Raw genomic sequence first — 54,699 nt, 5'->3', positions numbered from 1 at the left:
GTGACGCCGACGACGATCCCTGCCTTGCCGTCGGGCGAGGCGCTGGCGAAGGCGACAACGCCCGATCCGATGGATTTCTTGGCGTCGTCGACGAGGGATTTCAGGTCCTTGGCGTCGATCCCCTCGACGGCGCGGGTCAGCAGTTTGATCCCGCCGACGTCGCGGGCCTCCGGGGCCGCGGCCGGTCCGCCGCCGCCCAGGGCGAGCTTGCGCTTGGCGTCGGCAAGCTCGCGTTCGAGGCGCTTGCGGTCTTCCAGGAGCTGGGAGAGGCGGTTCGGCGTTTCGTCGATGGGCGCGCGAATCAAAGACGCGATATCGTGAAGCGCACGCGCCTGGGCGACGAGATGGGTCCGCGCGCCCTCGGCCGTGCGCGCCTCGATGCGCCGCACGCCGGAGGCGACGGCGCTCTCGGCGATGATCGAAACCAGACCGATGTCGCCGGTGCGCGAGACATGCGTGCCGCCGCAAAGCTCCACCGAGAAAGCGTGAGGCGCGCTGGGGTCGGGCCGACCCATGCTGACAACGCGCACTTCATCGCCATATTTCTCGCCGAACAGCGCCCGGGCGCCAGATTCAATGGCCTCGTCCTGCGCCATGACGCGGGTGTCGACGGGGGCGTTGTCCCGGACGATTTCATTGGCGAGGACTTCGACCCGGGAAAGCTCTTCCTCCGTGAGGGGCTTTGGATGGGTGAAATCGAAACGCAGACGTTCGGGCGCGACCAGCGATCCCTTCTGGGCGACGTGATCGCCGAGAACCTGGCGAAGCGCCTCATGAAGAATATGGGTCGCGGAATGATTGGCGCGCGTTGCTTTGCGGCGTTCGTGATCGACGTCGAGCTCCAGCGCGAGCCCGGGGACGATTTCGCCCTCTTCGACGACGCCATCATGGATAATGAGGTCGCCGAGCTTTTTCGCGGTGTTCTCGACGCGAAAGCGCAGGCCCTTGCCGCGAATGACGCCAATGTCGCCGACTTGGCCGCCCGATTCGCCGTAGAAGGGCGTTTGGTTGAGGATCACCGATCCGCGCTGGCCCTTTTGGAGAACGAAGGCTTCCGCTCCGTCATGGACGAGCGCTGTAACGACGCCTTCGCTCTTTTCCGCGTCATAGCCGAGGAATTCCGTGGCTCCGACGCGCTCCTTCAGGGCGAACCAAAGGGTTTCGGTCGCGGTTTCGCCGGAGCCGGCCCAGGCCTTGCGGGCTTCCGCGCGCTGGCGCTCCATGGCGGCGTCGAAGCTTTCCTTGTCCACGGCGATGCCGCGCGGCCGCAGGGCGTCCTCGGTGAGGTCGAGCGGGAAGCCATAGGTATCGTAGAGCTTGAAGGCGGTTTCACCCGAGAATTTCGCGCCCTGGGTCAGACCGGCCGTTTCCTCGTCGAGAATGGCGAGGCCGCGCGCGAGCGTGGCGCGGAAGCGCGTTTCCTCGGTTTTGAGCGTATCGACGATGAGCGCCTGGGCGCGCAGGAGCTCGGGATAGGCCTGGCCCATTTCCGCGACGAGCGCCGGCACAAGGCGCCACATCAGCGGCTCCTGCGCTCCGAGGAGCTGGGCGTGGCGCATCGCGCGGCGCATGATTCGCCGCAGCACATAGCCGCGCCCTTCATTCGAAGGCGTCACGCCATCGGCGACAAGGAAGGAGGCGGCGCGCAGATGATCCGCGATAACGCGGTGGCTCGCCGCCTGTGGGCCATTTACAGGCACGTTGGTGAAATCCGCGACGGCGCCCGTGAGCGTGCGGAAAAGATCGGTCTCATAGTTGGAAGTGACGCCCTGGAGCAGGGCGGCGATGCGCTCGAGCCCCATGCCGGTGTCGATCGACGGACGGGGAAGCGGCGCGCGTTGGCCCGGCGCAACCTGGTCATATTGCATGAAGACCAGATTCCAGAATTCCAGAAAGCGGTCGCCGTCTTCATCTAGGCTGCCGGGGGGGCCGCCGGCCAAGGCTTCGCCCTGATCGTAGAAGATTTCCGAGCAGGGCCCGCAGGGGCCAGTGTCTCCCATGCTCCAGAAATTGTCGGAGCTGGCGATGCGGATGATGCGGCTGTCGTGGAAGCCGGCGATCTTCTTCCAGAGGTCATAGGCCTCGTCGTCGTCGTGGTAGACGGTGACGAGGAGGCGGTCGATGGGAAGCTGGAACTCGCGGCTGATCAGCCCCCAGGCGAGTTCGATCGCGCCTTCCTTGAAATAATCGCCGAAGGAGAAATTCCCAAGCATCTCGAAGAAGGTGTGATGCCGGGCAGTATAGCCGACATTGTCGAGGTCATTGTGCTTGCCGCCGGCACGCACGCATTTCTGCGCGGATGTCGCGCGCGCCTGATGGCGTTTCTCGACGCCAGTGAAGACGTTTTTGAACTGCACCATCCCCGCATTGGTGAACATCAACGTGGGGTCATTGTGCGGAACGAGCGGAGAGGACGCGACCTTCTCATGGCCATTGCGGACGAAGTAATCGAGGAAGGTGGAGCGTATCTGGTTGACGCTGCTCATTATGCGTCTCTCTCGGGCGCGACCGGGAAGCCTCCCGATCATATGGTGATTGGTAAGCCGGACGAAAGCGCGTCCGGCGGGTCGTGCCGCCTCGGCTTTACGAGGCGCGTGTCTGTCGCCGGGCGATATGCCAGTCCGCAAGCTTTTCGGCAATGAAAAAGGCCCGCAGGGCGGGCCTTTGAAAACCGGGAGATATGAGCGGGGAGGGTCAGTCCGACTATTCCTTGTCGTCGCCGTCGCCGGCATCGAGAATTTTCTCGGCAATAAGGCCCGAGTTTTCGCGGATCGCTTGCTCGATGCGCTGTGCGGCTTCCGGGTTCTGGCGCAAAAAGCTTTTGGCGTTTTCGCGGCCCTGGCCGAGGCGTTGGCTGTCGTAGGAGAACCAGGCGCCCGATTTGTCGACAACGCCGGCCTTCACGCCAAGATCGATGAGCTCGCCGAGCTTCGAGACGCCTTCGCCATACATGATGTCGAATTCCACCTGTTTGAAAGGCGGGGCGACCTTGTTCTTGACCACCTTGACGCGCGTCTGATTGCCGATGGTCTCGTCGCGCTCCTTGATGGCGCCGATGCGGCGGATGTCGAGACGGACCGAGGCGTAGAATTTCAGCGCATTGCCGCCCGTCGTCGTTTCCGGCGAACCATACATCACGCCGATCTTCATGCGAATCTGGTTGATGAAGATGACGAGCGTGTTGGAGCGGGAGATGGAGCCGGTCAGCTTGCGCAGCGCCTGGCTCATCAGGCGGGCCTGCAGGCCGGGTTGCACCTCGCCCATTTCGCCTTCGATCTCGGCGCGCGGCGTCAAAGCCGCGACCGAATCGACAACGAGCACGTCGACCGCGCCGGAGCGCACCAGCGTGTCGGTGATCTCCAGCGCCTGCTCGCCGGTGTCGGGCTGAGAAATCAGCAGCTCGTCCAGATTGACGCCGAGCTTGCGGGCGTAGACCGGATCGAGCGCATGTTCGGCGTCGACGAAAGCGCAGACGCCGCCGAGCTTCTGCGCCTCGGCGATGACATGCAGGGTCAGCGTGGTCTTGCCCGAGGATTCCGGACCGTAAATCTCGACGACGCGACCGCGCGGCAGGCCGCCGACGCCAAGCGCGATGTCGAGGCCCAGCGAGCCGGTGGAAATGGTCTCGATCTCGACGGCTTTCTGATTTTTGCCGAGCCGCATGATCGAGCCCTTGCCGAAGGCGCGTTCGATCTGCGACAGGGCGGCGTCCAACGCCTTGGTCTTGTCCACGGACGATCCTTCCACGAGGCGGAGATTAGCTTGGCTCACGGCTGAAATCCCTTCTGGCATGATTTCAATGGCGGGGGCAACAACAACTCTGGCGCAATTGTGCATGATTTGTTCTCGAAGCCAAGTTCATTTTTTGTTCGCGTGAATATAAAAGCCGAGAAGGTGACTGCTACCGTAACCATGGGAGCCTCGCCGCCATCGGGCGCAGGTCGCGATATTGACGCGGGCCTTGCCGCTTCCCATCTGCGGGGCATGCGCCCTCGCATCCCCGCCGTCATGCCCTCCGTTGTCGTTCGCTCGGCGCTTCTGGTTTTGGCCCTTGCACCCTTTGCCGCGCGCGCCGACGACGCTCCGCCGTCGATTATCGCGCCGGAAACCGAACGCTTCACGCTCCAGCCCGCCGATGGCGGGTTTTTGCGGATGAACAAGGACACGGGCGCGGTTTCCTTCTGCTCGGTGAAGGAAGGCGTCTCCGTCTGCCGGCTCGGCGCTGACGAGCGCACGGCTTTTGAAGCCGAGATCGAGCGTCTGCGCGCCGAAAACACGCGGCTGAAGGCTGCGGGCGTCGCGCCGCGCAGGCCCTCGACGCTGCCCGATGAACAGGAGTTCGAAAAGGCGCTTTCCTTTACCGAGCGGTTTCTGAGACGCATAATGCGGCTCTTCAAGGAGGAAGCGCCGACGGGAGGCGCGCTATGAGCGCAGGAGCCGTGCGCCGATGACCGATGAGAGCCCCTTCTCCAATTGGCCCCATCTCGATAAGAAACCGCCGCGCCCCGAGCGCGAATATTTGATCCTCCCCGGCGCAGCCGAAGCGGAACGCACTACGGAACCCTTGCACATGGCGTCGAATAACGGGCTCGAAAATTTCCTCGGCGGCTCGCCCCTCAATGTGGTCGTGCGGCTTTTCTTCATCTCGCTTGTCGTCGGCGCTTTGCTGATGTGGCTGGAATTGCGGCCCGTCGACATTTTGCGCGGCGTGCAGGCTTTTATCGACCGCATTTCGTCGCTAGGCTTGGGCGCGGTGAAGGAGCTTTTCAGCTATGTGCTCGCCGGCGCGGTGTTTGTGGTGCCGGCGTGGCTCGTGTTGCGGCTGATGAATATGGGCGGACGGCGGTAGGCGCTGGCCTCTCAGGCGCGAATCAGAAGCCTTGCTCGACCGTGAAGCCTCGTACGAGATCCGCTCGATTGGTTCGCTGTCATCCCTGACGCTCGCGTCGTTTGGACACAGAGGGAATCACCGCCGTCATTGCGAGGAGGCGGAGCCGACGAAGCAATCCAGGGCCGCATCGCTGCTCTGGATTGCTTCGCTTCGCTCGCAATGACGGGCGCTGAATACCCATGCGAGCTATTCAAGCGGAAACGGTATCACAGACCGTGCTTTTCCCAGACGGACCGGATCTGAGCTTCGGTGGCGAATTCTCCCCGCGCCGCGGCCGCTTTCGAACGGGCGATCGCCGCCTTTTCGTCCGGCGACAACGAAACCGGGGCGCCGCCCTCGCCGGTCAGCTCGATTATCATTCGCGCGATCTCGTCCTGATCCTGCGGCGGCAGGCTGCGCAGGACTCCCACCGCTTCGTCGAGGAGCTTTGTCATCGGGTCAGCATATAGCGCGGCGACCGCGCGGTGAAGCCAATCGGTCTATCGCCGTCTTATTGTCGAGGTCAGATCGTCCGGATCGTAGCGCCGCGGCGGCAGCGGCGTATCCGGCGCGTTGATCGGACCGAGGCTGTCGCCGCCGTCGAAGGCTGCGGCGGGCGGGCGGCCGGTCGTGTCATTATCGGTCTCTTCGCCGGCCATGGGCCTGGCGTTCCGCATGGCGACGAGCGGCGATTGATCGGGCGGCGGCAGGGTCTCCTCCGGCGCGGGCTTGCAGATCGTGCGCGAGCGCCCGTGCTGCGCCAGGTCGACGTGGATATGGTTGTAGTGGAAGGCGTTGGAGCCCGGCGACAGCACGGTCGAGAAATGCGCGCAGGAGCCGCGGTGCACGTCCATCAGGAAGGCGCGCGTCTGCTCCTCGCCGCGCCACCAATCGCTCACCAGCGTGATCTTGCGGCCGTCCTCCAGCACGAAGCCGCCGATATCGAGCGCATTGCCGAAGGAATGTTCCGAAAGCTGCGCGCCGCTCTGATTATTCATGCCGCGGCAGGCGTAGGAGCCCATGGAGTCGATGCGCACGACGCGCTGGCCGAAGCGCGCCTGCGCGGCGGGCTGCACCGTGTCGGCGACCCAGGATTCGAGCTCCGCCACCATGGGGCAGTCGAGCGTCGCCGTGGAATTGAAGGAGACGGCGCCGCCTTGCAGCGCAGTCACTTTGAACGGCTTGGTGAGCCCGCAAATGCCGGGGCCTTCGAGCTCATTGGCCAGAGCGATGAATTCTGTCGGCTGCACGCGGCGCTGCGCGATGCAGGCGTTTTCGGCGTGCGTGCGCCAGGCCGGGCGCTGCGGTCTGAACGGCCCGGAGCAGCCGCCAAGCGTTGCGGCGACCAGAAGCAGGAGGAGTGTGGCGCGGCGGAGCATGCCGCCTAGGGTTACGAAGTCTTCGTTAACCGGGCGTCGAAAAGTTTAGTTAACAGCGTGATATTCCAGGCGTGTGGCGCGGCTGCCCCAAACGGCTGCGGCCGGCGTTTCCGCCGGCCGCAGTTTTTGACTTCTTACTGCGCGCTTCCCTTGCGGGCGCGCATAAAGCTTTCGAATTCGTCACGGTCGCGGGCGCGGCGCAGCTCGGAGATATGTTCCGAGAATTCGCGCTCGGCCTCGGCGAGCTTGCGGCGCTCCTCTTCGAGGCGGGCGAGCTCGCCCTCACGCCATTCGTCGAAGGCGACATTGCCCGTCGAGCGCATGAAGGAGGGGCCAGCCCAGCCGCGCGAGGCCTCCTTGGAGACGTCGCCGAAGGCGCTGCGCACTTTGGCGCCCTGCTCGGCCGCGAAGGAGAAGAGGTCGCCCTCATAGCCGAAGCTCTTGCCCCATAGCTTCAGGAACAGCAGGGCGAGACCGATCGGCCAGAAGATCATAAAGCCGATGACGATGGCCGCGACTTCGAACGGCCTCCAATGCGCGCATCCTCCCTGACGCCCCCAGGCGGAGGAGTGCATGCGGGAATCACGATCGCAGCTCATGTTTGGCTCCAGTTGATGGTCGGCCCCGGTCTCCCGGCGGCCGATGTTAATGTTATACACATTAACATAGAGACCCGCAAGAAGGCGGAAGCCAGGCCGGCTTCCTTGCCGCGCCCCGCCGGATATCGGGACGCCGCAGCCCTCTTTCAAGCGCCGTCGGGCTCGCAGCTCAAAATCCAGGTGCGGCTACAGAAGGCGACGTAAATGCGCTCCTGCCCGAGCGCATGTCCAAGCTCATTCGCCAGCTCGTTGAGCATGGCTTCGATCTCTTCTTCGGGCAGGTGGCCGAGATAGGCGTGCACAGCTTCGCCGTTGAAGATCGCGACGGGCTCACGATCGGAGCCGGCCGTGCCGTCGTCCTTCGGCCAAGCGTAGGTCACTTCCGCGCGGGTGAACATGCCCGAGAGCGCGGGCTTGCCCGCCTCGACGCGCCGCCGCATCCAACTGCGCGCCGTGCGCACGGCTTCCGAAATGTCATAGACCCGGCCCTCTGGGTCCCAGCCCTCTCGCAAACCGACTGTAATGCGGAAATCGCGCCGGGGTCCAAGAGAGCCCGGGACTATGCGATAAGGAGGCTTACTCTCGCTCATGGGTCGAAAATTAGGGCGCGTCGGCGTGAGATGGCCATCCGCGCGAGCGTGCTTATTCCAACTCAGCTTCCGCCGGGGTCGCTTCGACCGCTGCGGTCTCCTGCTTGGGCGTGCGCTTGAAGGTCGATTTTCGGCCGCGCAGCGTCTGCAGGATTTTCGCGCCATTGGCGAAGGCGAGATAAATGAACAGCGGCGGGAGCGAGCCGACCGTCTTGGCGAAATCCACGACCGTGCCGCGCTTCAAGGCGAGATAGGGGGGCAGGGTGATGCCGAGCGCCACCATCGCCGTCATGGCCAGGATCAGCTCCAGCAGCCCGGCATAGGGCGCGAGCGAGCCATGCAGCAGCGCGCCGAGCGCGAAGGCGATCAGGCCAATCGCCGCCGCCGGGAAGAAGACTTGATGGGCGACCAGCGAGATCGCAAGCACGCGCTTCGCAAGCGGCCAGGGCGCTTCCCAGATCGGCAGGATGGTCTTCTGCGCGACTTGCACGAAGCCATTGGACCAGCGCCGCTGCTGGCGGCGGAAATCGCGGATGCCGTCCGGCACCTGGCCCGGGATTGGCGGCTCGGAGACGAAGAGCCCATGCCAGCCGCGCAGCTCTGCGCGAACCGTAAGGTCGAGGTCTTCGCAAAGCGAATAATCCGACCAGCCGCCGGCGTCCTCGACCGTGGCGCGGCGCCAGATGCCGCCCGTGCCGTTGAACTGGAAGAGCCAGCCGGCCAAGGCGCGCGAGCGCTGCTCGACCATGTAATGGCCGTCCTGCACGAGCCCCTGAGCGCGGGTGAGCCAATTCGTTTCGAAGTTCTGGAATTCGCAGCGCGACTGCACGAAGCCGGCGCGATCGTCCGTCAGAAACAATGGCACCGTGCGCTTGAGCCAGTTTGCCGGCGGCCTAAAATCGGCGTCGAGCATGGCGATGAAGGGCTCGTTCGTCAGCGTGAGGCCATAGGCGCAGGCGCCGGCCTTGAAGCCCGAGCGATCCGTGCGGCGCACATGATCGATGATTGCGCCCTGAGCCCGCAACTCCTGCGCCACGCGTTCGGCGCGCTCGGTCGTTTCATCGGTCGAATCGTCGAGAAGCTGAATGCGGAGCTTGTCCTTCGGCCAATCCAGTTGAGCGACGCAGCGCAGCGATTGCTCGGTGACCAGCGGCTCGTTGAAGACCGGGATCTGCAACAGCACATGCGGCAGATCGGCGCCCGGCGTCGCCGGCGCGTCCGGATCGCGCGCGCCGCGCAGCCAGTCGTAGAGGAAACGTCCGATGACGACGAGATAGCCGAGCCCGATGGCGACCAGGATGGCGGCGCAGAGATAGGCGACGGCGTCGACGAGGAAGGTGACGAGTCCGATAAGCAAAGGGTTATCCTTCTTCAGGCGCGGGCCGCGCCGCCGCACGCGCGTGGACCTTGCCGTTGGCCCAGACCACCTGATTGGTCATCCAGGCGTTCACCCAGACTGCGAGCATGACCGCCTCGCGGACAATGAAAACCGCAGGCGCCGTCCAGGATAATTGCCATCCTTTCGCCAAGGAAAGCAATGTTTCCAGCGTGAACCAGAGGGCCGCGGTAACGGCGACGCCCCAGAGCGGCGCCACGCCGAGAAGCGGGGCCGCAAGCCATCCTGCTACAAGTGACGGAAAAGCTTGGGTGTTCATCTCGAGCAGGAAGGAGATCAGCTCGTCGTTGCGGCGCGTGACGCTCCAGCGCAATTGCCGTTGATAAACATCGTAAAAGCAACGCGCGCCGAGTTCCTGTCGCACCGGGCGGTGAGAAAAAACAGGACGTTGGCCGATTCGCCGCATGGCCTTGGCCAGCGCATTGTCTTCGCCCACCGTATGCGAGATGGCGTCGAAGCCGCCGGCCCGGAGGAAGTCCGAGCGGCGGAAGAGCATGATCTTTCCTATTCCGTGTCCTTGCCCCAGGCATGAAGCGAGGAACAGGATTCGGGCATGCGGGCCGTTGATGATCGCCGCTTCGACATGGGCGGGAAAGTTTTCGAGCCGCGCGCAATAGGGAATGGCGCAGACCAGCCCGACGTCGTCTCCAAGCTGGCGGACATGTTCGGCGAGGGCGTCCGGCTCCAGAAGGACATTGGCGTCCTTCATGAAGATCACGTCGTTTTCCGCCTGCATGAAGGGCGCGTAGAGATTGTCGACCTTGGGGCTCGCCGCAAAACGCGCCGTCGAGGCGAGCAGGCGCGTGGGCGTCTCAGTGTGGCGGCCGAATATCTCGCGGATTTTTCGCACGGCCGGCGAGTCGGTCTCGACCGCCGAGGCGGTGACGTCGAACTGCGGATAATTCTGCGCGAAGGCGGATTCCTGCGTGCGCTCGAAGCCGTCTTCCAGAAGCTTCAACGGCAGGACGATCGAGACCGGCGGCTGGTCGCGCCGGCGCGCGCGGCGGCCCACGATGTATGGCTGCAGGATCGTTGCGACGACCGAAGTGACCAGGATTGTAGTGGCGCCCACCCAATAGACGGCGGCGATCCAGCTCAGAGAAACGCCAAGATTCACATGCCCTCGCCGCGCTCTGGGGATTCGGGCACGATGACGTGGAAACGCCGCATCACGCCGTCGACGAGCGAGGGCGGCAGAAAGGAGAAGAAGCGCAAGGCGTAATACATGTATGGCGGGAAGGCGATCACGGGCCGGCGCCGCTCCAGGCCGCGCTTGATGATCTCGGCCGCGCGCGCGTCGGAGATGGCGCTGGGCTGCCAGGATTTGGTGCGGGCCGACATGGGCGTCTTCACGAAGCCCGGCACGATGAGACTCACCTTGACGCCATGGGGCGCGAGCTGGCCGCGCAGGCAATCGGCCCACATATGGACGCTGGCCTTTGCGGCGCAATAGGCGGGCGAATAGGGCAGGCTCCGCACGCCGGCCATGGAGCCGACGATGGCGATCTGGCCCTTCTTGCGGCTGGCCATGGACGGAATGGCGGGCTCCACCGTGTTGAAGACGCCCGCGACATTGATCGCCAAAGTGGCGCGCACGGCTTCAGGCGTCTCGAGAATCTGTCCGGGGGAGAGACCCGTCGCGATGCCGGCGTTGGCGACGAGAATGTCAATTGGCCGCGTGGCGTGGGCGGTTTCGACAATGCGCGCCATGGCCTCGCGGTCGCGCACGTCCGCAACGCGGGTCTCGACCTCCGAGGCGCCCGCAGCGCGACAGGCTTCCGCCGTCGCTGCTAAGCGCGCTTCGTCGCGGCCGAGCAAATAGAGGCTCGCGCCGTCCTTGGCATAGGCGATGGCGAGCGCCCGGCCGATGCCGGAGGACGCGCCGGTGATGAGGAGGCGCGGGGTCATAAGCCGGTTCCTATCTCACGCGTCATCGCGAGGAGGCGAAGCCGACGAAGCAATCCAAAGCAGCAGGCGCGGCTCTGGATTGCTTCACTCCGCTCGCAATGACGAGAATGTGAGCACGTCATCTGGGCGAGGTCCTGTCGACAGGGCGCAGCGTCGCCTCGCCGATGATGCCCGGCGCGCGCGCGGCGCCATGCGCGAAGAGGCGGACGAAAATCTCACTTTCTGACGCGCGCAGCACGCGGCCAGAGAGCTTCACCACTTCACCGCGCAGGACGGGCTGGATGAATTTCGCCGAAAGCCCGACGAGCATGAGATCGTCGCGCCAATTGGCGAGCATGGGCTCGAAGGCCGCGAGCAGCTTCATGCCATGCACGGGCGGCGCGGCGAGGCCGATCTTGGCGGCGATGGCGTCGTCCAGATGAAGGGGATTGTCATCCCCGGAAATCTGCGCATAGCGCGACAGCGCCTCGGCGTCGAAAGGGCCGATGACCACTTCCGGCAGTTTGTCGCCGACATTGACGGCCTGGCTCATGACGCCGCTCCCAGTCCCGCGCGCGGCACAAGGCGCAGCATGGTCTCGCTTTTTCCAACCTTTGCGCCGTCGAGCGCAAAGATTGTCGCGTCAATGATCAGGCGCGACGGCGTTTCTTCGCGCCGCAGCGACACGCTCACATCATAGTGCGCGCCGGGAGCGAGCGGGCTCTCATAGGCGAAGCTCTGCGACTCGTGAACCGGCACGACGTCGAGCGCCGCGCACATCTCGCGCACCGGCGCGAACAGCATCGGCTCCATCAGCCAGACCGCCGGAAAGGACAGCGGCACGCTCTTGCCGTCGCCGCCGGTCTCGCGCGCATAGGCCTCGGCGCGCTCGGGATCGACGCGCAGACGGAACGGCCCGAGGATCGCCGGCGCATCAGGCTGCATGGCGCACGATCAGCACGGCGTTGATCCCACCGAAGGCGAATGAGTTGGACATCGCCGCGTCGATCTTGTGCGGGCGCGCGACATTTGGCACGGCGTCGATGGGGCAGCGCGCGTCGAATTCAAGGAAGTTGATCGTCGGCGGCGCGATCTGCTCGCGCAGCGCTTCGATCGTGATCGCCAGCTCGAGCCCGCCGCTCGCGCCGAGCGCATGGCCATGAATGGGCTTGGTGGAGGATACCGGAACCTCACGCCCATAATCGCCGAAGACGCGCAGGATCGCTTCCGACTCGGTGATGTCATTGGCGTGCGTCGCCGTGCCATGGGCGTTGACGTAATGAATGTCGCGCGGCGTGAGCCCCGCGTCTTCCAGCGCCTGGGCGATGCAGTTGGCGGCGCCGTCGAGATCGGGGCGCACAGGGTCCTTGGCGTCGCTCGTCGTGCCATAGCCTGCGAGCTCGCACAGCGGCTCGTGTCCGCGCGCGCGCGCCGACTCGGCCGTCTCCAGAACAAAGACCGCCGCGCCTTCGCCGAGCGACATGCCGTTGCGGCCCATGGAGAAGGGGCGGCAGAAATTCGGGGTCATCACCCGCAGACCTTCCCAGGCGCGGATAGTTGCGTTGATGACGCAGGCTTCGGCGCCGCCGACAATGGCCTTATCCACCATGCCGGAGCGGATCATCTGCAGGCCGAGACCGACGGACTGGCTCGCGGAAGAACAGGCGCTGCCGACCGCAAAGGTCGGCCCCAGCGCCGAGAAGCGGGCGCTGAGCGTCGTCGGCATGGCGCTCGGGATGAGCTTCGGCACGCTCAATGTCTCGGGCCGCGTGTGCTCGACGTAATATTTGTAGATGCCGTCCTCGATCGTGGTCATGCCGCCGATGCCGGAGCCCATGATCACGGCGGTGCGCGGCCCGGCGATGTCCTTGCGGCCGAAGCCGGCCTGCGCCATCGCTTCATCGGCCGCGACGACCGCGAATTGCGTGAAGGGGTCGCAGAAGGGGAGGACATTCGCCTCGATATAGGCGGCCGGGTCGAAATCCGGCACTTGCCCGGCGATCTTGATGCGCCCGTCATAGGGACGCTCGGTCTTGAGCTCGCGAATCTGGGCGACGCCGTCGCGCGCGGCCTCCCAGAGCTTGCGCGCGCCGACGCCCGAGGCGCAAACCGCGCCCATGCCGGAGACGACGACGCGGCGTCCTGCGTCTCCCCTTCGCGAAGCCGCCATTTACTGGGTCTCGCGCTCTTTCTGGATGTGCTCGGCGATCGCGCCGATGAGGGCCTCGACCGTCTTGGCTTCCTGCAGCGAGCCGTCCATGGGGATATAGACGTTGAACTTTTCTTCGAGCGCCGTGAGGATCATCACGATGTCGACCGATTTGAGGTCGAGGCTCTCGATGGTCGCGTCGGGCGTCACCTTGGTGCGGTCGACCATGCCCTCCGAAGCGATCACCTCGATGATTTCTTCCTTCAGCTTGGCAATGTCCTGAGGAGTGTCAGCCACGAAATCCCTCCGTTAAGGGGCTGTCGATCCGCGAGCATGCGGCCCTGGCGCGACGCATCGCCGCGCCCGCTGCGGCGAGAGCGGATCAAGGCCGCGCGCCGGTCGTTCGCCGCTTGATTTTCAAGCAGCGCGACCCTTGGTTAAGGGTTTTGGACGCGAAAATAAAGCCCGGCCCAACCTGGCCGCGCAGAGGCCCGCTTCCCCAAGACCGCGCTTCATGGCAAAAGGCCCCGCAAAACATGAGGGGTCATGACCAAAATGAGCGCCAATGAGACAGCCATCGCCGGGGTTTTTCCACAGCCGAACGAGGAGCAGTGGCGCAAACTCGTCGATAAGGCGCTGAAAGGCGGCTCCTTCGATTCCCTTGTTTCCAAGACTTACGACGGCGTCGCCATCGCGCCGCTCTATGCCCGTGCGACGACCGAGAGCCCGCGCGCGCTGCGCAAGACGCCCGGCCGCTGGTCGATTTTGGCCCGCGTCGATCTCGCCGACTCCGACGCGGCGAATAAATTGGCCCTCGAAGATCTCGAAGGCGGCGCCGACGGCCTGCATATCGTTTTCGCGGGCGCGCAGGGCGCTTATGGCGCGGGGCTGACGGACGACAGCGACGAGACGATCGCGCATCTCCTCGCCAATATCCGACTCGACTATGGCGTTCCCGTCCTTATCGAGGCCTCGCCCCGCGCGCCGAACGCCGCCAGCGCGATCATGCGTTATGTCGACAGCCATCATATCGAGCCGTCGATCACCCGTATCTCCTTCGGCCTCGATCCCTTGGGGCTCCAGGCGCTGCACGGCTTTGCGCCGGCTCCCTGGAGCGACGGCGCCAAGACTTTCGCCGAGGCCGCCAAGACCATCGCAAAGGCCGGCTTCGCCAATGGCGCCGTCGTCGCCGACGCCCGCGTGATCCATGCGGCGGGCGGTTCGGAGACCCAGGAGCTCGCCTTCGCGCTCTCGGCTGGCGTCAGCTATCTCCGCGCGCTCACCGACAATGGCCTCGACATCGAGACCGCCCGTTCGCTGATCGCCCTGCGCTTCGCCGCTGACGCCGACGAATTCCTGGGCGTCGCGAAATTCCGCGCCGCGCGCCGTCTCTGGGCGCGGGTCGAGGAAGCTTGCGGTCTCGCGCCCAAGCCCGTCCTGATTTTCGCGGAGACCGCCTGGCGCATGATGTCGCGCCGCGATCCGTGGAACAATATTCTGCGCGGCACGCTCGCGACCTTCTCGGCCGCTATCGGCGGCGCCGACACGATCACTGTCCTGCCTTTCACCCAGGCTTTCGGCGCGGCGGACGGCTTCGCGCGGCGCCTCGCCCGCGACACGCAGCTCGTGTTGCAGGACGAATCCCATATCGACGTCGTCGACGATCCGACGAGCGGCGCCGGCGGCTTCGAGGCGCTGACGCAGGAGATCTGCGAACGCGCGTGGACGGCCTTCCAGGAGATCGAGGCCGAGGGCGGCCTCGCCGCTGCGCTGGAAAAGGGCGGCTTCCAGGGCCGCGTCGCCGCGACGGCCGGCGAGCGCGCCAAGAAAGTCGCGCGTTCGCGCGAGAAGGTGATCGGCGCCAATGAATTCCCCGATATTCACGAGAAGGCGCTCGACGTCGCCGCGCCTTACGACGCCTCACGACTCGGCGCCGATGCGCCCGCGGGGGCGCTGAAGAGCGCGCCGCTCGCCCCGCGCCGCCTTGCCGAGCCCTTCGAGCGGCTGCGCGATAATTCTGACGCATTTGCTCAAAAAACAGGCGATCGCCCGAAGGTCTTCCTGGCCAATCTCGGCTCGGTGGCGGCCTTCACGGCGCGTGCGAATTACGCCAAGAATTTCTTCGAAGCTGGCGGCATTGAAGCGGTTTTCGGCCCCGAGACGGAGTCGGCGGCCGGCATGGTCGACGCCTTCCGCGCGTCTGGCGCAAAACTCGCTTGCCTGTGCTCGTCCGACAAGATTTACGCAGACGCCGCCGAGCCGGCCGCCGCCGCCCTGAAGGCGGCGGGCGCCAAGCTCTATTCCGCCGGCCGCCCCGGCGAGATCGAGCAAAAGCTTCGCAACGCGGGCGTCACAGAGTTCATCTATGTCGGCTGCGACATGTACGATGTTCTGCAGCGGGCGCTCGAGGAGGCTAAATGAGGTTTTGGGCTGTTGCGGTGGCGGCGTCGCTCGTGGCGAGCGGCGCGGTGGCGAAGTCCCATAAGCACCGCAAGGAGGGGGAGTTGAAAGTCGCGGCGGCGGCGAGCCCCCGCGATCCCAACGGTCCCTGGATCATCGAGGCGACGACGAGCGTCGGCGACTGCCCGGCGCTGATCCCGACGGGCCTCACAGTTGCGGACAACAAGATTGCGAGCGCGTCCGGCGCCAGCCTCTCGGCCTGGGGCTATGTCGACGAAGACGGCAACATAGTCGCGCGCTTCACCGGGCAGGGCGAGCATGTCGTCCGCTTTCACGGACTGGTGAGGGGCGGCAAGGCCACGGGCGCCTGGTCGTCGTCAACCGATATGTGCGGCGGCGCCTGGCGCGGCGAGCAGCAGTAGTTCCTGGCTCCAGCTTTTGAAGCCGCGCGCTTTCTCATAGCTCGCATGAGTCCATGCGAGCGTAAAGCGCGCGAGCCCGCTCTTGATCGCGCCGCGCCGCTCGGCCATAAATTGGGCCGCGCGGGACGCCGTTCGGGTTCCGCACTATCGAGGCGCCAGAAGGGCTTCCGCATATGTCGCGTCCCCCGCTCAACTCGCCGTTTCTGCTCGGCTTTGACGAAATCGAGCGGGCGCTCGATCGTGTCGCCCGGAGCGGCACGGACGGCTATCCTCCCTATAATATCGAGCGCATTCCGCGCAGCGAAAACGAGCCTGAGCGGCTGCGCATCACCTTGGCCGTGGCGGGCTTCACCCGTGACCAGCTCGATGTGTCGCTCGAGGAAAACCAGCTCGTGATCCGCGGCCGTCAGGTCGACGACCGCGAACGCCACTTCCTGCATCGCGGCATCGCCGCCCGGCAATTCCAGCGCGCCTTTCTGCTCGCCGACGGCATGCAGGTGCTCGGCGCCGATCTGGTGAACGGGCTTCTGTCCGTCGATCTGGTGCGGCCGGAGCCTGCGCGGGTGATTAAGAAGATCGATATTACCGCGCGGGATTGAGGTCGCGTGCCCGCTCCTCCGCAGCAGTTTCGAGCCTGGGCGTGATCCCATCCCTCCCCTTTGCGGCTATCGGATTCACACATCGTAGAAGGTCAGCGCGGCTCCGAACTTTATTCGTCGAAAGTCGTCGAGGCCCTGGCGCATTACTTTGGGGCCGGGCTTTCCGTAATAGGCGGTCCAGCCGCCGAGCCTGGCGACGACCCAGGCGGCGAAGGCGAGGCTGCCTTTGCGGTGGGGGTTCTTCTGGCGGGCCGTCGCGCCCTCGAGCTTCGCCGAGACGGCCTCGAGCAGCGCTTCGTCCTCGGGCTCGAAAGCGTCCGTCAGCAACTGGTCGGTCGCGCCGTCGCGCGCCTTGACCAGTTGCATGACCGTCACAGCGGCGACCGCCGTCGCCGCCACCAGCTTGATCATCACTTTCGGATCGCAGATGTCGGCCTGCTCGATCTCGAAGCCCGCCGTCTTCAGCGTGCGGAAGAATTCCTCGATGGTCCAGCGCATTCGATAGAGGTCGATCACCCGGCGCGCCTCGGCCAGGCTCGTCGCCGCATGGGTCGTGAGAAGCCGCCAATGAATGGGCGCGACGCCCTCGGCGGCCCCGACCTCGCGCACGTCGACCAAAGTCACGCCGACCGCGTCCGGCAAGTCGCGCGCGCCGTGGCGCGGCTTGCGCAAAGTGACCGGCGAGACGCGGACCGCGAGCGCCGCCTTGCGCGCCTTGCGTCCCGGAGCCGCCGGGATCTCGGCGACGAAGCGGCCCGCCTCGGCCAATCCGTCGGCGAAGGGGAACAAAAGCTCGATCGCATCCTCGCCGTCTGCGGCGATCGTCCGGTTCTGGCAGGCGCGCACAATCAGCTCCACGCCGCCCGGACGCTGCGCGAGATGCGCGTAGATGTCGCTCTCCCGATCCGAGACGACAGTGATCCGCTTCGCCGCCGCGAAATCCTCGCGCGCATGCGTCGCCACATCGAGCCAGCGCTGCGATTCCTTGTCCGCGAGCGCGCGCGAGCGCCGCGCCGCGACCTTGGCCCCCGTGTCGCGGTTCCAGACCTCGGCATGAGCGAGGCCGAGCAGCGCGCCCGTGCCGGCGTCGAGCGCCAGGGCCGCGTGCAGCAAAAGGCCGCGCGTCCCGCCGCCCTTGCCGACCGGCCCATAGCCGTTCGCCTGCGCGCGCTTGCCGCCGAGCGCCAGCTCGCTGGTGTCCTGCGCCACCACTATGTCGCGACCCGCCGCCCGCGCCGCTGTGAGCCCGGCGGCGTGCCGCGCCATCTCCTCGGCGGTCACCGCAGGATTGCGCAGGAAGCGCGCGAGCCGCACCTCCTGCGCCCGCCGCCCGCCGGCGATCCGACGGATGCGCGCGCACGGCCGCGCGACGAGGCCCCGATGCAACGAGACCCCCCTTTTTCCAGGCGGCGGTCGCCGAACCGCCCCAGTCCATACGAAATCGCCATGCCCCACCCCGCGAATCAAAACGCGACCCACGGAATCAAACAGACCCGACCGAGGCAATCACGATGTGTGCATTCGATAGCCCTTTGCGGGGAGGGTGGCCCCGCGTAGCGGGGTCGGGTGGGGTAAAGCCCCACCAGAGTCGTTGCGGCGGGAGCCCCACCCGGCGGCCTTTGGCCGCCGACCTCCCCGTAAAGGGGAGGTATTGGGGCTAACGACGCAAGATCGTCACCCGATCACCCAAGAAACCCTCGATCACTCCGCCGGCGCAGGCGCGGGCGGCTGCGCGCCCATCGTGGTCAGCTTCGTCGCCGCCATGATCGCCACGATCGTCAGCACATAGACGACCACCTGCATCTGCGACGGCTGGTCGGCATAGCCGATGAGCGTATGCAGCACGCGGCCAAGGATGCTTTTGTCGGAGAGAATCCAGGAGGTGTCCCACACCGTATCTGTAAGCGCCGTGATCGTCCCCGACTGCTGCAGAAAGGCCACCGCCTGAGCGGCGAGACCGGCGGCGAGCAGCGTGATCATCGCGGTCGTTACGGCGAAGAGCTTTTTGGGCGGAATGGAGACGAGGCCAAAGAAGGTCGCAAAGCTGGTCAGGGCGCCGAGCGCCAGACCGCCGAGGCCGCCGATCAACACGCTCGTCCCCGACTCGCCCGAGGCGAGCACGCCGTAGAGGAACAGCGCAACCTCCGAGCCCTCGCGCAGCACGGCGAGGCCGACGACGGTCGCGAGCGCGAAAAGCGTGCGGTCGCCCCGCGCCACCGCCTTGCCGACGGCGGAAAGCTCCTGCGCGAGCTCCCTGCCGTGCTTGGCCATCCAGATGTTATGCCAGGCGAGCATCGCCACCGCGAGGATCAGCACGCTGGCGTTGAACAATTCCTGACCGCTGCCTTCAAAAGCGCGCGACAGTTGTTCGGCGAAGACGGCGACAATCAGCGCGCCCAACACGCCCGCGCCGGCTCCGCCCGCAATGAACCGCCGCGAGCCCTCGACGCCTTGCGTCACCGCCGCGACGATGCCGATGATGAGACCCGCCTCGATGGCCTCGCGAAAGACGATGATGAGCGCGCCCAGCATTATTCGACAACCACCTCGCCCTTGGCGCTGTCCTCGTGGAATTCGCCGAAGAATTTGTAGCGGCCGGCTTTCAGCGCCCGGATCTGGAAGGTCGCCTCGCTATTGGCCGGAACGACCTTCTCGATGCGCAGCGGCTTCGACTCGAATTCCTCCGGCGTGCCGTCGAGATTCTTGACGACGAGGGTCGCTGGCTTGTCGGCAGGGATTTTCAGCTCGGCAGGATCGAACTTATGGTCCTTGATCGTGAGCGTATAGGTCTCGGCCGAAGCCGCGCCCGCAAAACCGGTGATCAAAATCAAAAACGCCGTCGCTATCCTGTTCATGTTTGTCGCTTCCTGGCCGAATACTTACCACAAGCAACGTAGGGACCAGCAGCGCGGCCGTCAAAGGGGATAGTCTGGATTTTTTCCAGACTACTGAATTGACGTTTTTCTTACCCGCTACTGTCGCTTTTCTCACAGCTCTTGCTGCGGATGAAGAGGCGTAACACGAACGAATAATTTTTTCAATTACTTAGCCGCCAGGATAGCCATGGCGGGCCTTCGAGGCGCGCACAAGCGAGATCGCCTTGGTGTCTTGTCCTGACGAACAGGCGGCGGCGGCTTCGGAGATTTCGCCCTGGATCTGGCCGTAGACGCTCTGGTTGACGTGACCCATGGAAAGGTCGTTCTCGATCACCGCCTTATAGCGGGACACAGCGCCCGAGCAGCCCGAGCCTTCCGGCATCTGAAAGCTCAAGGGCGCGGCGCTCTGCTGTGGCGGCTCAACTGCTGGCTGGCTCTGGCGCGGCGCGTTGCAACTGGCCAAGGCCGTCGCCGTCAGGCTGGCTGCAAGGAAGGCCGAAAGGCGCATGTCTCTCCTCCGAATCGGATAAGTCTCGCGCGCCCAGTCTTTAAAGCCTTGTCACTCCGCCGCAAGCACCTGCGGGGGCGGGAAGGCGATCTCGATCAGCGTGCCTTCGTTCTTGCGGCTCTTGATGGTGAAGGAGGCGTTGTTCGCTTCGATCAGGGCCTTGGTCAGCGGCAGGCCGAGTCCCGTGCCCGGCCGCTTATGGGCGGTCAAGACCTGCTTGAACGGCTCGAGCGCCATCTGCACTTCGTCGTCTGACATGCCGATGCCGGTGTCTTTCACGCGGATCAGGACATAGCCCGAGTCGGTGAGCGCGGACGAGACGATCACCTGGCCGCCCGCTTCATTGAACTTCATCGCATTGGAGAGAAGGTTCAACAGAATTTGCTTGAGCGAGCGCCTGTCGGCGCGGATCGGCGGCAGTCGCGAGGCAAGCGACAGACGCATGACGACGCGCGCCTGATTGGCCTGCGTCTGCATGATCGAGGCGCATTCGGAGATGACGGCGTTGGCGTCCACCCGGTCGAAATCGAGCTCCATCTTGCCGGCCTCGATCTTCGAGAGGTCGAGGAGGTCGTTGACCAGCGAGAGCACATGCGCGCCCGAGGCGTGGACGTCTTTGAGATATTCCTTGTAGCGCACCGAGCCGATCGGGCCGAAGCGCTCTTCCATCATCACTTCGGCGAAGCCGAGGATGGCGTTGAGCGGCGTGCGAATCTCGTGGCTGACGCGCGCGAGGAAATCGGATTTGGCCGCGCTCGCCTGTTCGGCGGCGTCGCGGGCGGCTTCCAGCTCGACGTTGCGGGCCTGTGCGCCGGGCTCCCGCAGGGTGAGGCACAGCTTGCGCGCCGGACCCAGACGGCGGCAGGACGCCTCGAAGCTTTTGCCGCCGACGCGCGCCGTCAGACGCAGCGTCTCGCAGGTCTCGCCTGCGCGGATCAGCCTCGCGGCGAGCGCGCGCGTCTCTTCCAGCGCGAACAGCGAGGCCAGCGGCAGGTCTTGCAAGGCGCGGTTTTCGGCGTCGAAGAGCTTTGCGAAAGCGCCCGTGGCGTTCTCGATGCGCGCGTCGTCAGCCAAGATGGCGACGGCGACGCCGCTCGCGTCGAGAATGGCGCGCAACAGGCTGTTGTCCGTCTGCAGGCGGGCAAGTTTTTCCTCGCGCTCGCGGACCAGCGCCAGGGCGCTTTCCTCGGGGCCGGGCAGGCGGTTGCGATTGCGGCGCAGGGTGACGAGCGTCGCCGGCGCGCCGTCCCACGCGACGGATTGGAGGTGCACGTCGACGTCGAGGGCCTCTCCCTCGCTCGACTGCACGGCGGCGGCGCGCGCCCCGGGATCGGCCGGAGGGCGGCCGAAAAACATGCGCGCGAGCCCGCCGTCGGCCTCAAACGCCGCAGCGTCCTTGTAACCGAGATAATCGAGCAGTGTGCGGTTGGCGAACAGCGTCTGCGCGCCCCGCGCAATCAAAACGCCGACAGGCAGGCAATCGAGGACATCCGCCGACGGCGCGGGAGCCAGTTGAGCTGGAGCCGCTTTGGATGGGCTTTGTTCGAGCCGCTGAAGCTCCGCCGCAATGGCGTCGAGGCCCGCGTCGGCAGGCGGCGCGTCCGTAGCTGCCGTTTCATCGGCGGGCGCATCTTCCGCAGCATTCATCACGGGAAGCTCGCCGGCCCGCAGGGCGCGGGCGATCTCCTCGAAATTCAAGCGCTCGGACGACGTCAGAGCGCTTTTTTCCGGCGCAGGCGCGCCCCGACGCTCCGCCTCTTGCCGTTGAGCAGCAGCGGGGCGCAAAGGCACGACATTGGCGCCGGCATAGGCCTCCTGCGCAGCCGGCGGCGAAGGCTCGGGGGCCGGGCCCGGGTCTCTCTGCGGCGGTTGCTCGCCGACGAAGGCCCGGGCAAGATGCAGGACGCCATAGCCTTGAAAGCCGGCGAAATGGCGATCCGCGTCCAGCGCCGGCAGCGCGCCAAGCGTCGTCGGCGCGAGGGCCGAGGCGTCGTCGAGAGGCCAGTTTACCTCTACGCCGCCCCAGCTTTTCGGGGCGGCCATTGCGGCGGCGAGCGCAGGACCAAGCGAGAAAGCCGTCGCGACCTCCTCGACCGTGCGGCCCAATATGTCGGCGCTCGCGACGCCGACGACATCCGCGAGCGTCTGCGTCACGTCGGTGAACCGGCCGACAGCGTCCGTCTTCCAGAGGAAGCGCGCGCGCTGGCCGTGACGCGCGACGAGGTCTTCCCGCAGCGCGGCTTCGCTTGGAACAAGGGAAGGCGGCGGGGCGACAGAGGCCGGAATTTCCGCGGGCGTAGCTTCCGCGGGGGCGCCCGTTTCGGAATCTTCGCGAGTCCGTCTCCCTGCAGCCGGGCGCACGCCGAGCGCCGCAATGACGAAACAGGGGCGCGCGTCGCCATCCGCAAGCTTGCGGCAGAGGATGGTGATGGTTTGAGGCGCGTCGGCAAGGTCGAAATGCAGGCGCTCGAGCCGCAGCGCGGCGCCGTGGCGGACAGATTCGACCAGCTCCGCAAGCCGTCTCGCGCCGGGCGCGTCGCTGAAAAAGAGCCGCTTGGCCACAGCCTCGGCGTCTGAGCCGAACACGGCGCGCGCAGAGTCATTGAGATGAACGATTCTGAGAGGATCGCCGCAGGCCGCGACAATCGGCGCGCCGGAAGCGTCGAGCGCAGAAAATGCAGGATCGGCCGCGATGCGGCTGGCGGCGAAACTGCCCCCTTCGACCTCGACCTGCGAAACGCTCATGCACGAACCGCCCTTGCGACGGAGACGCCACATCGCCGCCGTAGCGCCTCCCCAGGGGTCGATCGATCCCTTCCAAGGGGGCGCCCAGGCTCGGGCGTTAACGCAAACTTAATCGTACGGCGCGCGCCGCGTCTATTGGGGTTCATCCGAATTTCAGCGTATTTTTGTGTAAAGCCCTGTGTAGAACGTGGATGATTGTGCGACGCAACAAAATGTTGCAACGCAGCAAAGTTTCGGGCATAGTTTCCTTACCAGTCTGCGTTACAGCCGATCGGCGGCGGCGCGCCGCCTGCGCGGCGACCCTGAAAAGATCGTCGCGCGGCTTCAACAGGAGATGTCCATGGCTGACCCGATCTACCAAGTTCCAAATGAAGTTCGTGATTTCGCCGAGAAAAGCGTCGAGCAGGCGCGTAAGGCCTTCGAAGGATTCGCCGGCGCGGCCCAAAAGGCGCTGAGCTCCACCACCGATCTGCCGATCGTGCCGCCGGGCGCCAAGGACGTCGGCGTCAAGGCGCTGTCTTTTGCGGAAGCTAACGTCAACGCCGCCTTCGACCTCGCGCAGAAGCTCGTGAAGGCGAAGGATCCGCAGGAGGTTTTCCAGCTCCAGGCGGAATATGTGAAATCGCAGCTCGCGACGATCCAGGAGCAGACGAAGGAACTGGGCGCGGCTATCCAACGGTCCACCACGCTCAAGTCCTGACCCATCGGTTCGAACACTCGAAGGAGCGGTATCATGGCGAAGCAAGGCAAAGCTGATCAGCACAACGGCTCCCCCAGCGCTGGGCAGGAACCCCCTGTCGAAGCGCCGGCGCCGGCGCCGCTCGACGCTCACGCCGATGAAGCCGCGGCCCCGGAGCCGTTGAACGAGGGCGCTGTCGACGTCGTCTACGCGCCCCTCGCCGTCATCGAGGAAGCGGTCGAACCGGCGCAAGAAAGCTTCTCGGCCTCCTTCGAGTTCGACACGGCCCTTTGGTCGAAAAGATCCTTGGAGCTCTGGTCGGAGAATGCGGCGGCTTTCGTTGGGTTGGCCGAAGGAATCGCAAAGGCGAAAAGCTTCGAGGAGGTCGTCGACCTTCAGTCGCGCTTCGCCAGCGAGCGCTTCGAGGCCTTCATCCGCCAGTCCAAGGAGCTGATGGAATTTGCGAGAAGCTTCGCGGTCCTATCGGCCGCGCCGCTTTGCGCCCCTTCGAAAAAGGCCGCTTAAGGCCGCGTTGCCGCGTCATTGCGAGGAGCGGAGCGACGAAGCAATCCAGCCGGCTCTGGATTGCTTCGCTTCGCTCGCAATGACGGGCGTTTTTACAGGTCCGCCACGATGAGGGCGCGGAGCGCCGGCGTGACGTCCGGCATGGTTCCGGTCCAATCGCGGAAGGCCGGTCGCGCCTGATGCAGCAACATGCCGAGGCCGTCGACTGGCGTCGCGCCCATGCGTCGCGCGGCGGCGAGCAGCGGCGTCTCCAGCGGCGCGTAGACAATATCCGCGACGAGCGCGGTCGTGGGCAGAGCGTCGAGCGAGAGATCGAGCGGCTCCTGCCCGATCATGCCCTGGCTCGTGGCGTTGACGAGGAGCCCGGCGCCCGCAAGCGCCTCATGGCGCTCCTCCCAGGGATAGGCCGCAACCGGCGCGCCAAAGTCCGCGGCGATTTTCTCCGCGCGCGCGCGCGTGCGGTTGAAGAGGCGGATTTCCTTTGCGCCGGCGTCGATCAGCCCCGAAACAATCGCCCTCGCGGCCCCGCCCGCGCCGATGACGATGCAGGGCCCGCTCGCGGCCTGCCACTTCGGCGCCGCTTCATAAAGCGACGCGACGAAGCCGTAGCCGTCGTAATTCTTGCCGGTGAGCGCGCCGTCGGGCTCCACGACGACGCAATTGACCGCGCCGATGCGCGCCGCATTCTCTTCGATGCGGTCGAGGACGGTCAGCGCCGCTTCCTTATGCGGGATTGTGAGATTGCAGCCCGAAAATCCCAGCGCCGGCAGCGCGCGCAGCGCCGTCTCCAGTTTCGCGGGCTCTACTTTCAGGGGGACATAAGCGCCTTTGAGGCCGTATTGCGCGAACCAACAATTATGAATTTTGGGGCTACGCGAATGACCGATGGGCCAGCCCATGACGCCCGCGAGGATGAAGCTGTGATGGTTCGGCATTTCTTCTCCCGAGCGGCCGGAAACGGGAGCGATCGAATCCCCCGTCGAGGCCTATCAGTCAAGCGCGCTTTCCGATGATCCTGAATTATGCGAACCATTGGAATTCGAGCGGGCGCCCGGGCGCCGGCGGGGAAAGCTAGATGACTTTTATAAGGAACAGGCGGCTGGGCGCACTTTTGGAAGATGCGGAACCGGCTATCGCCGCGCATTGGGAGCGCTGCCGCGAGAGCGCGGTCGCCGGAGCGACACGAGAGGCGACCGATCGCATCGACTTGCGCATCCGCGCCTTTTTCCAGGCGCTGAAGGCGCTTCCCCAGGCGCCGGCGGAGGAAGAAATCGTAACGGCGCTCGCGAGCCTTTTCGACGACCTCGAACGGATCGACCAGGAAACCGGCGGCGGCCTGTTGGAGGAGGCCGAGCGCGATCTGCTCGAGCCTCTCTTTCTCAACGCGGCGGAAATCGCGGGATTGGACCCCAATAATTTCCCCCGCCGGGAGCCGGCGGGGCGCAAGCTTGATTTCAGCGTGGCGCGAGAGCGCTAGAGCGCATTCCGCAAAAGTTGATAGACTTTTGCGAAAAGAATGCGCTTCAGCTTTTTGACTCTGCGCGCTTTCTCATCGCTCGCATGAGTCCATGCGAGCCGAAAGCGCGCTAAAGAGCGCGTCGTCCTCGTTCACGCCCTTGTTGCCGGTCGTCAGCAGCTTCTCGCCGTAGAAGATGGAGTTGGCGCCGGCCACGAGGCAGAGGATTTGCGCCTCGCGAGTGAGGAAAGAGCGGCCCGCCGACAGACGCACGCGGGATTTGGGCATGACGATCCGCGTCGTCGCGATCATGCGCACGAGATCGAGTGGATCGACCTTGTCGCGCTCGGCGAGCGGCGTGCCCTCGACGGCGACGAGCGTATTGATCGGCACGCTTTCCGGATGCGGATCAAATCCGGCGAGAACCTGCAGCATGCCGGCGCGGTCGCGCACGCTCTCGCCCATGCCGATGATGCCGCCGCAGCACATTTCCAGCCCCGCGCCGCGCACCGCCTTCAGCGTATCGAGACGGTCCTCATAGGTGCGGGTGGTGATAATGTCGCCGTAGAATTCGGGTCCGGTGTCGAGATTGTGGTTGTAAGCCGTGAGCCCGGCCTCGACGAGGCGCTGCGCCTGGGTCGCGTCGATCATGCCGAGCGTGACGCAAGCCTCCATGCCGAGCTCCCGCACGCCGCGCACCATATCGACCACCGCGTCGAAGCGCTTGTCCTTGGGCGCCGAGCGCCAGGCGGCGCCCATGCAGAAGCGGTCGGCGCCGGCCTCCTTGGCCGACTTCGCAGCGGTAAGCACGTCGTCCGTCGAGAGCAGATCGACGCGGTCGAGCTTCACCTCGCGGTGATGCGCCGATTGCGGGCAATAGGAGCAATCTTCCGGGCAGCCGCCGGTCTTGATCGAGAGCAGCGCCGACTTCTGAATGTCGTTGACGTCGTGGTAGCGACGATGGACCGCGTTGGCCTGGGCGATCAGATCGAGCAGCGGCAGATTATGGATCGCGACGATCTCGTCGACGGTCCAGTCGTGGCGGATGTTGAAATCAGCAGGCCCCACGGCGTTCACTTAGCGGCTCCCTTGCGGTTCTGCGAGCGGGCGGCGAGCTTGCGCTCGGGCGCAGCGGACTCCGGCTCCTTGGCGAATTTGGCCTTGAGGGTCATGAAGGCCACATAGAGCGCCGCAACGACGTCGAAGCCGGCATTGGCCACGACGAAAGGCGCCGGCGCGAAAGCCGAGCCCGAGCCGAAATAATGCTCATAGAGCGTCCAGGCCGCGTGCAGCGCTAGGCCGGCGGTCACGAACCACGGCGAGCCAATGATCGACAGGCCGGCGAGCGTGCCGAAGACGGCGACGGCGCTCATCTCGAAGCCAGTCCATGTGCCGGAATTCTCGGCGCGAATCGCAAAGCCGACGTAAAAGAAAGAGATGGCGATGAGCGCATAGGCGGCGAGCAGGGCCGGCCGCGTCTTCGACCAGCGGGCGAGAACGGCGAGGCCGATGGCGAAGAAAACTCCGAGCCCCGCGAAGAGGGCGATTTCCACAGTGTCGAGCATGGCATGACCGTTGGGCCCGGCAGACGGCGGGCGATTGACGATATTCTGGCCGCCCGTGGTCTATAAGGGTGGCTGGCGGCTGGAACAAGGGCTGGCGCGCTTTCATCGGCTTGCTTTGCCGGCGTCGTTCTCGAGCTGCGCGCTGCTTCCTTTCGAGACCATTTCGGTTTGATCGGGCGCGTGTCATTCCCGGCGGGCTGAAAGTCCGCATAAGAGCGCTCGTTTTGCTCAGACCCCGTCATTGCGAGCGAAGCGAAGCAATCCAGGGCAGCGATGCGGCCCTGGATTGCTTCGTCGGCTCCGCCTCCTCGCAATGACGGCGGTGATTTCTCGTTATTTGCCCTTCGCGTCCCACATCGGCTTCTCGGGCGCGCGGAAATCCAGCTCCCACGTAAACTGGTCGATGAGATTATAGCCGAGAATAAAGGACGTCTCGCGGCCCAGCGCCTCGCGCAATGGGCCGAAATCATAGACGAGCGCGTAAAGATCGCGCGCCACCCGCCCGTCGCCGAGGTCGAGCGTCTTGATCTTGTAGAGGCGGGATGAAAACTTTTTGCCGCCCACTTCGCTTGCTTTGGCTTTTTCCTTTACGGGCGTGAAAAGCTTGCGGTTCTTTTTCATGAAGGTGAGATCGACGGCGCAGATTTCGGCGCCGGTGTCGAAAAGCCCGACGCTTGCAGTATTGCCTGCGCGCAGCTCTATGCCGACGAGGCGCTTCTCGGGGCCGATGGGACGGAAGGGCCTGGCGTGGCCGCTCGCAAGCGGCTCGCCGAAAAAGACCATCTCGCGGCGCTGGAAATCGAGCGAGAAGCGCGCCTTCCTGAAAAAATCGAGGCCAAGGAGATCGTCGCCGTCATTCGCGGCGCAGCGCGAGACCTCATACGCCCCTCGCGCGATGTCATTGCCTTGCTCCGCCTTCAACGCGACATTCTTCGCTTCGACATCCTCGCAAAGCGTCGTCTGCCCGGTGGCCCCGGCCGAAAGGCTTTGCGACAGTGCGGGCAAGTCCTTGTTCCAGGGCGCGAGCCGCAGGCGCGTCGTCGAGGCGCCGGTGTCGAGCCTTATGGTCCCCATGACATTGCCGAAGCGCATCGGGAGATAGATGCGCCCGCCGCCGTAATCGCTTTGCGTCAAGGTCATCGCAACGACCGAGCGGCTGGCCTGGGCGCAGGCGCCTTCCGCCCAAAGCGGCGCGGCGAAAAGGGCGAGGGCGAAGAGGGAAAAATATCTCATACGAGATCCGCTCGATTGGTGCGACGCCATTCCTGACGCTCGCGCCGTTTGGACACAGAGGAAATCACCGACGTCATTGCGAGCGAAGCGAAGCAATCCAGGGCCGCATCGCTGCCCTGGATTGCTTCGCTTCGCTCGCAATGACGGGCTCCGGGCAAAACCAGCGCTTTTGCGGCTCTGGTTTCCCGATCGGGCTTTGCCCGCCGGGGATGACACGCGCCCGATGCGAGCTGTTCAAATGCAAATGACATCATGCGCCGATATGGCCACTTTTAACGCGGCAAGATCAAGCGGCTTTGCGAGCGCCTTTTGGGGCGATCAGTTCGGGACCTTCACCCGCGCCGCGCGGCGACGGGCCTCGGCGGCGGCGCGGTCCAGCGCGGATCCCGCCGCCTGCATTTGGGCGGCGCGCTGCTTGCCGTCTTTCTCAGGCGTCGGCGTGAGCGGCGCGTAATCCATCTTCTCGGGACGCGATTGGCGCACGAAATCCGGCGCGGGCGGCGGCGGCTTGCGCAGGCCGAGCGACTCGAAGAGCGCGCCGACCGCCTGGCCGCCGGTCGCAATGGCTCCGTCCTGCGCCGCGGCAGGGCTGGCGACGGCAAGGGCGGCGGCGATAGCGAGGAAACGAGGCAGAGACATGCGCATATCGGACCCGAAAATTGCGGCGTCAGCAAGAAGGCTCAAATCCACCCCGAGAGCTCGCGCTTGGCCAGCGTCGCAACCAGCGCCATGCCTTCTTCGCTGTCGTTGAGGCAGGACAGCCGCGCGAATTTCTCACCGCCTTTTTGGAGGAAAAGATCGCGGATTTGCACGCCGAGCTCCTCGATGGTTTCGAGGCAATCGGCTGAAAAGCCCGGCGCGACGATCGCCAGGCGCTTGACGCCCGACGTCGCCAGCTCTTCGACGACTTCGCTCGTATAAGGCCCGATCCATTTCGCCGGCCCGAAGCGCGACTGGAAGGAGAGGCGCAGCTTCTCTTCCTCCATGCCAAGCCTAGCGCGCAGCAAACGCCACGTTTCCTCGCAATGGGCGCGGTAAGGGTCGCCGCGATCGATCTGCGCCTGCGGCAGGCCGTGGAAGGAGGCGATAATCACTTCCGGCTCGAAATCGAGCGCGGCGAGGTCGCGCGTGATGCGCGCCGCCAGCGCCTCGATATAGGCGGGGTCGTCGTAATAGGGCGCGCCGATGCGCAACGCCGGCTGGCGGCGCAGGCGCTTTACGGCGGCGAAGGCGGCGTCGGCGACCGAGGCGTTGGTCGAGGCGGCGTATTGCGGATAGAGCGGCAACAGAACGATGCGCGCGCAGCCTTTGGCCATCAGCGCGTCGATCTGCGCGTCGATCGACGGCGCGCCGTAGCGCAAGGCGTAATCCACGATGACGGGCGCCTTGCCGGAGAGCCCAAGCGCCGCAAGCTTTTCGGCCTGAAGCCGCGTGATGGTCTTCAGCGGGCCTTCGCCGATGTCGTGATTCCAGATCGTCTCATAGGCATGGGCGGATTTCTTCGGCCGCGTGTTGAGCACGATCCCGTACAGAATGGGCAGCCAAAGCAAGCGCGGCAGATCGACCACGCGGGGGTCGGAGAGAAATTGCGCAAGGTAGCGCCGCACAGAAGCGACGTCCGGCGCGTCCGGCGTGCCGAGATTGATGATGAGGAGGCCGACGGGCGTCTCCAAAGAGGTCATGTTTCGCCTGCTATTCGAGGGACGCCGTCGCCGGCGCGAGAGGGCCACCAAGGCCTAGATATAGAATTTTGCAGGGGCGGAAAATCCCGCGCCTTCGCCAGCACGCGCAGAGAGCGGCACGAGTTTCGCTGGGTGTCGGCGCCCTGGGTCGCATTCGCGACATTCTCGGCTCTCCCTGCGAAAGGGCGCCATGAGGTCCATCCACCGCGCCCGCGCCATGTGCGAATGGGGGGACTTTGCCGGCGCCGCGCCGAAAATGCGCGCGATGATGACGGCCCCCGGGGACGGCCTTGTCCCTCCCTTTCTTCTTCTCTCGGAGCCGGGCGTCACCGCGCGTGAGCAGCGCGCCTGTTCCGAACGCTGGACTGCGGAAAGACGGGTGGCGGCCGCTCTCGAGCGCGGCAGGCTCGGCTTGCGTTTCGACTTACGCCGCCGTGAAAAAATCACGGTCGGCTATCTGTCTTCCGATTTCCACGACCACGCTACCGCGCATCTCCTCATCGAGACACTCGAGGCCCACGACCGGGCGCGCTTCGATATTCGCGGCTACAGCTATGGCCGCGCCGATGATGGGAATATGCGGCGGCGTCTGACGGCGGCCTTCGACGGCTTCTGCGATATTTCGTCGGCAAGCGACACTGAGGCGGCAATGAGGATTCACGCCGACGGCGTCGATATGTTGGTCGATCTCAAGGGATTCACCAGCGGCGCGCGCACTGGCGTGACCATGCTCCGGCCCGCGCCCCTGCAAGTGAATTATCTTGGTTATCCCGGAACGATGGGCGCGGGCGTCTGTGATTACATCATCACCGACCATTTCGTTACGCCGCGCGGCGCGGCGCCGGATTATGCCGAAGCCTTCGCTTATATGCCGCAATGCTACCAGCCGCGCGGGCGCGCGCCGCTCGGGCTTGCGCCGACGCGGGCCGCCGCCGGCCTGCCTGAGCAGGGCTTTGTCTTCTGCTGCTTCAACCAGGCCTACAAGCTTACGCCCTTCATCTTCGATCTATGGGCGCGCCTCCTCGACGATGCGCCGGGGAGCGTGCTGTGGCTTTTGCAAACCGAGGCCGCCAAGGGGAATCTGCGCAACGAAATGCGTGGCAGGGGGATCGATGCGGCGCGTTTGATTTTCGCCGCCCATCTCGGCCAAAGCGACCATCTCGCCCGCCTGCAGCTCGCCGACCTCGTGTTGGACACGAGTCCTTTCGGCGCGCATACGACGGCGAGCGACGCTCTGTGGTCGGGGGCGCCAATCGTCACATGCCCCGGCGAAACCTTCGCCGCGCGCGTCGCGGGCAGCATTCTGAGCGCCGTCGGGCTGCCCGAGCTGATCGCGTCGGATTTCGACGATTACGTCGCCATCGCGCGAACGCTCGCCAGCGATCCGCCGCTCCTCGCTCGATTGAAGTCGAAACTGGCGGAAAACCGTCTGACGACGGCGCTCTTCGACGTCGGCGCCTATACGCGCGGGATCGAGGCGCTTTATTCCGAGATGTGGAGACGCAAGCTGTCCGGCATGGCCCCTGGGATGATCGACTTCGCCTGAAAGCGCCCTCCGTTCACCTACGCTCTTGCAGCCAGTTCTCCAAGGCCGCGCGTTCGTCGGCGGCCATTTGGAAAGCATGCTCGGGACCGGGGAAGGCGCCTGCCCGCACATCCCGCGCATAGGCGGCGACGGCCCCTCGTAACGCCGCGCCAATGTCGCCATAACGGCGGTTGTGTTTGAACTCGCGGGTGGTCACGCCCGCGAGATCGTTGACGACGAGCACCTGCCCGTCCGTTTCCAGCCCTGCGCCGATGCCGATGGTCGCCGCCTTGACGGCTCGAGAAATGCGTCCCGCAAGCTCGCTCGGTAGGAGCTCCAGCACGAGGAATTTTTGACCCGCGGCGTCGCCGGCAAGCGCGTCGTCAAAGAGCCTGGCGGCGGCCTCGGCGGTCTTGCCCTGTCGGCGCTTGATCTCCTGATGCTGGGATTCGAGCCCCAGATGCCCGCAGACATCGAAGCCCGCCGCCGTCAGCGCCGCTACGACATCGGGCTGCGCGCCTTCGAATTTCACGCAATCGGCGCCGGCGTCGCGCAACACGCGCGCGCTCGCGAGCGCCATTTCCGGCGTGTCATAGGTGGCGTAGGGAAGATCGCCGATGACGTAGATCTGAGGCGCGCCGCGCCGCACGGCGGCGATGTGGTGCGCCATGTCGGCAAGCGTCACGTCGCGCTCATGCGCATAGCCGAGGACATTCACGCCGACGCTGTCGCCGACGAGGATGATGTCGACGCCCGCCTCCGCCTCGATGCGCGCCGTGGGCGCGTCATAGGCGGTGACGACGACGAGCTTCTCGCCGCGGCGTTTCTTTTCGAGGAAGGGATCGGCTTTCGACAAGCTGGGCCTCCGGCTGGCGCATTCCTTGCGCGCCACAAATGCAGCGCGCTTCTGGGCCTTATGCGATCTTAGCGCGCGGCGGCGTCTCGACAGGCGTGGGGGAGGCTCGGCGCGCGAATTTCCTGGAAGCCGCCGCATTTGTCACAGGCGGAAAGCGCGAGCGTGAGGCCGATGAGGGTCACAATCAATGCCGCTTTGCCTGTCATGCCACTCGCCCTCCTGCCGGTTGCGCGCGGACCATAGCCTCGCGCGCCGGCGCCGACAAGGATGGGGCAGGGGGTCAGAGGCCATCGAGGAAAGTCACGAAAAGCGTCTGACCTTGCGGGCACTGGGCGTTCGGCTGGGGTTTATCCGCGGGATATTTGCAGGCGCCGGAGGTCGACATCGGGAAGAAGTAGGCTTGCAGGCAGGCGCCGTTGAGGCCGCCGATGCAGCTCGGTTGATTGAAGGGCGCGCCGCAATTCTGGGGATAATTGGCGCCGTAGACGCCGAGCGGTCCCAGGGGACCGCGGCAGGTGAAGGTCGGCGCCCCCGAGCAGGCAAGCTGAACGGGCGCATTGTAGGAGGGGCCGCCGCTATTCTTGCAATTATCGGCGTTCCACGCGCAATTGGTGCAGCGTTCGGGGATGACGCTGATCTCGTACCAGACGCAGCTTTTCTGCACGACGCCGGCGGCGAGCGGATCGCCGGTCCGATTACAACCCGCGCCGCTCGTGAAATTCGTTCCGATAATCGTGAGATTCTCGGCTTGCGCCGCAAAGCAGTTCGGCGACTTTCCAGGCGGCGCGGGATTCTCCCGCGCGCAAAAGCGCGAGGGGCCGGCGCTGCTCGGCACAGAGGCTGTGCAGGCCTGGCCGGGCGCCAGATAGACCTGGTCGTTGAAGCGCTCGCAATCCGACGACCATACGGCCGGCCCGGGGGCTCCCGACTGGAGCGTAAAGGCGACATAGCGCGGATTGGCGGCGCGGTTGACAAAGGTCACGGAGCTCGCGGGGATGAGGCCGCTGCCGTAGGTCTGCGCGCGCGCGGGGCCGGAGACGGCGATGAGCGCCAGGAGGAAAAATACGCTGGAAATGCGTTGCATCAGTCCTCCCTCTCCCTGTACGGGCGTGGGAAAGTAAAGGTGCTACCCGGATGTCGGCTCGTCAATCGGCGCCGTCGTTGCAGGCGCTCTGGTAGTATCCTAACCTGAATGCGGCGGTTTTGCTTCACTTCGCGCATTACAACTTCGTGCGAGTGCATAAGACGCGTCGCGTTACCCCGGCCGTGGCGGCGGGAGTTGATAGCCGGCTATGGTCACTGCAAGAGTTGGTCGGAGCGACGACGAATGAATGGACGGCCCTTCAATGGGCCGTCTCCACCGCGCCATTCCGCAATGCACTGAAAAAGTACAAATTAGCGGTTGGCGCTCAGCCGCAGAAAGTGACAGGATTGGGCGGAGAAAGCGATTCGGGGGCGCTGAAACGACCTATTTCACCACCCGTAGTTCAGGACGATGCTGCATTGATCTAGCAAAAAGGGTCAGCAAGGACTCGCCAGCCCATTTCGATGCCGCCTTAGCAAGGACCTCAAAGCTTCCTTCCGAACAATCCTCAAGAACCACGAAGACGCCACCGTCGCCGCCGAGGTCATCGAGCGCCTGATCTTCGAACGTCTCGCGTGAGATTTCGGTAAGCCATAGCGTGCGGTGATTGTCGATCGTGATGGAAAGGTCTTGATCCATGGCTGCTTCCCCAGCTTTCCATCCTTCGGTTCGTGAAAATCGCGAACCACGTATGTCTGTTACGGCGCTGGCCGAATACATGATTCTCCATGCGGATAAGCAGGAGAACATTCTGCACGATTGTCGCTTCGCAAGACCACCAATCGTTTCGGCGAATGCTGACGCACTTCGTGCTTTGCGCGCCTACAACTCAAACCCGCGTCGCGACCATTCCATCCTAGAAAAGGTTAAGGCCGCGTTAACTTTAAGGTCGCTTGATCTCGACGTCAAACCTAAAACGCGTGACGAAGCAAAGCGTTGCATAGAGGCCATTGAACTTTTCGAGCGTCATGAAAACGCCCTCGGGATGCGGAGCATGGCGCTTCGCGAATCGCCGCGCTTCGACCATATCGACATTGAGGGCGTGACTATTTCCGTCCAGCCAGACTTGCTCGTCGACGGCGGAGACGACCGCGTCGGGGCGGCATTTATTCGCGTGGCAAAAGCGCCAGACCCTCTTTCGTGCAAGCAGGATGGGACGCGTCTACGGCGCAACGACCATCGCCGCGAGATGGCGTACTACATGGTGGCGATTGCTCAACTGCTTTTGGAGGCGCAAGGGCATAGTTTTGGGAAGCCGGATAGCGAGCTTTGTTTCGTTGCAGATGTCCGCCTCGGGGAGTTGGTTGGCCCTGCTGGCGACCATACCGCGAGACTGCGCGCAATAAAGGGAACGTGCCGCCAAATTGTTCAGCTTTGGCCGAACATCAAGCCTAAAAAATCAGTGCTCGCGAAGTAGGCCTGCGGAAAATTAGCTCGCCGAAGGATGCGGAAGGGCTGCGATCGTGGGGGAGCAGAGGGCGAGGAAATGAAATACGCGTCTATCATCCTTGCGGTCCTAGCTCTTCTTGCCGGCTGCAGATCAGCATGGTTCTGGTACCGCTCCAGCAAGGTTGAAATTGTTCCTTCATGGGCTCGCGGCCCGCACCCATGCGAGCCAAGCATCCACAGCCTTTCACAAGATGGATGGATAGGGGGCATCCTTACCGCAACTATGGAAGCGTCTCAGCTCAACAAGACCGCTTCTTTATGGGCTGCGGCTACGGCCATCTTGGGTGGACTCTCGGCTTTCGCCGGCTCGCTTTCAAATTAGGACGCTACCGGCGCTCTTGCATCTTGGCGAAACCTGCGTATAAGGCGCGGATCGCGACGTTCCCGGCCGGGGGCTGAACGGAAGCGCCCTGGCGCATATTCCCGAAAACTGCGAAGCGGCTTTCAAGACAAGGAATATGCGCGGAAAAAGGGCGAGGGGGTCTCTCCGTCTTCCCGTGTCTCCGCCTTCGAACTCACTTCCTCTCGAGCCTTTCCCAGGGGTCAATGCCCCCAAGAAGCGCTCGAAGGGCTTGGCGCCGGAGCGGCTCGCGGCAACGGAAAGGCGAAACACATGGCTCTCTACGAGCATGTCTATCTCGCCCGTCAGGACATTTCTCCCCAGCAGGTGGAGACTCTGACCGGGCAGTTCAAAAACGTCGTCACGTCGCTCGGCGGCACGGTCGGCAAGACCGAATATTGGGGCGTCAAATCGCTCGCCTATCGGATCAAGAAGAACCGCAAGGCGCATTTCACGCTCATGAACATCGACGCCCCGCCGGCCGCCATCGCCGAGCTGGAGCGCCAGCAGAGCATCAACGAAGACATCCTTCGCGTCCTGACGCTGCGCGTCGAGGAGCTGGAGGAAGGTCCGTCCGCGCAGCTTCGCAAGCGTGAGGATGACGACCGCGGCGAGCGTCGCGGTCCCGGCGGCGCCCCGCGCGGCGATCGTGGCGAGCGTCGCCCGCGTCGTGAGGAAGGCCGGACTGAAGGAGAGACCGAATGAGCACCGCGCCCCGTCGCCCCTTCTTCCGCCGCCGCAAGTCCTGCCCCTTCTCCGGCGCCAATGCGCCGAAGATCGACTATAAGGACACGCGCCTGCTGTCTCGCTACATCTCCGAGCGCGGCAAGATCGTGCCCTCGCGCATCACGGCGGTCTCCGCCAAGAAGCAGCGCGAGCTGGCTCAGGCCATCAAGCGCGCCCGCTTCCTGGGCCTGCTGCCTTATGTGATCCGCTGAGATTTCGGCTTTAAATCGAATCACGAGCCGCGCCCGAGAGGGCGCGGCTTTTTTGTGCGCTTGATGCGTCGCGAATGCCCTGGTCTCGCTGTGGGCGGCGCACGAACGGATAGAGGGGCTCTTGACGCAAGCGCGTCCGTATGAGATCCAAATTGCGCTTAATGCATGAGAATATCTATGGCCTTTGAGGATCCCGCCTCAGAGGCCATTTTTTGCTTGCGCCGCCTGCCTCCCAGCCGCTTCTCCGCTATGGCCGTCTTTGCCGAAATACACTAAGAGTGCTTCGGTCCAATTCATGCGGACAAAAAACCCTCGGGAGGGAAAGCGAATGCATAAGCTGCTCAGAACAGCTTCTGTAGGCATTATTGCGCTACTTACATCGGGCCAGTTGCACGCCCAAACCTGGAAGCTGACGCCCGAGGAGGCGGCGAAATATGGCGCGAAAGCCGCGGCCGCGGAAACGCCCGCCGCTCCGAAAGCCGAGGCGCCTGTCGCCCCGAAGGCGGAGGCTCCCGCCGCTGTGAAAGTGGCCGCGCCGCTCGCCTATGACGAATTGCTGACCTTGTCGAAAGACCCCAAGCAGTGGGTCTCTCCGACCGGCGACTACGCCAATCTCCGCCACTCGGGCCTCAAGCAGATCACGGCGGACAATGTCGGAAAGCTCCAGCCGGCTTGGCAGTTCTCGACGGGCGTGCTGCGCGGCCACGAAGGCGCGCCGCTCGTTCTCAACAATGTGTCGGTCACCGACAGCTCCGGCAAGACCATCACGACCGACGTGATGTATCTGCATACGCCGTTCCCGAACATCGTCTATGCGCTCGACGCCAAGGATCCGGCGCATCAGATCCTCTGGAAATATGAGCCCAAGCAGGATCCGGCGGTCGTTCCGGTCATGTGCTGCGACACGGTCAACCGCGGCCTCGCTTACGGCGACGGCAAGATCTTCCTCGCTCAGGCCGACACCACGCTGATCGCGCTCGACGCCAAGACCGGTAAGCTCGTCTGGTCGGTGAAGAACGGCGATCCGTCGAAGGGCCAGACCTCGACCGCCGCGCCGCATGTCTTCAAGGACAAGGTGTTCGTCGGCATCGCCGGCGGCGAGTTCGGCGTGCGCGGCCATATCACCGCTTACGACGTCAAGACCGGCAAGCAGGCGTGGCGCGGCTATTCCATGGGCCCCGACGCCGATACGCTGATCGACGCCGAGAAGACCACCCATCTCGGCCAGCCGGTCGGCAAGGACTCCGGCATCAACACCTGGCAGGGCGACCAGTGGCAGACGGGCGGCGGCACCACCTGGGGCTGGTATAGCTACGACCCCGAGCTGAACCTCGTCTACTACGGCTCCGGCAACCCCTCGACCTGGAACCCGAACCAGCGTCCGGGCGACAACCGCTGGTCGATGACCATCTGGGCGCGCGACCTCGACACCGGCAAGGTGAAGTGGCTCTACCAGATGACCCCCCACGACGAGTGGGACTATGACGGCATCAACGAGATGATCCTGGCCGACCAGGACTTCGGCGCCGGCAAGAAGGTCAAGACGCTCGTCCACTTCGACCGTAACGGCTTCGCCTATACGCTCGATCGCACCAATGGCGAGCTGCTCGTCGCCGAGAAGTATGATCCGGCTGTGAACTGGGCGACGAAGGTCGACATGGACAAGTCGTCCAAGACCTACGGCCGTCCGCTGGTCGTCGACAAATATTCGACGCAGCACAATGGCGAGGACACGAACACCCAGAACGTCTGCCCGGCCGCTCTCGGCTCGAAGGACGAACAGCCGGCTTCTTTCGATCCGGCGACGGGCCTGTTCATGGTGCCGACCAACCACGTCTGCATGGACTATGAGCCGTTCCGCGTGTCCTACACGGCGGGCCAGCCCTATGTCGGCGCGACGCTGGAAATGTTCCCGGCCGGCAAGGTGCTGGGCGACGGCACGAACCACACCGGCAACTTCATCGCCTGGGACGCGCGGACGGGTAAGATCGTCTGGTCGAACAAGGAGCAGTTCTCGGCCTGGTCGGGCGCTGTGTCGACGGACGGCGGCGTGACCTTCTACGGCACGCTGGAGGGCTATCTGAAGGCGGTCGACACGAAGACCGGCAAGGAGCTCTACAAGTATAAGACCCCGTCGGGCATCATCGGCAACGTGATCACCTATGAATCCGCCGGCAAGCAGTATGTGGCGGTTCTGTCGGGCGTCGGCGGCTGGGCGGGCATCGGCCTCGCGGCCGGTCTGTCGAAGTCGAACGAAGGCCTCGGCGCGGTGGGCAACTACGCCTCGCTCGCCAACTACACCGCCCTCGGCGGCGTGCTGACCGTCTTCGCCCTGCCGAACTGAGGCAGAGCGTAGCATTCGAAGATTGGCGCCCGGCGAAATTTCGCCGGGCGCTTTTTTATTGAGGATTCGCGCAGCGCGGCCCCCTCCCTGTCCCTCCCCCGCTTCGCGGGAGAGGGGACGCTCGCGATCAGCATTCTCTAAGAAGGCCACGGCCTGACTCCCTCTCCCGCGAAGCGGGCTATCGAATGCACACATCGTGATTGCCTCGGTCGGGTCTGTTTGATTCCGTTGGTCGCGTTTTGATTCGCGGGGTGGGGCATGGCGATTTCGTATGGACTGGGGCGGTTCGGCGACCGCCGCCTGGAAAAAGGGGGGTCTCGTTGCATCGGGGCCTCGTCGCGCGGCCGTGCGCGCGCATCCGTCGGATCGCCGGCGGGCGGCGGGCGCAGGAGGTGCGGCTCGCGCGCTTCCTGCGCAATCCTGCGGTGACCGCCGAGGAGATGGCGCGGCACGCCGCCGGGCTCACAGCGGCGCGGGCGGCGGGTCGCGACATAGTGGTGGCGCAGGACACCAGCGAGCTGGCGCTCGGCGGCAAGCGCGCGCAGGCGAACGGCTATGGGCCGGTCGGCAAGGGCGGCGGGACGCGCGGCCTTTTGCTGCACGCGGCCCTGGCGCTCGACGCCGGCACGGGCGCGCTGCTCGGCCTCGCTCATGCCGAGGTCTGGAACCGCGACACGGGGGCCAAGGTCGCGGCGCGGCGCTCGCGCGCGCTCGCGGACAAGGAATCGCAGCGCTGGCTCGATGTGGCGACGCATGCGCGCGAGGATTTCGCGGCGGCGAAGCGGATCACTGTCGTCTCGGATCGGGAGAGCGACATCTACGCGCATCTCGCGCAGCGTCCGGGCGGCGTGGAGCTGATTGTGCGCGCCTGCCAGAACCGGACGATCGCCGCAGACGGCGAGGATGCGATCGAGCTTTTGTTCCCCTTCGCCGACGGATTGGCCGAGGCGGGCCGCTTCGTCGCCGAGATCCCGGCGGCTCCGGGACGCAAGGCGCGCAAGGCGGCGCTCGCGGTCCGCGTCTCGCCGGTCACTTTGCGCAAGCCGCGCCACGGCGCGCGCGACTTGCCGGACGCGGTCGGCGTGACTTTGGTCGACGTGCGCGAGGTCGGGGCCGCCGAGGGCGTCGCGCCCATTCATTGGCGGCTTCTCACGACCCATGCGGCGACGAGCCTGGCCGAGGCGCGCCGGGTGATCGACCTCTATCGAATGCGCTGGACCATCGAGGAATTCTTCCGCACGCTGAAGACGGCGGGCTTCGAGATCGAGCAGGCCGACATCTGCGATCCGAAAGTGATGATCAAGCTGGTGGCGGCGACGGCGGTCGCCGCTGTGACGGTCATGCAACTGGTCAAGGCGCGCGACGGCGCGACCGACCAGTTGCTGACGGACGCTTTCGAGCCCGAGGACGAAGCGCTGCTCGAGGCCGTCTCGGCGAAGCTCGAGGGCGCGACGGCCCGCCAGAAGAACCCCCACCGCAAAGGCAGCCTCGCCTTCGCCGCCTGGGTCGTCGCCAGGCTCGGCGGCTGGACCGCCTATTACGGAAAGCCCGGCCCCAAAGTAATGCGCCAGGGCCTCGACGACTTTCGACGAATAAAGTTCGGAGCCGCGCTGACCTTCTACGATGTGTGAATCCGATAGCCGCAAAGGGGAGGGATGGGGAGGGGGCGCTGCGCTACCCCGCTCGCGCCTGCGGCGCCGTCGGCTCGTGCAACCCTTCGAGCCCCGCCGCCGGCTGCGCTGGCTCGGTCATGAACTGCGCCGCCGCCAGCGCCTCGAAACGGCCGCCCTTGGCCACGAGCGTCTCGAAGGAGCCGCTCTCGACGATCTCGCCCTGATCGAAAACCAAAATGTGATCGGCGTTGCGCACAGTCGCGAGGCGATGGGCGATGACGAAGGTCGTGCGCCCCCGGGTGGCGGCCTTCAGCGCCTTCTGAATCTGACGCTCGGTCGTGGCGTCGAGCGCCGAGGTGGCTTCATCGAAGACGAGGATCGGCGGGTTTTTCAGCAGCGCGCGGGCGATGGAGAGGCGCTGGCGCTCGCCGCCGGAAAGCGAGCGGCCGCGTTCGCCGATGCGGGTGGCGCGCCCGTCGCTCTGGCGGGAGACGAATTCCGACGCTTGCGCCAGCTCCAGGGCCCGCGCGATCTCGGCGTCCGTGGCGTCGGGGTTTCCGATGCGCAGATTTTCTTCGATTGTGCGGGCGAACAGCATCGGCTCCTGAAAGACCACGCCGATGTTGCGCCGCAGCGAGAGCAGAGTGAATTCCCTGATGTCGACGCCGTCGATCTTCACCGCGCCGTCCTCGGGGTCGAAGACGCGATGCAGGAGCCCGAGCGTCGTCGACTTGCCCGAGCCCGTGGAGCCCACGAGCGCGATCGTCTGTCCGGGCTTGACGGAAAAGCTGACGTTCTTCACCGCCTTGCGGCGCCCATCATAGGAGAAGGTCACCTTCTCGAAGGCGACGGCGCCTGAGAGGCGACCGGCGTCGCGCGCCTCCGGCCGATCGGCCACCGTGGGCTGCGTGTCCAGGACCTCGAAAAACTCGCCGATCTTGGCCGACTGTTGAAGCAGGATGTTGACGAAGCCAACGACCTGCTCGAGCCGGCCGATCAGCATGGTGGCGAAATTCGTAAAGGTCACGATCTCGCCGATCGTCGCCATGCCATGCAGATGCAGCCACGTGCCGAGCAGGAAGATCGAAAGGATCGTCAGCGTCGCCGACGCCCGGCTCGCCGCCGCGACCAGCGCCCACCAGGAGAGCACCGGCATCTGTGCGGCGAGCAGGTCATCGACGATGCGCTTCAACGCGCGAGACTCGCTCTCGACGCGCGTGAAGCTCTGGACGACCGGAATATTCCCCAGCGCGTCGGAGGCGTGTTCGGCAAGCGCGGAATTGATGCGCTCGACCTTTCCCTGCAGCCTCTCCGTGCGCCGGACGACAAAGCTCGTCGACACATAAAAGGCGAGGACAAGGACGACCAGGAGCCCGCCCAGCCGCCAATTGAGAAACAGGGTTGCCGGAAGAAGAATGAACAGCGCGACGAAGGAGGCGCAATTCTCACGGAAGAAGGAGAGCCAAAGGCTGAACATCGCCATGGCGCCGTCGAGCATGGTCTTGAGCAGACGCCCGGAGTGCACATTGGCGTGAAAGTTCAGCGGCAGGTTGAGAACATGCTCGAAATATTCGGACATGACGGCGACGCGGCGGCGGTGCGCCAGGCGGTCGGCGTTCAGCCCGACGAGTATCGCGCCGCCGATCGAGAACAGGCCGAAACCAGCCCAGGCGGCAAGAAGGGGCGCGAGATCGCTCCAGGCCACCGTCTGACCCGGCGCTTGCGTTTGCGTCATGCGGTCGATGATGCGGCCAAACAGAATTGGTTCAGCAAATTGCGCAATGGCGAGCGCCAGATTCGCCGCAACAAGGATGGAGGCGAGCCTGGCCTGGGGACGCAGTTGGCTCAGAACACGCGCGTAGATCTTGAGGATCGACATCTTTCGCCCGCTGTTTCGTTTTGGGATACCTCGCGGGTTCCCAGTCGCGCAAGCGCCCAGGCCGAGCCGGCGCGCGCTACTCGTCCTCGCCGAAGCGGTTGGCGACGAGCGCGTCGAGCGCCTCGATCGCTTCCTCGGCCTGAGGGCCGTTTGCAGTGACGGTGATCGTCGAGCCCTGGCCGGCGCCCAGCGTCAGAATGCCCATGATCGAGCTGCCCCCGACCGTCTCGCCGTCCTTCGAGACCGTGATCTCGGCGTCGAACTTTTCGCAGCATTGGACGAATTTCGCCGTCGCCCGGGCGTGGAGGCCTTTTTTATTGATAATCGGCAAATCGCGGGAGATGACGGCCTCGGCCGCCCGCTCATCAGCATTAGGCATAGGAAGATCGCTTCGCTAGGTTTCTCGGTAGGGGAGGGCTAGCTGAAAAAAGCGCTCTGGAAAAGGCCGCTCTGAGACGTCACTTGCGGCGCCACTTGGAGCGTCATTTGGGGTTGAGCACGCGGCTCGCGATATAGACATATTTCCGGCCGGCGTCCTGCGCCTGCAGAACCGCCTGCTCCAAAGTCGCGCTGTCCCGGACCGAGGCGAGCTTGATCAGCATGGGGAGGTTCACCCCGGCGAGAACCTCGACATTGCCGCCGTTCATCACGGAGATCGCAAGATTGGACGGCGTTCCCCCGAACATGTCGGTCAGCAGAACGACGCCATCGCCGCTGTCGGCGTTATGGATAGCGTCGAGTATTTCGGCCCGGCGACGCTCCATGTCGTCCTCGGGGCCGATTGAAATGGAAACGAGCTGTTTTTGAGGACCCACGACATGTTCGAGCGCCGCGCGGAACTCCGTGGCGAGGTGGCCATGGGTCACCAAGACCATTCCGATCATTCGACCCTACCACTCATGAAGACGTCTCGCGCTACGCGATGGCCCCACAACGGGGGTTCCTACATAAGCTTGCCGTCGCTTCTCGTCCCCTGACGACAGCATATACAAGCTCAGCCGCCCCGCCCATCCTCTTTTTTCCTGGGCGCGCGTCAGGGGCGCCATTTTGTGCGTTGCGGCGAAATTCGCAAGCGAAAATCGCGATCGCATGTCAAATTGTCGCAATTGATTGAATGAAAAAGATGATTCGCGCAACTGAGACATCGCCGCAATCCGGCGTGCAGAGGCGTGGCAGAACAATCCCGTGCAGCGCGGCATATTTTTCCGCTTCCTGCGGCAGGCGCGCGGGGGGATCGTCGGGCGCACAAAGATCGACAATGGCGTTCAGGACGCAGGCGGCCTCGTAGTCGATGCGCGACAGCCCGTGGCCGCGGATTTCGATGACGCCGGCGATGGCGGGATGCGGCCGCGCGATAAGGCGTCCGTTCAGCGCCTCCAGGCGCACCCGGTCGTCGCCGACAAGGCGGGCGAAATCGCCCTGCGACTGGTAGCGCGAGATCAAAGCGAGCGTGAGCGCGCTTTTCCCGCTTCCGGAGGGGCCGCGCAGCAGCACCCCTGTCTCGCCCAGAACCAGCGCATTGGCGTGGACATATTGGGCGCTCATCGCGCCGCCGGCAGCCAGACCACAAATCGCGCGCCGAGCACCTTGTCGCCAGTCTCTGGCTCGTCGGTCCCGTCGGGATGCGCGAGGGTTCGGTTCAGCGCGCGAATGCGGCCGCCATGCGCCTCGATGATCTGCCGGGAAATGGCGAGGCCGAGGCCGGAATTCTGGCCAAAACCATGCTCCGGCCGGTCGGTGTAAAAGCGCTCGAAAACGCGCTCGAAGGCGCCTTCGGGAATGCCGGGCCCATCGTCGTCGACGATGATCTCATAGCCGTCGATCGGCGCGCCACCCGGGCCTTTGGCGCGTTCGGGCCACAGGAGCACCCGCACGACGCCGCCGGGCTTCGAGAATGAGCGGGCGTTGTCGATCAAATTGTTGAAAACCTGGCCCAGACGCGAGTCGTTTCCGGTCACCCGCCAGCGAATGCGGGGCTCGCTCGAAAGATGGCGGATGGTCAGCTCGGCCTTGACCCCGTCGCCGCGATCGACGGCGCGGGTCATGTCGACGACGGTAATGAGCGCCCTCGACAGATCGACGTCGCCCATATCGGCGCGGGCGAGCTCGGCGTCGAGACGCGAGGCGTCGGAGATGTCGCTGATCAGCCTGTCGAGGCGGCCGACGTCGTGCTTGATGATGGCGAGGAGCCGGTCGCGCGCCGACTCCGTCTTGGCGATGGGCAGCGTCTCGACGGCGCTGCGCAGCGAGGTCAGCGGGTTTTTCAGCTCATGCGCGACGTCGGCGGCGAAATGCTCGATCGCCTCGATGCGATTATACAGCGCCGTCGTCATGTCGCGCAGCGCGCAGGAGAGATGGCCGATCTCGTCCTGGCGGTCGGAGAAATCCGGGATCTCCTGACGCGACTTTGCGCCCCGGCGCACGCGCTCCGCGGCTTCCGCGAGCAGGCGCATCGGTTCGGTGATGGTGTTGGTGAAGAAGAGCGAAAGCAGCAGCATCACCCCCGCCGAGACGAGGAAGATGCGGATAATGCCCCAACGCTCCATCGCGATGATGGCGTCGATGTCGCCGCCCATGGTGGAGAGCAGCAGCGCGCCGCGCACCGAGCGGAAGCGCTGCACGGGGACGGCGACCGAGATGATGGTCTCGCCCTTGGCGTTGGCGCGCACGACCGAATGGGCGCGCGCTTCGAGCGCGCTCACGACTTCCGGATAGGTCTTGCCATTGCCCATGCCGATGTCTTCGTAAAGCGGCAGCTCGGGGCGGCGCGTCAACCTGCGCAGAAGGTCGAGGGTCTTTTGCAGGAAAGACGAGGCGTCGATGGTCGTCGTGTTGGGCGAGGGCGGGAGGTCGAAACGCAAAATATTGGAGCGCCCGGACACCGAGCGCGAGTCGAGCAGCAAATAGCCGTCGCGGTCATAGATGCGCGCGCGCAGCCGTGTCGGCGAGACGAGGCGGCGCAGCAATGGGCCGACGCGTTCCGGATTGAGCGAGAACTCCATCGCCGGCTGGTCTTCGCCGGGGCTCGCGCTTTCGCCTGGCGCGAGCCGTAGAAGCTTCTCCGGGTCGATGGTGATGGCGTCGGTGTCGACCGTCGCCGAGGCGGCGACGGCGGCGGCGATGATCTCGCCTTGCGTTTGCAGGCTCTGCACGCGCGCGTCGATCAGGCCTTCACGAAACTGGTTGAGATAGAGAAAGCCGCCGAGCAGCGCGACCAGCCCGCCCAGATTGAGGACGACGATGCGGCGCGTGAGCGAGGACGAAAGATGCGACTGCGCGGCCCGCGACAGGCGCCGCAGGCGGATGTTCAGCGTGCGGGCGCGCCGCGCCGGCGGGCGGCCCTGGGTCTCGGCGCGCGCGGCGGCGTCGGCCGGGGTCTCGGGAGCCCCCGACGCAAGAATGTCGCCGGTCTCGGATGCGCTCATCGGCTGCGCGTCCCGTTACATTTCCTTGAAGCGATAGCCGACGCCGTAGAGCGTTTCGATCATCTCGAAATCCGTGTCGACCACCTTGAACTTCTTGCGCAGCCGTTTGATGTGGCTGTCGATGGTGCGATCGTCGACATAGACCTGATCGTCATAGGCGGCGTCCATCAGCGCATTGCGGCTCTTCACCACGCCCGGGCGCTGCGCCAGCGATTGCAGGATCAGGAACTCCGTCACGGTGAGCACCACAGGGTCGCCCTTCCAGGTGCAGGTGTGGCGCTCGGGGTCCATCACCAGCGCGCCGCGCTCCAGAACCTTGGCTTCGGTTTCCTTTTGCGCAGCGGCTTCCTTCGGGTTGGCGCGGCGCAGGATCGCCTTCACGCGCTCGACGAGGAGGCGCTGCGAGAAGGGCTTATGGATGAAGTCGTCGGCGCCCATTTTGAGGCCGAAGAGCTCATCGATCTCCTCGTCCTTCGAGGTGAGAAAAATCACCGGAAGGTCCGATTTCTGCCGCAAGCGACGCAGAAGCTCCATCCCGTCCATGCGCGGCATCTTTATGTCGAAGATGGCAAGATCGGGCGGATTGGCGCGCAAGCCGTCGAGCGCTTGGACGCCGTCCGTGTAGGTCTGAACGCGATAGCCCTCGCCCTCGAGCGCGATGGAAACCGAGGTCAGGATGTTGCGATCGTCGTCGACGAGAGCGATGGTCGGCATGAGCATCCTTTGCTGTTGGCGGCGATGGGCGCTTGCGGCGCTCGCTGATCCTCCAGGATCCGCGAAAGCTCCGGCAGCGCCCATGCTTTCGGGCGACGCCGTCCGTAACGCCCGGCGACTCTGCGGTTTTTCTCGATCCGATCAGAGTCCCGGCCCATCGCGGCTGAAATGTGGCCGATACAACGGCCAAAAACGCCTAATGCGCATCGAGGAGGCGCCTGTTCATCTCTCGAGCGCGTCTTTCGAACCCGCTCCAGTCTGCGACAGCCTTGCGCCTCTCTTATATACACATTTGGTCGGCAATGCGACCCGGCGCCTTTTTGAGTTAGAAATGCGGGCAAAATCATGACGCTAGAAAATAATACCGCGCCGCCGCGCGATCCTCGGCAGGATCCGGCCTTCGATCCGGTGGGTGAATCCAAGCGGCTTTTGCGCGCGATCCGAACCGCCACCCTGGCCACATTGACCGAAAGCGGCGCCCCCTTTGCGACTTTGACCGCCATCGCCACGGATTACGACGGGACGCCGATCCTCCTCCTGTCGAAGCTGGCCCAGCACACGCGCAATCTCGAGCGGGACGGGCGCTGCTCGCTGCTCCTGGCCCAGGGCGGGCGGGGCGACCCGATGGCGCATCCGCGCCTGACGCTCGTCGCCCGCGCCGCGCGCACGCAAAGCCCTGCGGCGCGCGGGCGATTTTTACGCCGCAACCCGAAGGCGCAGCTCTACGCCGATTTTCCCGACTTTTCTTTCTGGCGGGCGGAGATCGAGGCCGTGCATCTCAACGGCGGCTTCGCCCGGGCGGCGGATTTCGGCCCTGTGCCGCTTTTGACGAAAATCGACAGCGCCGAGGCGCTGATCGCCGCCGAGGAAGACATCCTCCAGCATATGAACGCCGACCACGGTGACGCGCTGGCGCTCTATGCGCAGAAGCTCGCCGGGGCCAAGCCCGGCCAATGGCGGGCAAGCGGGATCGACCCCGAGGGGCTCGACCTCGTCAGCGGCGACGAAACGGCGCGGGTGGCCTTTCCCAGAGCCGTGGAGACGGCGGAGGAAGCGCGGCGGATGCTGGTCGAGCTGGCGCAGGTTTCGCGCAGTTGATGCAAGTTAAAAAGCGCGCCTGAAGGCGCGCGGTCCAAGCGCGCGCCCCCGGACCGCGCGCCTTCAGGCGCGCTCGTGTCTTCGCCTCCAGCCGTGTCAGAGCCCGGCCATCAGACCCGCAATCTCATCCTTCAACGCCAGGCGCTTCTTTTTCAGCGCCTCGACGGCCGCGTCGTCCGCCGGCTCGACCTCCGTCTCCATGCGATGAATCGTGCGGTTGAGGCTGTGATACTCTTCGGCAAGACGCGCGAAATGCGCGTTGCTGGCCTTTAGCGCGTGGATGGCCTGCGCCTTCTCGGGAAACTCTTCGTGTAGTTCATGCGCGACATGGCTCATTTTTCTCTCCCTCTTAATTAAGCGCGCGACGCCTTGTGCGTCTCCCAACCAGTTTTACCGGCCGGCAAGGGCAAAGCCCAAGCCCTCGGGTCCTGCGGCGAAAGCGCGCAAGCGAGGCATTTAATTGACGGAAAACAAAAAGGCGGCGACGCCAGGCTGGCGCAAGCTTCTCGGCCCCGGCCTCGTCGCCGGCGCTGCGGACGACGACCCTTCCGGGGTCGCGACCTATTCGCAGGCCGGCGCCGCTTTCGGTTATGGCTTGCTTTGGGCCGTGATGCTGACGACGCCGCTGATGCTCGCCGCGCAGCTCGTGAGCGCCCGCATCGGCCGGATAACAGGCGCGGGCGTCGTCGCCAATGCACGCGCGCATTTGCCGAGAGGCGTGGCGCACGGGCTCGTCGTGCTGATGCTCGTCGCCAATGTCGCCAATATCGCCGCCGATCTCGCCGCCATGGGCGAAGCGCTGAAGCTGATTCTGCAGGGCTCCCAGCGCAACTATGCGTTGGCCTTCGGCGCGGCCGGCCTTCTCGCTCAGGTCCTCGTGCCCTACCGGCGCTATGCGGGCTTCCTGCGCTGGTCGACGCTCGCGCTCTTCACCTATGTGGCGGCCGCCTTTGCCGTGGAGATCGACTGGCGCGCCGCCTTGCGCGGCGCCCTTCTGCCAAATGTCGGCTGGGGCCGCGAGGCGATGATGATGGTCGTCGCCGTGCTCGGCACGACCATCAGCCCCTATCTTTTCGTCTGGCAGGCCGCGCAGGAGATCGAGGAAATGAGGGTGGGGCACAAGGGCCCCTTACGCGACGCCTCCGCGCGCAGAGAGTTGCGGCGGTTGCGCTTCGATACGGGCGTCGGCGTCATCCTCTCAAATCTTGTCGCCTTTTTTATCATGCTGACGACCGCCGCGACGCTCAACGCCCATGGCGTCTCGGGCATCGACACGGCGGCGCAAGCAGCGGAAGCCCTGCGGCCGCTCGCCGGCGACTTCGCTTTCTTTCTTTTTGCGCTCGGCATCATTGGCACGGGCTTGTTGGCCATTCCCGTTCTCGCCGGCTCCGCAGCCTATGCGGTCAGCGACGTTATCGGCGGAAAATTCAGTCTGGAGGCGCCCTTCGCCCGCGCGCCGGGCTTCTATGGGATCGTGATCATTGCAACGCTTTTGGGCGCGGCGCTGGATTTCACCTCGATACCGCCGATGCAGATGCTCTTGTGGACGGCGGTGCTGAACGGGATCATTGCGCCGCCCTTCCTGTTTGCGATGATGATCGTCTCCGGAAATGCGCGAGCGATGGGCGCTCATGTTTCGCCGAAATGGCTTTCGGCGCTCGGCTGGATTGCTACGGCCGCGATGACGTTTGCCGTTCTATTGCTTGCAATTTCAACATTCGGGTTTGGCCTTTGATAAGGTAAAACCACGTCGCGGCGTTTGCGGAGAAAGACATTTGCGCCGGGCATGCCGCCACAGCCGATTTTTTCTTGGTTTCCGCTGAATCTTCGCTTGACGCGATGGCGAGCCGCGATTAGTTTCCGCCCACTTTCGACAGGCCGTAAGTTCACGCCGTTGATGAGCGCCTCGCTCTCGATCTTCCGAACTTAAACGCTGTCGCCTTGCCTGTGACCGCCAGTAAAGACCGGCTTCGGTCGGTTTGGTAATCATCCCGTCGCTTTGCGGCGACGGACAGGAAGGCACGATCCCGGGTCTCTCGGGGTCCTCTGCGTTAGGAGCGCCTTGGCCTTGCGGCCATCGGCGCTTCGCTCGTTTGCGCGTTTTTAAGTAATGCGCTCTCGGGTTCACCCGAACATCCGCCATTCGCGTCAGAAGCGAAGCGAAGGACTTTTTGATGCCGACGATCAGCCAATTGATCCGCAAGCCGCGTCACCCGAAGACGTATCGCGAAAAGGCCCGCCATCTCGGCGCCTGTCCGCAGAAGCGCGGCGTGTGCACGCGCGTCTACACCACGACGCCGAAGAAGCCGAACTCGGCGCTTCGTAAAGTCGCCAAGGTGCGTCTGACCAATGGCTTCGAGGTCATCGGCTACATTCCTGGCGAAGGCCATAACCTTCAGGAGCACTCCGTGGTCATGATCCGCGGCGGCCGCGTGAAGGATCTTCCGGGCGTTCGCTATCACATTCTGCGCGGCGTGCTCGACACGCAGGGCGTCAAGGACCGCAAGCAGCGCCGTTCGAAATACGGCGCGAAGCGTCCGAAGTAATCCGGCCGAAGTAGGGAGACACACATGTCGAGACGTCACCGGGCGGAAAAGCGCGAAGTCATCGAAGACGCCAAGTTTGGCGACATCGTTCTCGCGAAGTTCATGAACTCCATCATGTACGACGGCAAGAAGTCGGTCGCGGAAGCGATCGTTTACGGCGCGCTCGACCAGGTCGAGTCGAAGGCCAAGAGCGATCCGCTGGCGATCTTCCGTCAGGCGCTGGACAATGTTGCGCCGGCGATCGAGGTCCGTTCCCGCCGCGTCGGCGGCGCCACCTATCAGGTGCCGGTCGAAGTGCGCAACGAGCGCCGTCAGGCGCTGGCGATCCGCTGGATCATCACCGCGGCCCGCGCCCGCAGCGACAAGACCATGGTCGATCGCCTGTCGGCGGAGCTTCTCGACGCTTCCAACAATCGCGGCGCCGCCGTGAAGAAGCGCGAAGACACGCACCGCATGGCCGAAGCCAACCGCGCCTTCTCGCATTATCGCTGGTAAGCCCGAGCTCTCACGAGGACTATAGTCATGGCCCGCTCGCATCCGATCGAGGACTACCGCAACTTCGGCATCATGGCGCATATCGACGCCGGTAAGACGACGACGACGGAGCGCATCCTCTATTACTCCGGCAAGAGCCACAAAATCGGCGAGGTGCACGAAGGCGCCGCGACGATGGACTGGATGGAGCAGGAGCAGGAGCGTGGCATCACGATCACGTCGGCGGCCACGACGACGTTCTGGAACGGCAAGCGTCTGAACATCATCGACACTCCCGGCCACGTCGACTTCACCATCGAAGTCGAGCGTTCGCTGCGCGTGCTCGACGGCGCGGTTTGCGTCCTCGACGGCAACCAGGGCGTCGAGCCTCAGACCGAGACGGTTTGGCGTCAGGCCGACAAATACAGCGTTCCGCGCATCGTGTTCGTCAACAAGATGGACAAGATCGGCGCCGACTTCTACCGCTGCGCAGAAGAGATCAAGACCCGCGTCGGCGGCCGTCCGGTCTGCGTGCAGCTCCCGATCGGCTCTGAGAATAACTTCAAGGGCGTTATCGACCTGATCCGCATGAAGGCGGTCGTCTGGGAAGACGAAGGCCTTGGCGCAAAGTATCACGACGAAGAGATTCCGGCGGACCTTCTCGACAAGGCCAAGGAATATCGCACGGCGCTGATCGAGGCGGCTGTGGAGCTCGACGACGACGCCATGGCGGCCTATCTCGACGGCGTCGAGCCGGACGAAGCGACTCTGAAGTCGCTGATCCGCAAGGCTGTCCGCGCCATTGTGTTTCACCCGGTGTTCTGCGGCTCGGCGTTCAAGAACAAGGGCGTTCAGCCCCTGCTCGACGCCGTGGTGGATTTCCTGCCGTCGCCGATCGATCGCGAAGCGATCAAGGGCGTCGACATGGACACCGGCGCCGATATGGTCCGCAATCCGTCGGATAGCGAGCCCTTCTCCATGCTCGCCTTCAAGATCATGGACGACCCCTTCGTCGGCACCATCACCTTCGCGCGCGTCTATTCGGGCAAGATCGAGTCGGGCACGACCGTTCTGAACTCCACGAAGGACAAGAAAGAGCGCATCGGCCGCATGCTGCTGATGCACGCCAACAACCGCGAAGACATCAAGGAAGCCTATGCGGGCGACATCGTCGCGCTCGCCGGCCTCAAGGAAACCCGCACGGGCGACACGCTCTGCGATCAGCAGAAGCCGGTCATTCTGGAGCGCATGGAGTTCCCCGATCCGGTCATCGAGATCGCAATCGAGCCGAAGTCCAAGGCGGACCAGGAGAAGCTCGGCATCGCCCTGCAGAAGCTCGCGGCCGAGGATCCGTCCTTCCGCGTGTCGACCGACCAGGAGAGCGGCCAGACCATCCTCAAGGGCATGGGCGAGCTGCATCTCGACATCAAGGTCGACATTCTGAAGCGCACCTATAAGGTCGACGCCAACATCGGCGCGCCGCAGGTCGCCTATCGCGAGCGTCTCGGCAAGAAGGTCGAGATCGACTACACGCATAAGAAGCAGACCGGCGGCACCGGCCAGTTCGCGCGCGTGAAGATCATCTACGAGCCCAATGAAGCGGGCGCGGGCAATGAGTTCGAGTCGAAGATCGTCGGCGGCGCGGTTCCGAAGGAATACATCCCGGGCGTCGACAAGGGCATTCAGTCCGTCACGACCTCGGGCATCCTCGCGGGCTTCCCGGTCGTCGATCTCAAGGCGACGCTCATCGACGGCGCGTTCCATGACGTCGACTCGTCGGTTCTGGCCTTCGAAATCGCGTCCCGCGCGGCGACCCGTGAGGCCCTGCAGAAGGGCGGCTCGGTCCTGCTCGAGCCGATCATGAAGGTCGAAGTGGTGACGCCGGAAGAATACACCGGCTTCGTCATCGGCGATCTGAACTCGCGTCGCGGCCAGATCCAGGGCCAGGACATGCGCGCCAACGCCGTGGTCATCAACGCCATGGTCCCGCTCGCGAATATGTTCGGCTATGTGAACCAGTTGCGCTCCGGCACGCAGGGTCGCGCCAGCTACACCATGCTTTTCGATCACTACGAACAAGTGCCCGAGGCGGAGTCGAAGAAGGTCCAGGCGAAATACGCCTGATCTCACGAACGCACGGGTTAAACGGAACTCTCTAAAGGAGCACGGCAATGGCCAAGGAAAAATTCTCGCGCACCAAGCCGCACTGCAACATCGGGACGATCGGGCACGTCGACCACGGCAAGACGTCTTTGACGGCGGCGATCACCAAGGTTCTGGCGGAGACGGGCGGGGCGACGTTCACGGCCTACGATCAGATCGACAAGGCTCCGGAAGAGAAGGCGCGCGGCATCACCATTTCGACGGCGCACGTCGAATATGAGACGCAGAACCGCCACTACGCCCACGTCGACTGCCCCGGCCACGCCGACTATGTGAAGAACATGATCACCGGCGCGGCGCAGATGGACGGCGCGATCCTCGTGTGCTCCGCCGCCGACGGCCCGATGCCGCAGACCCGCGAGCACATTCTGCTCGCCCGCCAGGTCGGCGTGCCGGCGCTCGTCGTGTTCCTCAACAAGGTCGACATGGTCGACGATCCGGAGCTGCTCGAGCTCGTCGAGCTCGAAGTTCGCGAGCTTCTCTCGAAGTATGACTTCCCCGGCGACGACATTCCGATCGTCAAGGGTTCCGCGCTGTGCGCGCTCGAGAACAAGAATCCCGAGATTGGCCATGACGCGATCCTGAAGCTGATGCAGGAAGTCGATCGCTACATCCCGCAGCCGGAGCGTCCGAAGGATCAGCCCTTCCTGATGCCGGTCGAGGACGTGTTCTCGATCTCGGGCCGCGGCACGGTGGTGACGGGCCGCATCGAGCGCGGCGTGGTGAAGGTCGGCGAGGAAGTCGAGATCGTCGGCATCCGTCCGACGACCAAGACGACGGTGACCGGCGTCGAAATGTTCCGCAAGCTGCTCGATCAGGGCGAGGCGGGCGACAACGTCGGCTGCCTGCTGCGCGGCACGAAGCGCGAGGACGTCGAGCGCGGCCAGGTTCTGTGCAAGCCGGGTTCGGTGAAGCCGCATACGAAGTTCAAGGCTGAGGCGTATATCCTCACCAAGGAAGAAGGCGGCCGTCATACGCCGTTCTTCACCAACTATCGTCCGCAGTTCTACTTCCGCACGACGGATGTGACCGGCATTGTGACGCTCCCCGAGGGCGTCGAGATGGTGATGCCGGGCGATAACGTCACGATGGAAGTGGCTCTGATCGTTCCGGTCGCCATGGAAGAGAAGCTGCGCTTCGCTATCCGCGAAGGCGGCCGCACGGTCGGCGCGGGCGTCGTCGCTTCGATCATCGAGTAATTGAGCGGATCTGGACCGCGAGCCTTCTGGCTCGCTTGTGAAAAAACGATCGCGAGTCGGAAGGCTCGCGATCCAGAAGCGATCTTCCTGGATCGCGGTCCCAAAGGATGAAGCAATGAACGGTCAAAATATCCGGATTCGCTTGAAGGCGTTCGATCACCGGATTCTCGACACGTCGACCAAGGAGATCGTCTCCACGGCGAAGCGCACCGGCGCTCAGGTTCGTGGCCCGATTCCGCTGCCGACCAAGATCGAGAAGTTCACGGTGAACCGTTCGCCCCACATCGACAAGAAGTCGCGCGAACAGTTTGAGATCAGAACGCATAAGCGCGTTCTCGACATCGTCGATCCCACCCCGCAGACGGTGGATGCGCTGATGAAGCTCGATCTCGCCGCCGGCGTCGACGTCGAGATCAAGCTCTAAGAACGGATTGGGCGGCGCGCTTTAGAGGCCGCCGCTTCGCGAAGGAATATTGAACATGCGGTCGGGCGTCATCGCGCAAAAGGTCGGAATGACCCGCGTCTTCACAGAGGCGGGCGAGCATGTGCCGGTCACGGTCCTGAAGCTGGACGGCTGCCAAGTCGTCGCTCAGCGGACCAAGGAGAAGAACGGCTACACCGCCGTTCAGCTCGGCATCGGCCGCGCCAAGGTGAAGAATGTGTCGAAGGCCGAGCGCACGCGCTTCGCCGCGGCGAAGGTCGAGCCGAAGCTGAAGCTCGCCGAGTTCCGCGTGAACGAGGAAGCGCTGCTTCCCGTCGGCGCCGAGATCACGGCGGATCACTTCGTTGTCGGTCAGTTCGTCGACGTGACGGGCACCACGACGGGTAAGGGCTTCGCCGGCCCGATGAAGCGTTGGGGCTTCGGCGGTCTGCGCGCGTCGCACGGCGTGTCGATCTCGCATCGTTCGCATGGTTCGACCGGCGGCCGTCAGGATCCCGGTAAGACCTTCAAGAACAAGAAGATGGCTGGCCATATGGGCGTCGACCGCGTGACCACGCAGAATCTGCGCGTCGTGCAGACCGACGTCGAGCGCGGCCTGCTGCTCGTCGAAGGCGCCGTTCCGGGCGTCGCCGGCGGCTGGATTTATGTCCGCGACGCCGTCAAGCGCGCGCTCCCCTCAGACGCGCCGCAGCCGGGCAAGTTCCGCCTTGCCGACGCCGCCGCTCCCGCTCAAGAAGAAAACAAGGAGGACTGAGCCGTGAAGATCGACGTCACGTCGTTCGACGGCCAGGCGGCCGGTTCGATCGAACTTTCCGATGAGATTTTTGGCCTGGAGCCGCGCACGGACCTCATCCACCGGATGATCCGCTGGCAGCTCGCCAAGCGCCGCGCCGGCACCCATGCGGTGAAGAACCGCGCGGATATCGCCCGCACCGGCAAGAAGATGTATAAGCAGAAGGGCACCGGCGGCGCCCGTCACGGCTCCGCCCGCGTGCCGCAGTTCCGCGGCGGCGGCCGCGCTTTCGGCCCGCTCGTGCGCAGCCATGAGCA

Annotated in this window: 58 protein-coding genes and 1 pseudogene (2 of these 59 only partly in view); 24 read left to right on the top strand and 35 right to left on the bottom strand. The window is 64.7% G+C overall.

Annotated elements, in window-relative coordinates:
- Both alaS and recA read right to left on the bottom strand, forming a co-directional pair.
- On the bottom strand, positions 1-2,486 hold the 5' portion of the coding sequence (gene alaS, locus QMG84_RS17075) for an alanine--tRNA ligase (protein WP_281929364.1). It extends 181 nt beyond the left edge of the window; only the first 2,486 of its 2,667 coding nucleotides appear in the window; the start codon lies at positions 2,484-2,486; its stop codon lies off the left edge, out of view.
- Between the two features lie 217 nt (positions 2,487-2,703).
- Positions 2,704-3,771, bottom strand: a complete 1,068-nt coding sequence (gene recA, locus QMG84_RS17070) for a recombinase RecA (RefSeq protein WP_281929363.1) — start codon at positions 3,769-3,771, stop codon at positions 2,704-2,706.
- A gap of 123 nt (positions 3,772-3,894) precedes the next feature.
- Here recA and QMG84_RS17065 point away from each other — a divergent pair, with 123 nt between their 5' ends.
- Positions 3,895-4,428, top strand: a complete 534-nt coding sequence (locus QMG84_RS17065) for a hypothetical protein (protein WP_281929362.1) — start codon at positions 3,895-3,897, stop codon at positions 4,426-4,428.
- 19 nt (positions 4,429-4,447) lie between these two features.
- Positions 4,448-4,849 (top strand): DUF6460 domain-containing protein, encoded by a 402-nt coding sequence (locus QMG84_RS17060; RefSeq protein ID WP_281929361.1) that lies wholly within the window; start codon positions 4,448-4,450, stop codon positions 4,847-4,849.
- Positions 4,850-5,097: 248 nt separating this feature from the next.
- Here QMG84_RS17060 and QMG84_RS17055 read toward each other — a convergent pair whose 3' ends face one another.
- The 11 genes from QMG84_RS17055 to QMG84_RS17005 all read right to left on the bottom strand — a co-directional run bounded on the left by QMG84_RS17055 (position 5,098) and on the right by QMG84_RS17005 (position 13,167).
- A complete protein-coding gene (locus QMG84_RS17055) occupies positions 5,098-5,325 on the bottom strand; it encodes a hypothetical protein (RefSeq protein ID WP_281929360.1) in 228 nt (75 codons plus the stop codon).
- Between the two features lie 45 nt (positions 5,326-5,370).
- Entirely contained in the window at positions 5,371-6,249 is an 879-nt protein-coding gene (locus QMG84_RS17050; RefSeq protein ID WP_281929359.1) for an extensin-like domain-containing protein, read from the bottom strand.
- A 134-nt stretch (positions 6,250-6,383) separates the two neighbouring features.
- Positions 6,384-6,848, bottom strand: coding sequence for a DUF2852 domain-containing protein (locus QMG84_RS17045; RefSeq protein WP_281929358.1), 465 nt, complete (start codon positions 6,846-6,848; stop codon positions 6,384-6,386).
- 146 nt (positions 6,849-6,994) lie between these two features.
- The gene (locus QMG84_RS17040) at positions 6,995-7,360 is read right to left on the bottom strand and encodes a hypothetical protein (RefSeq protein ID WP_281929357.1); all 366 of its coding nucleotides are present in this window, start codon (positions 7,358-7,360) and stop codon (positions 6,995-6,997) included.
- Between the two features lie 130 nt (positions 7,361-7,490).
- A complete protein-coding gene (locus QMG84_RS17035) occupies positions 7,491-8,795 on the bottom strand; it encodes a glycosyltransferase family 2 protein (protein WP_281929355.1) in 1,305 nt (434 codons plus the stop codon).
- Between the two features lie 4 nt (positions 8,796-8,799).
- On the bottom strand, positions 8,800-9,951 hold the full coding sequence (locus QMG84_RS17030; protein ID WP_281929354.1) for a glycosyltransferase: 1,152 nt from the start codon (positions 9,949-9,951) through the stop codon (positions 8,800-8,802).
- The gene (locus QMG84_RS17025) at positions 9,948-10,742 is read right to left on the bottom strand and encodes an SDR family NAD(P)-dependent oxidoreductase (protein WP_281929353.1); all 795 of its coding nucleotides are present in this window, start codon (positions 10,740-10,742) and stop codon (positions 9,948-9,950) included. Before QMG84_RS17025 ends, QMG84_RS17030 begins: the two co-directional genes overlap by 4 nt.
- Before the next feature lie 118 nt (positions 10,743-10,860).
- Positions 10,861-11,274 (bottom strand): MaoC family dehydratase, encoded by a 414-nt coding sequence (locus QMG84_RS17020; RefSeq protein WP_281929351.1) that lies wholly within the window; start codon positions 11,272-11,274, stop codon positions 10,861-10,863.
- The gene (locus QMG84_RS17015; RefSeq protein WP_281929349.1) at positions 11,271-11,666 is read right to left on the bottom strand and encodes a hypothetical protein; all 396 of its coding nucleotides are present in this window, start codon (positions 11,664-11,666) and stop codon (positions 11,271-11,273) included. Before QMG84_RS17015 ends, QMG84_RS17020 begins: the two co-directional genes overlap by 4 nt.
- On the bottom strand, positions 11,656-12,891 hold the full coding sequence (locus tag QMG84_RS17010) for a beta-ketoacyl-[acyl-carrier-protein] synthase family protein (protein WP_281929347.1): 1,236 nt from the start codon (positions 12,889-12,891) through the stop codon (positions 11,656-11,658). The genes QMG84_RS17015 and QMG84_RS17010 overlap by 11 nt, the downstream gene beginning before the upstream one ends.
- Positions 12,892-13,167 carry an acyl carrier protein gene (locus QMG84_RS17005; protein ID WP_165052326.1) on the bottom strand — a complete coding sequence of 92 codons (276 nt, stop codon included), beginning with the start codon at positions 13,165-13,167 and terminating at the stop codon, positions 12,892-12,894.
- A gap of 258 nt (positions 13,168-13,425) precedes the next feature.
- Between QMG84_RS17005 and QMG84_RS17000 the strand changes: the two genes are divergently transcribed.
- From QMG84_RS17000 to QMG84_RS16990, 3 genes are all read left to right on the top strand, one after another.
- Entirely contained in the window at positions 13,426-15,291 is a 1,866-nt protein-coding gene (locus QMG84_RS17000) for a methylmalonyl-CoA mutase subunit beta (RefSeq protein ID WP_281932056.1), read from the top strand.
- Entirely contained in the window at positions 15,288-15,692 is a 405-nt protein-coding gene (locus QMG84_RS16995) for a hypothetical protein (RefSeq protein WP_281929344.1), read from the top strand. Before QMG84_RS17000 ends, QMG84_RS16995 begins: the two co-directional genes overlap by 4 nt.
- A 173-nt stretch (positions 15,693-15,865) precedes the next feature.
- Positions 15,866-16,291 (top strand): Hsp20 family protein, encoded by a 426-nt coding sequence (locus QMG84_RS16990; RefSeq protein ID WP_165052333.1) that lies wholly within the window; start codon positions 15,866-15,868, stop codon positions 16,289-16,291.
- 75 nt (positions 16,292-16,366) lie between these two features.
- On the opposite strand, the gene QMG84_RS16985 is transcribed toward QMG84_RS16990, so the two are convergent.
- From QMG84_RS16985 to QMG84_RS16965, 5 genes are all read right to left on the bottom strand, one after another.
- On the bottom strand, positions 16,367-17,677 hold the full coding sequence (locus QMG84_RS16985; protein ID WP_281928760.1) for an IS4 family transposase: 1,311 nt from the start codon (positions 17,675-17,677) through the stop codon (positions 16,367-16,369).
- A 315-nt stretch (positions 17,678-17,992) separates the two neighbouring features.
- Complete coding sequence (locus QMG84_RS16980) at positions 17,993-18,823, bottom strand: FTR1 family iron permease (protein WP_281929340.1); 831 nt, start codon at positions 18,821-18,823, stop codon at positions 17,993-17,995.
- Positions 18,823-19,146, bottom strand: a complete 324-nt coding sequence (locus QMG84_RS16975) for a cupredoxin domain-containing protein (RefSeq protein ID WP_281929339.1) — start codon at positions 19,144-19,146, stop codon at positions 18,823-18,825. Before QMG84_RS16975 ends, QMG84_RS16980 begins: the two co-directional genes overlap by 1 nt.
- A gap of 190 nt (positions 19,147-19,336) precedes the next feature.
- Positions 19,337-19,675 (bottom strand): hypothetical protein, encoded by a 339-nt coding sequence (locus tag QMG84_RS16970; RefSeq protein ID WP_281929338.1) that lies wholly within the window; start codon positions 19,673-19,675, stop codon positions 19,337-19,339.
- Positions 19,676-19,726: 51 nt separating this feature from the next.
- Positions 19,727-22,420: a PAS domain-containing sensor histidine kinase gene (locus tag QMG84_RS16965; RefSeq protein ID WP_281929336.1), complete on the bottom strand. Its 2,694-nt coding sequence runs from the start codon at positions 22,418-22,420 to the stop codon at positions 19,727-19,729.
- Positions 22,421-22,760: 340 nt separating this feature from the next.
- Here QMG84_RS16965 and QMG84_RS16960 point away from each other — a divergent pair, with 340 nt between their 5' ends.
- Both QMG84_RS16960 and QMG84_RS16955 read left to right on the top strand, forming a co-directional pair.
- The gene (locus QMG84_RS16960) at positions 22,761-23,120 is read left to right on the top strand and encodes a phasin (RefSeq protein WP_281929335.1); all 360 of its coding nucleotides are present in this window, start codon (positions 22,761-22,763) and stop codon (positions 23,118-23,120) included.
- 33 nt (positions 23,121-23,153) lie between these two features.
- Entirely contained in the window at positions 23,154-23,624 is a 471-nt protein-coding gene (locus QMG84_RS16955; RefSeq protein ID WP_281929333.1) for a phasin family protein, read from the top strand.
- A gap of 92 nt (positions 23,625-23,716) precedes the next feature.
- On the opposite strand, the gene QMG84_RS16950 is transcribed toward QMG84_RS16955, so the two are convergent.
- A complete protein-coding gene (locus tag QMG84_RS16950; protein WP_281929331.1) occupies positions 23,717-24,559 on the bottom strand; it encodes a shikimate dehydrogenase in 843 nt (280 codons plus the stop codon).
- A 140-nt stretch (positions 24,560-24,699) separates the two neighbouring features.
- Here QMG84_RS16950 and QMG84_RS16945 point away from each other — a divergent pair, with 140 nt between their 5' ends.
- Entirely contained in the window at positions 24,700-25,101 is a 402-nt protein-coding gene (locus tag QMG84_RS16945; protein WP_281929329.1) for a hypothetical protein, read from the top strand.
- A 72-nt stretch (positions 25,102-25,173) separates the two neighbouring features.
- Here the strand turns inward: QMG84_RS16945 and bioB are convergent, their stop codons facing one another.
- The 5 genes from bioB to hemH form a co-directional block, all read right to left on the bottom strand.
- Positions 25,174-26,157 (bottom strand): biotin synthase BioB, encoded by a 984-nt coding sequence (gene bioB, locus QMG84_RS16940; protein WP_281929327.1) that lies wholly within the window; start codon positions 26,155-26,157, stop codon positions 25,174-25,176.
- A complete protein-coding gene (locus QMG84_RS16935; RefSeq protein ID WP_281929325.1) occupies positions 26,154-26,645 on the bottom strand; it encodes a PTS sugar transporter subunit IIA in 492 nt (163 codons plus the stop codon). The genes bioB and QMG84_RS16935 overlap by 4 nt, the downstream gene beginning before the upstream one ends.
- A 333-nt stretch (positions 26,646-26,978) precedes the next feature.
- Positions 26,979-27,878 (bottom strand): pepsin/retropepsin-like aspartic protease family protein, encoded by a 900-nt coding sequence (locus tag QMG84_RS16930; protein ID WP_281929323.1) that lies wholly within the window; start codon positions 27,876-27,878, stop codon positions 26,979-26,981.
- 318 nt (positions 27,879-28,196) lie between these two features.
- Positions 28,197-28,517 carry a hypothetical protein gene (locus QMG84_RS16925; RefSeq protein ID WP_281929321.1) on the bottom strand — a complete coding sequence of 107 codons (321 nt, stop codon included), beginning with the start codon at positions 28,515-28,517 and terminating at the stop codon, positions 28,197-28,199.
- Between the two features lie 41 nt (positions 28,518-28,558).
- Entirely contained in the window at positions 28,559-29,560 is a 1,002-nt protein-coding gene (gene hemH, locus QMG84_RS16920; protein WP_281929319.1) for a ferrochelatase, read from the bottom strand.
- A 190-nt stretch (positions 29,561-29,750) separates the two neighbouring features.
- Here hemH and QMG84_RS16915 point away from each other — a divergent pair, with 190 nt between their 5' ends.
- Entirely contained in the window at positions 29,751-31,106 is a 1,356-nt protein-coding gene (locus tag QMG84_RS16915; protein ID WP_281929317.1) for an O-linked N-acetylglucosamine transferase, SPINDLY family protein, read from the top strand.
- A gap of 13 nt (positions 31,107-31,119) precedes the next feature.
- On the opposite strand, the gene panB is transcribed toward QMG84_RS16915, so the two are convergent.
- The 3 genes from panB to QMG84_RS16900 all read right to left on the bottom strand — a co-directional run bounded on the left by panB (position 31,120) and on the right by QMG84_RS16900 (position 33,025).
- Positions 31,120-31,941 carry a 3-methyl-2-oxobutanoate hydroxymethyltransferase gene (gene panB / locus QMG84_RS16910; RefSeq protein WP_281929315.1) on the bottom strand — a complete coding sequence of 274 codons (822 nt, stop codon included), beginning with the start codon at positions 31,939-31,941 and terminating at the stop codon, positions 31,120-31,122.
- A 68-nt stretch (positions 31,942-32,009) separates the two neighbouring features.
- Positions 32,010-32,147, bottom strand: a complete 138-nt coding sequence (locus QMG84_RS16905) for a hypothetical protein (protein WP_281929314.1) — start codon at positions 32,145-32,147, stop codon at positions 32,010-32,012.
- Between the two features lie 74 nt (positions 32,148-32,221).
- The gene (locus QMG84_RS16900; protein ID WP_281929313.1) at positions 32,222-33,025 is read right to left on the bottom strand and encodes a hypothetical protein; all 804 of its coding nucleotides are present in this window, start codon (positions 33,023-33,025) and stop codon (positions 32,222-32,224) included.
- A gap of 101 nt (positions 33,026-33,126) precedes the next feature.
- Here QMG84_RS16900 and QMG84_RS21570 point away from each other — a divergent pair.
- A pseudogene (locus QMG84_RS21570) lies at positions 33,127-33,267 on the top strand (IS1 family transposase); the annotation flags it as partial.
- Between the two features lie 142 nt (positions 33,268-33,409).
- Here QMG84_RS21570 and QMG84_RS16895 read toward each other — a convergent pair.
- Positions 33,410-33,664, bottom strand: a complete 255-nt coding sequence (locus tag QMG84_RS16895; RefSeq protein WP_281929311.1) for a hypothetical protein — start codon at positions 33,662-33,664, stop codon at positions 33,410-33,412.
- Here QMG84_RS16895 and QMG84_RS16890 point away from each other — a divergent pair.
- From QMG84_RS16890 to QMG84_RS16870, 5 genes are all read left to right on the top strand, one after another.
- The gene (locus QMG84_RS16890; RefSeq protein ID WP_281929310.1) at positions 33,663-34,442 is read left to right on the top strand and encodes a hypothetical protein; all 780 of its coding nucleotides are present in this window, start codon (positions 33,663-33,665) and stop codon (positions 34,440-34,442) included. The two genes, QMG84_RS16895 and QMG84_RS16890, sit on opposite strands and share 2 nt — an antisense overlap.
- 645 nt (positions 34,443-35,087) lie before the next feature.
- Positions 35,088-35,519: a 30S ribosomal protein S6 gene (rpsF, locus tag QMG84_RS16885; protein ID WP_281929309.1), complete on the top strand. Its 432-nt coding sequence runs from the start codon at positions 35,088-35,090 to the stop codon at positions 35,517-35,519.
- Positions 35,516-35,752, top strand: coding sequence for a 30S ribosomal protein S18 (rpsR, locus tag QMG84_RS16880; RefSeq protein WP_016917696.1), 237 nt, complete (start codon positions 35,516-35,518; stop codon positions 35,750-35,752). The genes rpsF and rpsR overlap by 4 nt, the downstream gene beginning before the upstream one ends.
- A gap of 328 nt (positions 35,753-36,080) precedes the next feature.
- Complete coding sequence (locus QMG84_RS16875; RefSeq protein WP_281929307.1) at positions 36,081-38,096, top strand: methanol/ethanol family PQQ-dependent dehydrogenase; 2,016 nt, start codon at positions 36,081-36,083, stop codon at positions 38,094-38,096.
- Between the two features lie 320 nt (positions 38,097-38,416).
- Positions 38,417-39,727 carry an IS4 family transposase gene (locus tag QMG84_RS16870; RefSeq protein ID WP_281928760.1) on the top strand — a complete coding sequence of 437 codons (1,311 nt, stop codon included), beginning with the start codon at positions 38,417-38,419 and terminating at the stop codon, positions 39,725-39,727.
- Positions 39,728-39,770: 43 nt separating this feature from the next.
- On the opposite strand, the gene QMG84_RS16865 is transcribed toward QMG84_RS16870, so the two are convergent.
- The 6 genes from QMG84_RS16865 to QMG84_RS16840 all read right to left on the bottom strand — a co-directional run bounded on the left by QMG84_RS16865 (position 39,771) and on the right by QMG84_RS16840 (position 45,727).
- On the bottom strand, positions 39,771-41,588 hold the full coding sequence (locus QMG84_RS16865; RefSeq protein ID WP_281929306.1) for a glucan ABC transporter ATP-binding protein/ permease: 1,818 nt from the start codon (positions 41,586-41,588) through the stop codon (positions 39,771-39,773).
- 76 nt (positions 41,589-41,664) lie between these two features.
- Positions 41,665-41,967, bottom strand: coding sequence for an HPr family phosphocarrier protein (locus tag QMG84_RS16860; RefSeq protein ID WP_202071268.1), 303 nt, complete (start codon positions 41,965-41,967; stop codon positions 41,665-41,667).
- Positions 41,968-42,070: 103 nt separating this feature from the next.
- Positions 42,071-42,472 (bottom strand): PTS sugar transporter subunit IIA, encoded by a 402-nt coding sequence (locus QMG84_RS16855; protein WP_202071269.1) that lies wholly within the window; start codon positions 42,470-42,472, stop codon positions 42,071-42,073.
- A gap of 208 nt (positions 42,473-42,680) precedes the next feature.
- Positions 42,681-43,133, bottom strand: a complete 453-nt coding sequence (locus QMG84_RS16850) for an HPr kinase/phosphorylase (RefSeq protein ID WP_281929304.1) — start codon at positions 43,131-43,133, stop codon at positions 42,681-42,683.
- Positions 43,130-45,013, bottom strand: coding sequence for a stimulus-sensing domain-containing protein (locus QMG84_RS16845; RefSeq protein WP_281929303.1), 1,884 nt, complete (start codon positions 45,011-45,013; stop codon positions 43,130-43,132). Before QMG84_RS16845 ends, QMG84_RS16850 begins: the two co-directional genes overlap by 4 nt.
- 15 nt (positions 45,014-45,028) lie before the next feature.
- Positions 45,029-45,727, bottom strand: a complete 699-nt coding sequence (locus QMG84_RS16840) for a response regulator transcription factor (protein ID WP_202071272.1) — start codon at positions 45,725-45,727, stop codon at positions 45,029-45,031.
- A gap of 345 nt (positions 45,728-46,072) precedes the next feature.
- On the opposite strand from QMG84_RS16840, the gene QMG84_RS16835 reads away from it, so the two are divergent.
- Entirely contained in the window at positions 46,073-46,825 is a 753-nt protein-coding gene (locus QMG84_RS16835; RefSeq protein ID WP_281929302.1) for a HugZ family pyridoxamine 5'-phosphate oxidase, read from the top strand.
- A 96-nt stretch (positions 46,826-46,921) separates the two neighbouring features.
- Here the strand turns inward: QMG84_RS16835 and QMG84_RS16830 are convergent, their stop codons facing one another.
- A complete protein-coding gene (locus QMG84_RS16830) occupies positions 46,922-47,161 on the bottom strand; it encodes an HP1242/YdcH family protein (protein WP_202071274.1) in 240 nt (79 codons plus the stop codon).
- A gap of 124 nt (positions 47,162-47,285) precedes the next feature.
- Here QMG84_RS16830 and QMG84_RS16825 point away from each other — a divergent pair, with 124 nt between their 5' ends.
- From QMG84_RS16825 to rplD, 8 genes are all read left to right on the top strand, one after another.
- The gene (locus QMG84_RS16825; RefSeq protein ID WP_281929299.1) at positions 47,286-48,560 is read left to right on the top strand and encodes an NRAMP family divalent metal transporter; all 1,275 of its coding nucleotides are present in this window, start codon (positions 47,286-47,288) and stop codon (positions 48,558-48,560) included.
- Between the two features lie 439 nt (positions 48,561-48,999).
- On the top strand, positions 49,000-49,371 hold the full coding sequence (gene rpsL, locus QMG84_RS16820; protein ID WP_026015930.1) for a 30S ribosomal protein S12: 372 nt from the start codon (positions 49,000-49,002) through the stop codon (positions 49,369-49,371).
- Between the two features lie 24 nt (positions 49,372-49,395).
- On the top strand, positions 49,396-49,866 hold the full coding sequence (gene rpsG / locus QMG84_RS16815) for a 30S ribosomal protein S7 (RefSeq protein ID WP_202071276.1): 471 nt from the start codon (positions 49,396-49,398) through the stop codon (positions 49,864-49,866).
- A gap of 27 nt (positions 49,867-49,893) precedes the next feature.
- Positions 49,894-51,969, top strand: a complete 2,076-nt coding sequence (gene fusA, locus QMG84_RS16810; RefSeq protein WP_202071277.1) for an elongation factor G — start codon at positions 49,894-49,896, stop codon at positions 51,967-51,969.
- A 47-nt stretch (positions 51,970-52,016) separates the two neighbouring features.
- Complete coding sequence (tuf, locus tag QMG84_RS16805) at positions 52,017-53,207, top strand: elongation factor Tu (protein ID WP_202071278.1); 1,191 nt, start codon at positions 52,017-52,019, stop codon at positions 53,205-53,207.
- Positions 53,208-53,322: 115 nt separating this feature from the next.
- Entirely contained in the window at positions 53,323-53,631 is a 309-nt protein-coding gene (gene rpsJ / locus QMG84_RS16800; protein ID WP_003613511.1) for a 30S ribosomal protein S10, read from the top strand.
- Positions 53,632-53,686: 55 nt separating this feature from the next.
- Positions 53,687-54,403 carry a 50S ribosomal protein L3 gene (gene rplC, locus QMG84_RS16795; RefSeq protein ID WP_281929298.1) on the top strand — a complete coding sequence of 239 codons (717 nt, stop codon included), beginning with the start codon at positions 53,687-53,689 and terminating at the stop codon, positions 54,401-54,403.
- Positions 54,404-54,406: 3 nt separating this feature from the next.
- Positions 54,407-54,699 carry the start of a 50S ribosomal protein L4 gene (rplD, locus tag QMG84_RS16790; protein WP_202071280.1) on the top strand. Its footprint extends 328 nt past the window's final position, so 293 of the gene's 621 nt are visible here — the first part of the coding sequence; its start codon is at positions 54,407-54,409; its stop codon lies off the right edge, out of view.

Origin of the sequence: Methylocystis iwaonis, from assembly GCF_027925385.1 — a bacterium.
In the GTDB taxonomy this organism is placed as follows: domain Bacteria; phylum Pseudomonadota; class Alphaproteobacteria; order Rhizobiales; family Beijerinckiaceae; genus Methylocystis; species Methylocystis iwaonis.
This window is presented reverse-complemented; position numbering and strand designations above follow the sequence as displayed.

Excerpts from the sequence above, each read along its gene's own strand:
- QMG84_RS16905 (WP_281929314.1), bottom strand. The coding sequence starts at position 32,147 with ATGACAGGCAAAGCGGCATTGATTGTGACCCTCATCGGCCTCACGCTC.
- QMG84_RS16970 (WP_281929338.1), bottom strand. The coding sequence starts at position 19,675 with ATGCGCCTTTCGGCCTTCCTTGCAGCCAGCCTGACGGCGACGGCCTTG.
- QMG84_RS16850 (WP_281929304.1), bottom strand. The coding sequence starts at position 43,133 with ATGAGCGCCCAATATGTCCACGCCAATGCGCTGGTTCTGGGCGAGACA.
- QMG84_RS16980 (WP_281929340.1), bottom strand. The coding sequence starts at position 18,823 with ATGCTGGGCGCGCTCATCATCGTCTTTCGCGAGGCCATCGAGGCGGGT.
- QMG84_RS16935 (WP_281929325.1), bottom strand. The coding sequence starts at position 26,645 with ATGCTCGACACTGTGGAAATCGCCCTCTTCGCGGGGCTCGGAGTTTTC.
- QMG84_RS17025 (WP_281929353.1), bottom strand. The coding sequence starts at position 10,742 with ATGACCCCGCGCCTCCTCATCACCGGCGCGTCCTCCGGCATCGGCCGG.
- QMG84_RS16915 (WP_281929317.1), top strand. The coding sequence starts at position 29,751 with ATGAGGTCCATCCACCGCGCCCGCGCCATGTGCGAATGGGGGGACTTT.
- QMG84_RS16950 (WP_281929331.1), bottom strand. The coding sequence starts at position 24,559 with ATGCCGAACCATCACAGCTTCATCCTCGCGGGCGTCATGGGCTGGCCC.
- QMG84_RS16895 (WP_281929311.1), bottom strand. The coding sequence starts at position 33,664 with ATGGATCAAGACCTTTCCATCACGATCGACAATCACCGCACGCTATGG.
- QMG84_RS16835 (WP_281929302.1), top strand. The coding sequence starts at position 46,073 with ATGACGCTAGAAAATAATACCGCGCCGCCGCGCGATCCTCGGCAGGAT.
- QMG84_RS16990 (WP_165052333.1), top strand. The coding sequence starts at position 15,866 with ATGTCGCGTCCCCCGCTCAACTCGCCGTTTCTGCTCGGCTTTGACGAA.
- rpsL (WP_026015930.1), top strand. The coding sequence starts at position 49,000 with ATGCCGACGATCAGCCAATTGATCCGCAAGCCGCGTCACCCGAAGACG.
- QMG84_RS16830 (WP_202071274.1), bottom strand. The coding sequence starts at position 47,161 with ATGAGCCATGTCGCGCATGAACTACACGAAGAGTTTCCCGAGAAGGCG.
- QMG84_RS17000 (WP_281932056.1), top strand. The coding sequence starts at position 13,426 with ATGAGCGCCAATGAGACAGCCATCGCCGGGGTTTTTCCACAGCCGAAC.
- rpsJ (WP_003613511.1), top strand. The coding sequence starts at position 53,323 with ATGAACGGTCAAAATATCCGGATTCGCTTGAAGGCGTTCGATCACCGG.
- QMG84_RS16925 (WP_281929321.1), bottom strand. The coding sequence starts at position 28,517 with ATGTCTCTGCCTCGTTTCCTCGCTATCGCCGCCGCCCTTGCCGTCGCC.
- QMG84_RS16930 (WP_281929323.1), bottom strand. The coding sequence starts at position 27,878 with ATGAGATATTTTTCCCTCTTCGCCCTCGCCCTTTTCGCCGCGCCGCTT.
- QMG84_RS16955 (WP_281929333.1), top strand. The coding sequence starts at position 23,154 with ATGGCGAAGCAAGGCAAAGCTGATCAGCACAACGGCTCCCCCAGCGCT.
- rpsG (WP_202071276.1), top strand. The coding sequence starts at position 49,396 with ATGTCGAGACGTCACCGGGCGGAAAAGCGCGAAGTCATCGAAGACGCC.
- QMG84_RS17015 (WP_281929349.1), bottom strand. The coding sequence starts at position 11,666 with ATGCAGCCTGATGCGCCGGCGATCCTCGGGCCGTTCCGTCTGCGCGTC.
- hemH (WP_281929319.1), bottom strand. The coding sequence starts at position 29,560 with ATGACCTCTTTGGAGACGCCCGTCGGCCTCCTCATCATCAATCTCGGC.
- QMG84_RS16860 (WP_202071268.1), bottom strand. The coding sequence starts at position 41,967 with ATGCCTAATGCTGATGAGCGGGCGGCCGAGGCCGTCATCTCCCGCGAT.
- QMG84_RS16875 (WP_281929307.1), top strand. The coding sequence starts at position 36,081 with ATGCATAAGCTGCTCAGAACAGCTTCTGTAGGCATTATTGCGCTACTT.
- QMG84_RS16865 (WP_281929306.1), bottom strand. The coding sequence starts at position 41,588 with ATGTCGATCCTCAAGATCTACGCGCGTGTTCTGAGCCAACTGCGTCCC.
- QMG84_RS16845 (WP_281929303.1), bottom strand. The coding sequence starts at position 45,013 with ATGAGCGCATCCGAGACCGGCGACATTCTTGCGTCGGGGGCTCCCGAG.
- rplC (WP_281929298.1), top strand. The coding sequence starts at position 53,687 with ATGCGGTCGGGCGTCATCGCGCAAAAGGTCGGAATGACCCGCGTCTTC.
- QMG84_RS17060 (WP_281929361.1), top strand. The coding sequence starts at position 4,448 with ATGACCGATGAGAGCCCCTTCTCCAATTGGCCCCATCTCGATAAGAAA.
- QMG84_RS16965 (WP_281929336.1), bottom strand. The coding sequence starts at position 22,420 with ATGAGCGTTTCGCAGGTCGAGGTCGAAGGGGGCAGTTTCGCCGCCAGC.
- QMG84_RS17045 (WP_281929358.1), bottom strand. The coding sequence starts at position 6,848 with ATGAGCTGCGATCGTGATTCCCGCATGCACTCCTCCGCCTGGGGGCGT.
- QMG84_RS16890 (WP_281929310.1), top strand. The coding sequence starts at position 33,663 with ATGGCTGCTTCCCCAGCTTTCCATCCTTCGGTTCGTGAAAATCGCGAA.
- tuf (WP_202071278.1), top strand. The coding sequence starts at position 52,017 with ATGGCCAAGGAAAAATTCTCGCGCACCAAGCCGCACTGCAACATCGGG.
- rpsR (WP_016917696.1), top strand. The coding sequence starts at position 35,516 with ATGAGCACCGCGCCCCGTCGCCCCTTCTTCCGCCGCCGCAAGTCCTGC.
- rpsF (WP_281929309.1), top strand. The coding sequence starts at position 35,088 with ATGGCTCTCTACGAGCATGTCTATCTCGCCCGTCAGGACATTTCTCCC.
- QMG84_RS17020 (WP_281929351.1), bottom strand. The coding sequence starts at position 11,274 with ATGAGCCAGGCCGTCAATGTCGGCGACAAACTGCCGGAAGTGGTCATC.
- QMG84_RS17050 (WP_281929359.1), bottom strand. The coding sequence starts at position 6,249 with ATGCTCCGCCGCGCCACACTCCTCCTGCTTCTGGTCGCCGCAACGCTT.
- QMG84_RS16995 (WP_281929344.1), top strand. The coding sequence starts at position 15,288 with ATGAGGTTTTGGGCTGTTGCGGTGGCGGCGTCGCTCGTGGCGAGCGGC.
- QMG84_RS16840 (WP_202071272.1), bottom strand. The coding sequence starts at position 45,727 with ATGCCGACCATCGCTCTCGTCGACGACGATCGCAACATCCTGACCTCG.
- QMG84_RS17055 (WP_281929360.1), bottom strand. The coding sequence starts at position 5,325 with ATGACAAAGCTCCTCGACGAAGCGGTGGGAGTCCTGCGCAGCCTGCCG.
- QMG84_RS16960 (WP_281929335.1), top strand. The coding sequence starts at position 22,761 with ATGGCTGACCCGATCTACCAAGTTCCAAATGAAGTTCGTGATTTCGCC.
- QMG84_RS16900 (WP_281929313.1), bottom strand. The coding sequence starts at position 33,025 with ATGCAACGCATTTCCAGCGTATTTTTCCTCCTGGCGCTCATCGCCGTC.
- QMG84_RS16855 (WP_202071269.1), bottom strand. The coding sequence starts at position 42,472 with ATGATCGGAATGGTCTTGGTGACCCATGGCCACCTCGCCACGGAGTTC.
- QMG84_RS16975 (WP_281929339.1), bottom strand. The coding sequence starts at position 19,146 with ATGAACAGGATAGCGACGGCGTTTTTGATTTTGATCACCGGTTTTGCG.
- QMG84_RS16945 (WP_281929329.1), top strand. The coding sequence starts at position 24,700 with ATGACTTTTATAAGGAACAGGCGGCTGGGCGCACTTTTGGAAGATGCG.
- fusA (WP_202071277.1), top strand. The coding sequence starts at position 49,894 with ATGGCCCGCTCGCATCCGATCGAGGACTACCGCAACTTCGGCATCATG.
- QMG84_RS17010 (WP_281929347.1), bottom strand. The coding sequence starts at position 12,891 with ATGGCGGCTTCGCGAAGGGGAGACGCAGGACGCCGCGTCGTCGTCTCC.